Genomic DNA, 57671 nt, shown 5'->3' with positions numbered 1-57671 from the left:
CACCTCGGTACTGCGAGTGCTGCGACTGCGCGGCCTGGTGGTGGACGTCGTCGTCTGTGACGAGATCGCGCCCGGTCGTGCGGGTGACCGCCGGGAACTGGCGCAGCTGGCGGAGACGTCGGTGCGCTCCGCCCTCGGGCACGACACCGTGGCCACGGCACGTCGTGCGCTGCCGTTGCGGGTGCGGACCCGCGTGCGCTGAACGACGCGTTGGCGACCCAACATTTGCGGTCGTACCGTGGGTGTCATGAACCGCAAACGCGATGTTACCGCAGGTCAGAGCGCCGACCGGCCGCCCGTGCTGGACTCCTACGGCCGGTTGTCACGGGTGCCGGAGACGGGCGAGCTTGAGAAGATCGACGTCCAGTGGGCCGACAACCGCAAGGTTGTCGATCGGGTTGGGGCGGCCCTGGGTGAGGAGCTGCAAGACGGGCTGTCGGCGTGGAAGCGTGGCGTCCGCCGTCCGGGGTGGGAACGGCTGTTGGAGCGGGTGGAGTCGGGCGAGTCGGACGGGATCGTGGTCTGGCACACCGACCGCCTTTTCCGGCAGCCGCGCGACTTGGAAAAGCTGATCGAGCTGGGTGAACGCGGGTTCAAGGTCTACTCCGCTCACGGTGAGCGGGACTTGGCGGACCCGGATGACCGGTTCATTCTGCGGATCGAGGTAGCGCACGCGGCCCGGTCGTCGGATGACACGTCCCGGCGGATCAAGCGCCGGTTCGCTACGTTCCGGGACCAGGGACGCCAGACGGGCGGGCCGCGCCGGTTCGGCTTCCCCGGCAAGGACGCGACGTGGAAGCCCGGCCCGGATGAGACCAAGGCCGATCAACCGATGGTGCCTATGGAGTTGGTAGAGCGCGAGCGGCAGGCCATCCGGGATGCGGCCGAAGCGATCTTGACCGGAACGTCGGTGCGGGAGATCGCGCGGCAATGGAACAAGGCGGGGTTGCGTACGGCGGCCGGGCGGGAATGGGTTCAGGTCACGGTGCGGGAGACGCTGAAACGCAAGTCGTTGGGCGGGATCATCGAGCACGACGGCAAGCCGGTGGGCCGCTTGCCGGGTGACCCGATCCTGAAACAGCGCACGTTTGAGCGGCTGCAAGCGTTGTTTGCCGGACGCAAGCGCGGCCGGGTGGTCGGTGAGCGCTACGTGGGGACTGGGATTCTGCGGTGTGGGGTGTGCAACACGAAGCTGTCCGCCCACGCGCAGAGCGACAAGAACACCTACCCGGACGGCACTCCACGGGCGACGTACTTCTGTAACAAGGACCGGCGCGGGTGCGGCCGGGTGTATGCCGACGTGCGCGCCGTGGATCACGAGTTGCGCGTGTTCACGCTCCGGCGGCTGTCGGACTCGCGGCACGCGGCGGCCATTTCCGCCGCGCGGTCGAAGGTCGCGGAACGCCTGGCGGAGGTCAATGACGAGATCGCACGGTGTGAGGCGCTGCAACGCGCGTTGTCGGAGCGGTTGGGCGCGCGACAGATGACCCTGGATAGCTTCGACGCGGCGAACGAACCGCTTGCCGCTGATCTTGCCCGGCTGACGGCTGAGCGGCTGTCGTTGTCCGGGGGCAACCCGGAGGGGCCGACCGAGGCTCAGAGCGTGGAAGAGCTGGACGAACAGTGGAAGGCGGGCGGCTACGCCGAGAAGCGCGCCATGCTGTTGTCCGCGTTGGGTCGGGACCGGCTGGTGATCGACCGCTACCAGCGCAACGGCAAGCGCGCGTTCGACAAGTCCCGGTTGCGGCTGATCGAGGCAGCGGCCCCGGCCCCGCTGGCGGACGCGGGGTGACCCGCCCGAGCCCGCCCAGACAGCCCACAACCGCCGTGAGGGGTGTTCCCCGGCCCAGTGCCGGAGAACACCCCTCACGTGTGTTGTCAGCCCGTGCTACGCGGCCCGTGGCCGCTCGGACGCCGGAGGGTCGTCCGGGCGTTCGCGGTGCTTGTCGATACGGCGGAGCACAGTCGCCACCGTGGCTATCTGGTCAGCGGTCATCGGTGGCATGGCCGCACAGATCAGCCCCCAGTACTCCCACGAGTTGTCCGCGCCGGACGGCCCCGTGAAGTCGCGAGGCTGGACGTTCAACGCGGCGGCAAGCGTAACCAGGTGCGCGGCTGGTGGTGTTGCGGTCCCTTCTTCATAGGCGGTGATCGTGTCGGCGGGTAGTCCAGTCCGGTCGCCCAGTGCTACGCGGGTGTACCCGTACAGGTCCCGGTAGGCACGAAGACGGCCGGGCGAGAACACCCCCGGCCCGTCCCCTGTGGACTCCTCATCGGCAGCAGGATCGGACACCGGGGTGAGGTGACGGCGGGCACTCGGCGCACGACGTGAGCGAATCTGAGCGGATGCGTGGTGTGGTGGCCGGGGTGGCATCGCGGCGGCTCCTCTCGGCAAGGTCGGCAGGATCGGCAGGCGTGGGTTCGTCTGGCGGCCCTCCTCTCCGCGTGCGGTTGGCGGCACGGGTGCTCAGGCCGCGCGGGGGCGCGCGGCCGGTTGGGGTAGGTCGATCAGGCGTCGGCGTTCACGGGCAGCGACGGGCAGCCAGACCGGCCCGGCGGGGCTGGCGTCGGCGTAGTCGGTGGCGGCGGTGCTGGCGACCGACAGCCCGGACAGTTCCCGATACCGCCCGGACGCCACACGGTGGAAATTGTTTTGTCGTTTCACCTCCGAGAACACGAACAGAATCGGATGGTTGATATCGGCCATCGCAAGATTTCGGTATCCCTCAAATTTTCCGATCAACCTTTCCAGCGTCTCCGTTCCGTTGTCGTACTCAACAAAGAAACTCACACTACGCGTGTCTCCCTGCCACTTCCCGTAGCCGTCCGGGCGGACTATTTCACCCACTGATTCTGCAATTTTCCGTTCAGGCCACCAATCGACTAGGACGTTTTCACGGTGATTGTTCGCATCATGGTAAAGGCGGGTGAAAAAGTCGTTGATTCCCAACAGGTGGTCAAGTCGCGGGGATTCCGCGAGTGACAGAATTGTTTCGGTGATACGTGACGGGCGCGGTATGGGGTGGCCCGTTCGCGCGGCGTGCATCATCACGCCGAGCATTCCCAGCGTGTAGCGCCACGACTGGGAGCCCTGCGGCAGGCACCGACGGAACCGGGCCAGCACGCCCCGCGCGGTCAACCGCGCGAGACGGTGTTGCGCGGTGATCGGGCTGGTGAACGCCACGCGGGTGAGCTGCTCGGTGGTGAGTACGCGGTGCTCGGCGAGCAGGCGCACCAGCAGCCGGTCCCGGTCGGTGAGGTGACGCTGTGCGTCGATGGCCTCAGCCACGCTGCCAGGGGTGATTGTGATGGTGGAGCGAGTGGCTACAGAAGCCAGTCGGGTTCGCGCCACGATTCCTCCTCAGAGTGCTGACCAGCGGAAAGACCCCAGTCGGGGGCGGCATCTCCCCCGGCAGCCCTTACGGTGCCGCCGGAGATGCCAGGGGAGTTGCTGGGCGAGGTGCCGGGGGAGATGCCTCGCTCCTGCGGCGTGGACCGGTCAGACTGGCGAAGCTCGGTCACACCGGGTTTGGAGTCCACCTTGCGCGCCATGCCGGTGACGTCCCGCTCACCGCGCGGCAACCCGGTCCGGCTCCTGGCGGCGGCCCGCAACGCCTCCGCGCGACCGGGGACGGCCGGAGGTAGCGGTTCGGTGGCGAGAGTGAACGGCGGGGAGTCGTGTCCGTGGTGGACGATCCGGGCCACGACCTCGAACGCGCCCCGCCGGGACAAATCCATCTCGGTGAAATACGGTGCCACATGCCGCACGAGTTTGGAAGCGTCATCCGGGGACACCGTGAACACAATCTTGTTGCGGGCGTTCGCGTTCACCGCGTCCCGCACCTCGACCGGCAGTTGCGCCAAATGCTGATGCGCCAGCACCAGCGAAATACGATAACCGCGCGCTTCCGCCAAGGTGTCGTCCACGCCGATCGGCAAATGCAGGAAATTGTGACACTCGTCCACCACGATTGTCGCGTCCCGTCGCTGTTCCGGCGGCAATGCGGAACGGCGAATGGCGTGGGACCACAACCCGGACAGCAACAGCGACCCAACGAGCCGGGCGGTGTTCTCCCCGATTTCTCCTTTCGCCAATCGGGCGATGAGGATTCCGCCGTCCAACACGTCGGTGGGGTTGATCGTGGACCGGGCCGCGCCGAGCAGGTCACGGGCGAACCGCCGCGACAGCACCCCGCGCAACCGGGACAGGATCGGCCCACACAGTTGGGCGCGCTGCCCGACCGACAGTTGATCGAAGCCGTCCCAGAACCCGTCCAACCCGTCCGGCTCGCCGTACTCGGCCAGCAGGTCCCGCCGCCATCCCGGTTGGGTCAGCACGGTGATCACCTCGGCCAGCGTGGAGCCCGGCCGCCGCGCCAGCGTAAGAGAGGCCGCGCGCATCACGTCGTCCATGCGCGGCCCCCACCAGGCGGCATACAGCCGCCGGAACACGCCGACCACGTTTTCGGCCGCCCACTCCCGCCCCGCGCTTGCAGTGCGTGCGCCCGGCACGGGAGCGAGCACGTTCCACGCCGGGGGTGCCTCGGTTTCCGCCGGGTCCAGAATGATCAGGCGGTCGCCGCAGCGGGCCGGAAGCCGGTCCAGCACGTTGCGGGCAAGGTCACCCTGGCAGTCCAGCAGCGCGACACCGCGCCCGGCTTCCGCTTCGGCCAGCACATGATTCGCCAGCCACGTGGACTTGCCGGAGCCGGTCACGCCCTGCACGTGGACGTGATGCCGAGCGTCGGCTACCTCCATGCCGATCACGTCGCCCGAGTCGTCCCAGTTGGACACCCCGAGCGGCTTCGGGTGTTGGCGGGCAGGGTGTTCGGCCGGGGTCAGCCGCAACCGGCGCGGCCCCCGGCGCGGTTCCCCGTGTTCGTGCCCGTGTGTTCGGTCGGGACGCGGGTTCGGCCCGCTGGTGGACCGACGAATGATGGGGTCAGGCTGCCTCATCGCGAGTTCCTTCCTGATCGGTGGGCGGGTGAGGATTGGAGCGGCGCAGTGTCCGGCGAACGTGCGGCAGGTCCCGCCCCGCCGGGCGAATGCGGGTCACGGTGTCGGCCATGCCGTACTGGGTGGGTTCTTCCGGTAGGTGCCACAGCGCGGCCAGCTCGCCCACGGTGGCGGCGAAGGTGTACCGGGCACGGGCGGGGCGTCGCCCGTCCAGCCGAGAACCGGCGTGGCGGGTGGTGTGCGTGCGCAGCGAGGCCAGCGGGGCGGCCAGGTCGAACGCGCCCGCCAGCACCGACAGCGCCCGGCGGTGCGTCCGCCGCGTGCCCGGCCCGGCGTAGGCGACGCGCAGCGTGGCTCGCAGGTGCGGCCCGTGGCCTTGCTTGACCGTGATCGCCTTGCGCCGCGCTTCGGCCACCGGGTCCTCGTCGGGCCGGTCGGCACCGTGCGGACGCACCGTCGGCCCGCCCGCACGCGCCCCGGAGGGGCCGGGCAGGAACAGGTCCACCACGGCCAGCGCCGCCCGTACCGGCAGGGCCAGCACGCCCAGCAGCCCGCGCGCCCACCACGACGACGGCCCCCTCCGCCCGCCCGAGGTGGTCCGGCGTTCCGGGGTGACGACGAGTTGCACGCACGCCCGCTCACCCGAACCCAACCGGGACAGCGCAGCCAGCGCGCCGCGCAACGGGTCCGCCTCCCCGACGTCCACCGGCCGCACGGCGCGGGGGCTGGGGTCGATCAGCGGCACCCACGGCCCACCCTGTGGGTAGACCTCCGCCGCCGACACCCGCACACGCGGACTGTCCGGATCAACCGTCCACAAAGGAGGCTGAGCGTTGGCGCGGACCCGTGCGCCGGGCCATACGTGGGTAATGGCGTCCGCGACTGGTCCCACAGCCAGCGCGGGCGGCACCCACACCCCGGCCCGCACCCTGCCCGCGTCAGAGACGAACTCCACGGCGAGCTGACGTGGTGCCAGCCCGCGCCGCCGAGTGCGGTGCAGCATCCCCGCCAACGCGTGCCACAGCGCCGCCGCCGCATCGCGGGGCATCGACGCGGGCGGAACGATCTCCACCCACCGCGACGACGCCACCGCGTCTCGGCGTGCCCGCCGCACCGCCAGCGCCAGCAGCGCGCCAGTGGTCAGCGCCAACGCGGCGGCCACCGCCAGCAGCGGCCACCACACTTGCAGCCACCGCCACAGCGTGAACGCCAGCGCTGACAGCCAGCCGTTCGCCGTGGACGGATCGCAGATGAACGACCCGACCGGCGACCCCGCGTCCACACAGGACGAACCCGGACCTGGCGTCGGGGTCAGTGGTGGTGCCGCCACCAGGTATGTGCTAAAGTCGTTGTCTAGCATAGGAAAACTCCTCATCATCGGGGTTTTGCGCGCAGCACGGCTCACGCCGTGACCGAACAACCGCTTCACTGGTCGTTCGCGCACGCGCACTCGGTCAATCTTCAGTTCTCACCCTGTCTCGACTGTCCTGCATGGACAGTCACGCCGTCACCGGGACGGCGGGCCGCGTTCCCGGTTCTCCCGTGACCGCCGGGGCCGTCTCGGCGGGCGGCCCGGCGCGGCAGCGTTGGTTACGGGTGTCATGCGGCGGCCCTGCCCGACTCGACCGGCCTGGCCGCGCGTCCGGTATCACGGTTGGCTTCCTGTGTGTCGCGGTAACTCTCGACCGCCGTCACGCCACCGCCGGAACCACTTGCCGGAGTCTCGTTCGACTCGGTTGTCTCGGTGGCCACCGTCGAGACCGGCCCCGCGGTGATCGGTTCCGCGGCCCGACTCTCGTCCACAGTGGAACGATTCTCGGAGGTGTCGGAAGTTGCGGGAATCCGGCCGGTTCGTCGCCAGCGGGCCAGCACCGCGCGCCCGTAGTCGCGGGTACCCGCGATCCGGTCCAGCTCCGCGCCCGTGAGCGTCCGCCCCTGCGCGAGAGCGCACCGGTAGTGCTCCCACATCACCCGTTGCGCCTCACCCCGCCGCACCCGCCGACCCGACAACGCGGTCTCGTCCGGGCCGGACACGGAGTCGAGCCGTCCAGCACCCACGGCGGCCGGGGTGTCGGTGCCGGGCGAGACGGTCTCGCCGGTCCCGGCCCCGAGATCGAGAACGCGGGAGTCTCCCGGTTCTCCCGTGACAAGAGGTTGGGTCTCGGTGCGAGTGTCGCGGGTGGCCGAGTGGATCAGGATTTCCACCGACAGCAGCAACGCCAGCGGCGGCCACCCGGCCACCAGCACCGGAGCCCAGTCCCAGCGGCCGGCCGCCGCGACGTTCGCCGCGAGCGAGACCACCACGCCGGCCACGAACGCCACCCGCACCACGACGCGCACCCACGGCCGCGCCACCGTCAGCGCCGGGTCCAGCAGCGCCAGGCTCGCCAGCACCAACAACCCGTCCACACTCAGCGGCCACACCGCCGCCGCGATCCCACGCGCACCATGCGCCAGGGCGAACGCCCACTGATGGTCATACGACACGTACGCGGCCACCGCCGCGACCACCCCGGCCGCGCCGCGTTGCAGCCACACCCGCCATCGTGTCCCACGGCCACGAGCGCGCACCGCGTCCGGCAGGCTGGTCACCGACCCGCCCCGGCACCATCGAGCACCGCCAAGCGGGCCATGACGCGAATCGTGACGCCCTCCGGCGCGTCCGCCCACACCGCGCGCTCGGACGCCAAGTGTCCGGCGCAGACGCGGCGCTGATGCCCGGACGGATAGTCGATCACCGCCACCGCGCGGTGGTCGCAGTGCCGCCGCTGGTGCTTGGCGGGCCGGTAGCCCCGGCACTTCGGCACCCGGCACCGCCACTGACCGGCCCGCCACACCAGGGTGTCCCCGTGCTCCCGGCACCCGCGTACCGGCATCGAGCACAACCGCGTGTCCCCGGCCAGCTCTGCCTCTTGCACCCGGACCGTCCACTGCCGTTGCTCCGAGCGCTCCTCATGCGGAACGGCCATCAGCAGCGCCGCTGTCTCCACCGGCACGCCGTGCGCGATCAGCGATTCCGCCAACCGGTACCCGGTCTCCCGGCCCCGCAACCGCTCCGCCCGCCGAATCTCCGGCGGCATCTGCTCCTCCGGCGCGAACCCACGCGGCCACGCCGCATCGTTGCGCACATCCACATCCGTGTAACCACGCTTGATCATGACCTAATCTCCTGTCCGAGTTCTGATCTCGTCACCGCCCGCGTCCACTCGGGACACCCGGCGGTCTGGTTCCCCTTGCACCCCCTAACTCCGAAAAACGGCCCACTTTTCCAGGCCCGAAACCAAAACGTGATAAAGAAAGTGGTGGCATGACGTGACGGCGCGTGCACCCTCGGACACTTGCGCAAGGCCAAGCGCAACAAATCTCAGGACGGCACACGCGCGCCCGAGGGGCAACGACGGATCGACAGGGGCGGCGCTGCATAAGAGGGCACGCGCAACACGCCCGGTCTGCCCGGCACCACGCACGTTGCCGGGACCTCGACTCCAGGCGTCCCTACGACGGGGACCCGCCCGGCCGGTCAACCGTGCAACGCCTGCCAGCGGTAAGCCGAACGAGTTGCTAACCTCGCAACCTGTCCGGTTGCCACTGGCAGGACTTTCAAGCTGGCACACCCACATCACAGTACGCAAGTCAATGTGATCTTAATCACACTATGTCCAACCGGCGTCCCCTTGACAGGACTGGGCGACAGCGCTACGCGGTAGCTCGGGTGACGTGAGCGATCTTTCAAGTGCCACGCAGGGGCGCAACAAACCCAAACGGGGGCCGTTCCTGGAACGGCCCCCGTTAAATAACCTCGGTCAACAAGGAAAGCGATCAGCTTGGAAGATCGAATTCGCCCGCCTTGGCTCCCTTGACGAACGCCGACCATTCATCCGGCGTGAACCGGAACGGCGGCTCGTCCGGATTCTTGGAGTCGCGAACGAGAACGCCAATGCCGTCAATAATGCGGCACTCTACGCATTGGTCATTTCCTCCACCGCTGAACGACGACTTGAACCAGCCGGTGTCACGCGCAGGTTTCGGCATCTCAGTTTCTCCTCTTAGCTTGATTCAAAGTATCTCCTCGTTTCCTCCGGCGAGAGTGCCAACTCTCGCAGTTTGTTGAACGCTCGCAACAGTCGCTCGGTGTCCGTCGCCTTGTCGAAATAGGTAGAAGGACCGTAAACGACAGGAAGGAAACCAACTGGTCGGAGAACTTCGCCAAACCTGAGCATGGACAGCCCGCCGTGTTGCGCTGGATTGTCTTTGGCCGTCGCGGGCACGATGCGGACGGTCATATTGGCGTATTTGTCTATTACTTGCAGAACATGTTCACACTGCTTGCGCATTACTTCGGCGTTGCCGACCTCGGCGGTTAGCGCGTCGTCAGTGAACATGATCTCTACTTGCTTTTTCTTCTCAGCCTCAAAGACCAGCCGCTGACGTTCAATGCGAAACGCCACGCGCTTGGAACGCTCGTCGCCCGACTCGTCCCACCAGATCCCTTCGGAAGCACTCATTAATGCGTCGATGTATTCGGGCGACTGAATCAGGTATGGGTAGATACCTTTCTCATATATCCAGATATCTTTCGCCATCGCTTCAAGCCATGCGACCCGGCGATATGACCCCTCCACGAGATCGGTGTAGGGACTATCGGTAGGGCGCTTACGCGCCTCGACACCCAGCGCCAGGATCTCTTTGCGGCGAGTCGGCGACGCTTCGAGGTAGTCCACAAGCGCTTCCAGTTCTTCCGCAAGAAGCGTCGCCTTGCCATCCAGGACCTTGATGAGACGCGCACGATCCTTGCCCGCTGCTTCCGCCGCGCCGTCCAAGGTCTTCTTGGAGTCCGCGCGCAACTGCTTCAGCGCCTCACCAAGGAACACGCGCGGAATCGTCTGGACTGCCTCGGCCACCTGATCACCCTCTCTGTCACGCCCACTCACATGCGCACGTAGCAGCGTGTCAACGCTGCCCCATGAAGTTCACCTGATCAGGGGTATGTCATCGGACACATGTTTCCCATAAGGTCAGGGACACATGTTTCCCACGGACACATGTTTCCCGTGAACCTAGCAGGCGGAGGTTGTGGCTCATGGCTCCCCAGGGTAGAGCGCAGGGCGGTGTACCTGGCTCGGATGGGTCGCGAAGGCGCCCCCTGGCAGGCTCGACCTGCGGCGCAGAAGCACCGTCAGGGGGCGCACCCGGCCCCCTGCTCCCGCTGTATGTCTGGGCTCAGGTGGCCGCGTTCATGGTCGGTGAGGCACTGGACCCGGACGGCGTCTCGGTGCCACAGTCAGAGGCTTTGGCCTGGTTGGACGCCGTGGAAAGTCTGGCGGACCCGACGTTGGACGGGGTTCCGGCTATCCAGACAGCCCGTCTGCTGATCCCGGATCCAGCGGCGGCCCGTCAGGCCCTCTCGGTCCCGGTCGTACCCGCTCAGGCGCTCTCGGACCGCTCGGCGTCATCCGGTCTGGTCGGGGGTGGGTCGTGACCGCGTTCGACGTTCTACTCACGGTGGGTGGTGTCCTGCTGGTGCTCGGCCAACTGGTGTACGCGGTGACGCGCGGCAAGCCGTCCCGTGATCATGGGGAGCGGTGATCAGGCATGGTTTCGTCTTTGGTGCTCATCGGCGCGATTCTCGTTGCCGTTCTCGCCGGATTCTACGGCGGCTTGCTGTGGACAGCGCGCCCCTTTCGCAGCGCTCGAAGTAACTACGATTCGCATTTCTCCGCGTCCGCCGTCATCGAACGAGTCAACGCCGAGTACGAGAGCGAGGACCAAGGGGACTACCCCGTGGCCGATGCCCCGGAATGGCTGGATGAGGATTCCGGCGAGTCGGAACCTGATCCGGTTGAGCGAACTGAACGCATCGTTCCGGTAGATGTTCAGCTCTACGGCGGTGCCCACGACTCGAACCCTGGCCTGTTTCGCTACAACCTGTCCGTCCCGTCCCCGGCGCGTGTGCCGGACGCGGAGCGCACTACCGAACTCCCCGTGGTCGGGCCGCTGGTCCCCGACGCCCGGCCCGGCCACGGGGTACCACCCATGCGCGAACGGTCCACCGGCAGGCACGCACTCATAGAGGGTGGGCGCAGATGACCGGCGGACCGAGAGACTTGCTACGGCTGAACTGCGGGCACCTGTTCGAGCTGCACCAGTGGAAGGCTCGACGATTCGCGCTCCGGTACGTAGACCCGCACGAGGCGGACGACATTGTGAGCGAGTCATTCGCACGGATATTCGGCGTGATGCAGCGCGGCAAAGGGCCGACCGATGACGGGTTCTGGTCCTACCTATGTACGACGATTCGCAACGAGTGCGCGAGCCGGGCTCGGCGTCGGGCGCTGGAGGACCGAACCGTGAACGACTACATGGCTACCGTCGCGCGGAATCAAGGGGCGTATGCCGCTGACGTGGTGGCGTCCTATACGACGGAATCGGCGTTGACAAACGCGTTCGACCGGTTGCCCGGCCGGTACCGCCTGGTGCTGATTCTCACCGTGGCGGAAGGCCAGTCCTGCGCGGAAGCGGGCGTGACACTGAACCTCGGTGCCAACGCGGTTGCGGCGTTGGCCTACCGCGCACGAAAGCACCTTCGGGCGCTCATTGACGAAGAAATGGGCTCGCTTGAGACGAGCCCTGAATGGGCGATTCGGCAAGAACGGTTTGCACATCAAGTAGCTAGTTCGATTGCAGCATGAAAGGGAAACGGGAAATGTTCACTCATCAAGGAATCGCGGTCAGCGCGTGGGTCAATCTGGACTCGTCATGTTCCATTAAGCCAGACGTGTACGGGGAAGAACTTCAAATCGAGTTCGGGTCACGTGGCGGCTCGTTGGGCATGGTCATCACGGAAGACATGGTGGACAGGCTGGCCGTGGTGTTCGCGGAGGCGAAAGCGCGGTTCCGTGAACTGGACATCGAAGCCGAACAGCAAGAACTGATGACAGCGTGAGGTTACGCGAGACCGGAGCCGCGCCGAACAGCCAGGCAATCCCTTGTGGCGGCGCGGCCACGGTCCCTACGATGTACTAACAGTGCCCGATCGAACACGCAACGTGTTCGACAATAAGGAAAGGAAACAAGGGTAATGACGACAACGGAAGCGATGCGTTTCTATGATGACCCGCTCGCCCCGGTGAGCGCGCAATTCCCGTTGACTCGGCCGGGTCTGGCGACGGTGGACAACACCGAAACCCCGTCCGCGCCGGACACGCGCCCGTTCGGCCTGCGGCACGTCCGCGCGATGCCGGAGCCGGTTGTTCCGGCGTACGAGTACAGCCACGATCAGCAGGTGTCGGTTTCCGACGATGGCAGCGAAACCCCGATGGTGAAGCTGTCTCCGAACATGGAATGGTCGTCCATCACCGACAACGACGGCGACGAGGGGCCGTCCGAGGACTGGGGAAATGACTTCGCCCCGGATTACCCGGTGCAGGTATGACAGTCCTTATCTTCGCTCAGGATTTCGACCGGAGCGCGGATCAGGTTGTGCTCAAACTCAATGAGCGCAGCGTGCCGGTGTTGCGGATCGACACGAGTTGGTTCCCGCAACAGCTCACCGTGGACGCCGAGTTGGACGGCGGACGGTGGGTCGGGGAACTGCGGACCCCGCACCGGTCGGTGGCGCTGGAATCGCTCCGCTCGGCCTGGTATCGGAGCCCTACGGCGTTCGAGTTCCCCGAGGGCATGAGCCGGGCCGAGCGCGAGCACGCCAACCGGGAAGCTAAGTTGGGTTTCGGTGGGGTGCTCTCGTCTTTGCCGTTGTGTTGGGTCAACCATCCGAACCGGGCGGCCGATGCGGTGTACAAGCCGTTGCAACTCGCCGTTGCTGCCCGGTGCGGACTCACCGTGTCACGCACGCTGATTTCCAACGATCCCGACGCCGTTCAACGGTTCGCCAAGGACAGCAAGACTGGTGTCATCAACAAGGCGTTGGGTACCAGTCGGGTTTTGGAGGAAGGCGTTCGGAAGATCGGTTTCACTCGGCGGCTCACCGACGAGGATTTGTCCGACCTTCGCGGAATCAACGTGACCCTTCACCAGATTCAGGATTGGGTGGAGAAGGACCACGAAGCACGCGTGGTGGTCATCGGTGACAAGATGTTCGCCGTTGGCATCTACGCGGGCAGCGAGGCCAGTCACATCGATTGGCGGTCGGACCACGACGCCTTGTCCTATGGTGTTCTGGCCGTGCCGTCAGACGTGGAAAAGGGACTACGGGCGTTCATGGCCGAGTTCCGTATCACGTATTCGGCGTTCGATTTCGTTATTACCCCGTCCGGGGAATGGGTTCTTTTGGAGTCCAACCCTGGCGGGCAATACGGGTGGCTGGAATCCCGGACCGGTGTTCCGCTCACGGACACGCTGGTGGACCTTCTCGCGCAAGGCGAACCGACGTGACCGACCAGTGGCAGGCCCGCGCGGAAGCCCTGGCCGACAAGCTGACCGCAGACGGTGACCTGCACACGGCGGAATGGCGGGCCGCCGTGTGCGGCGTGCCGCGTCACGAGTTGGTTCCCCGGTACTACGAACAGGAGGGCACAACGTATCGACTGGTCACGCCCGACGATGATGCATCGCGCCGGGCATGGCTTGACCGGGTGTACTCGGACACCACGTTGATTACCGCCGTCGTGGCCGACTCATCCGGCCGTCAGGTTCCGGTGTCGTCCAGCACGAAACCGGACCTCATGGTTCGGATGCTGGAAGCGCTGGACGTGCGCGACGGACACCGGGTGTTGGAGGTCGGCACCGGCACCGGGTACAACGCGGCGTTGCTGTCACACCGGCTCGGGGCGGATCGGGTGTTCTCGATCGACCTTCGGCCCGAACTGGTGGACGCGGCGGCCGAGCGGCTCGCCACGATGGGATACCGGCCCGTTCTCCGTGCCGTGGACGGAAGCGGGGGGCTGCCCGAGCACGCGCCGTATGACCGGATCATCGCAACCTGTTCGGTGGCAGCCATTCCCCCGGAATGGATCGAACAGACCGCGCCTGGTGGTCTCATCCTGGTGGACGTGGAAGGCCAGTTGAGCGCGGGCAACCTCGTTCTACTGCGACGGGGTGACGAACCGGTGGCGGAAGGGAAGTTCCTCGACTGGTACGGGCGGTTCATGGCGCTACGGCACGACGCGGCCAGCGTCGGGCACGCCTGGCCCACCGTGGACCGGTCGCAAGGTGAGGAACGGACCTCGACCGTGAACCCGGTGGAGCTAGACGGCGGGTTTCGGTTCCTGGCTCAGTTCCGGCTACCACCGGGAACGCTGCACACCCTCACGGTTGACGACGGCACGCCTACCGCAACGTGTCTGACCAACCGGGACGGGTCGTGGTCCTCGGTGGACCGGGCGGCCGACGAGTCGGGGCGGTACCGGGTGCGCTCGGCAGGGCCGCGTGACCTGTGGGCCGACGTGGAACACGCGTACGACGAGTGGCGGGCGATGGGTGCCCCCGTCTGGCACCGGTTCGGCCTGACAGCCACGCCTACCACACAACGTGTGTGGCTGGACAGTCCTGACAGCCCACACGCGTGGAACCTCGACACCTGACGGGACGGGATCTGACACGGCGCGGCCGGGGCACAGCGACAGCCCCGGCCGCGCCGTCGTTGTTCGGGGCGTGGCACCCTACGCGTCCGGCCCGTTAGAACGGACCCGCAGGTCACGAGTGTGTAACCAAATGCCGGTTCCCCTTCGCCGCGTTCGGTGCAGTGAAAGCGTCGTTCGCCGCGCCCAGCGCAGGGAAGGCGTCATTCAGCGCACCACGCACCGGCGTCTGGTCGTCCCGGTTACCCTTGAATGGCGATGACCTACCTTGACCACGCGGCGACGACACCGATGTCGCCACGCGCCATTGCGGCGATGACCGAGGCGCTGTCGGACACCGGCAACGCCTCGTCGCTGCATTCCTCGGGCAGGCGCTCGCGGCGCAGGGTGGAGGAGGCCCGCGAGGCCATCGCCGAGGCACTGGGCGCGCGGCCGTCCGAGGTGCTGTTCACCGGTGGGGGCACCGAAAGCGACAACATCGCCGTCAAGGGCATCTACTGGGCACGCCGTAAGGCCGACCCCGCCCGCACCAGGGTGCTGGTGTCGTCCGTGGAGCATCACGCCGTGCTGGACAGCGTCGAGTGGCTCGCCGAGCACGCGGGCGCCGAGATCACCTGGCTGCCGGTGGACACAACCGGCCAGGTGCTGCCGGAGGCCGTCCGCGCCGCGATCGAGACCAACCCGGACGACGTGGCGCTTGCCACCGTCATGTGGGCGAACAACGAGGTCGGCACCGTCAATCGCATCGCGGACATCGCGGAGGTCTGCGCGGAGTTCGACGTCCCGCTGCACACCGACGCGGTGCAGGCCGTTGGCGCGGTCGACATCGATTTCGCCGCCAGCGGGGCGAGCGCGCTCACACTGACCGGCCACAAGCTCGGTGGCCCGTACGGTGTCGGCGCGCTGCTGTTGGCCCGCGACGTCGAGTGCACCCCGTTGTTGCACGGCGGTGGGCAGGAGCGCGACGTGCGGTCAGGCACCCTCGACGTCCCCGGTGTGCACGCCTTCGCGACCGCGGTTCAGGAGGCCACCACCGACATCGCAGGGCGTGTCGCCGATCTGAGCGCCCTGCGGAACGCGCTGGTGAACGGGGTGCTGGAGCAGGTGGACGACGCCGTCCTCAACGGTGCGCCGCTCGACAGCGACCAGCGGCTCGCGGGCAACGCCCACTTCAGCTTCCCCGGCTGCGAGGGCGACAGCCTGCTGATGCTGCTCGACGCCAAGGGAATCGAGTGTTCCACCGGCTCGGCCTGCACCGCGGGGGTGGCGCAGCCCAGCCACGTGCTGCTCGCGATGGGTGTCGATGAGTCCTCCGCGCGCGGGTCGCTGCGGTTCTCGCTCGGCCACACCTCGACCAAGGAAGACGTCGACGCGTTGCTCGCGGAGATCGGCGGGGTCGTCGCACGCGCCCGCAAGGCGGGCCTGACCGGGAAGCAGAGCGACGCCGTGGGGGTACGCGCATGACGAAGCTGAAGGTGCTCGCCGCGATGAGCGGCGGTGTGGACTCCGCCGTCGCGGCGGCGCGGGCGGTTGATGCTGGCCACGACGTCGTCGGGGTGCACCTGGCGTTGTCGGCCAAGCCGGGCACGCTGCGCACTGGTGCGCGGGGGTGCTGCACGATCGAGGACTCCCGTGACGCACGCCGGGTCGCTGACCTGCTCGGCATTCCGTTCTACGTGTGGGACTTCGCGGAGCGGTTCCGCGAGGACGTCATCGAGACGTTCGTCGGCGAGTACGCGGCGGGCAGGACACCGAACCCGTGCGTGACGTGCAACGAGAAGATCAAGTTCGAGGCGTTGCTCGAGAAGGCGATGGCGCTCGGCTTCGACGCGGTCGCCACGGGCCACTACGCGCGGCTGACGATGGTCGACGGCGTGCCTGAGCTGCGACGTAGCGCTGACGGGGGCAAGGACCAGTCCTACGTGCTCGCGTCGCTGACGCCGGAACAGTTGCGGCATTCGATGTTCCCGCTGGGCGACTCGGAGAAGTCCGAGGTGCGTGCCGAGGCGGAACGTCGTGGGCTGATGGTGGCAGGCAAGCCGGACAGTCACGACATCTGCTTCATTCCCGACGGCGACACCAAGGGTTTCCTTGAGTCACGGCTCGGCTCGCGGCCGGGTCAGCTCGTGGACGACGAGACCGGCGCGGTGCTGGGTGAGCACACCGGCGTGCACGGCTTCACCGTCGGCCAGCGCAAGGGACTCGGCATCGAGGCGCCCGCGCCGGATGGCCGTCCTCGGTACGTGCTCAGCCTTGAGCCGGTGTCCGGCACCGTCACGGTCGGCTCGGGGGACAAGCTGGGCGTGACGTCGATCGACGCCGACCGTCCGGTGTGGCCGAGCGAGCGATCGCTCGACGGCCCCACCGAGTGCGTGGTGCAGGTCCGTGCCCACGGTGGCACCGCTCCCGCGGTCGCGGAGTGCGTGGACGACGGCGTCCGAGTGCGGCTTCGGGAGCCGCTGAAGGGCGTCGCGCCGGGGCAGACGATCGTGCTCTACAGGGAGGACTCCGGCGGCGACCTGGTGCTTGGCGCGGCGAAGATCGCGTCGACCGCGGCGTGAGGGCGTGCCCACCGCGCTACCTCCGGCCACACGCGAGACACTAGAGGCATGCCTGAGTTTCCCTGGCCGGTGACAGCGGCGACCGGTATCGGTTCGATGCCGGGCACGGACAGCGCGGACGCCGCCGCGACCGTGTTCGGTGAGCTGCCCGAGTTTCCTCATGTGCCTGAGCTGCCCGACCGCGGCTTCGGTGCCGACCTGATCGGCAGGAGCGCGGCGCTGCTCGTGGACCTTGCGGTCGAGTCGGTGCCGACCGGGTATCGGGTGACGTCGCGCCCGGGCCGCGAGCACCGTCGCGCCCAGGACCTGCATCGCTGGGACCTCGACGCCATCGAGCGCGCCGCACACACGGCGGGTAGTCCTAAGGTGATCAAGACGCAGGTGGCGGGGCCGTGGTCGCTCGCGGCAGGCATCGAGCTGCCGCGTGGCCACCGGGTGCTCACCGACCACGGCGCGGTGCGCGAGTTCAGCCAGTCGCTCATCGAGGGCGTCACGACGCACGTCAAGGAGCTGGCCGCGCGCACCGGCTCGGCGATCGTGGTGCAGCTCGACGAGCCGACGCTGCCAGACGTGCTAGCGGGCACGCTGCCGACGGCGTCGGGATACGGCACGGTGCCGTCGGTACCGGAACCGGAGGCGCAGTCGCTACTTACGTCAGTGATCGACGGCTGCGCGAACGCGACCGGCACGCCTGTGATCGTGCATTGCTGCGCGCGCCGTCCGCCGATCGGTCTGATGGCGGGTGCGGGTGCCGGTGCCATCGCGATCGACGCGACGCTGCTCGACGGCGCGCCGGCGACCACATTGGACGCGATCGGTGAGGCATGGGACAGCGGCCTGGCGTTCCTGCTCGGGCTGGTTCCCGCGATCAACCCGGCGGAGCGGGTCGAGCTGCATGGTCTCGCCGAGCCCGCGTTGCGGCTGGTGGACCGCATAGGTTTCAGCCGGACGATCCTGCGTGATCAGGCCGTCCCGACGCCAACCTGCGGCCTCGCGGGTGCCAGCGACACGTGGTTGCGCCGCGCGCTCGCACTCACCCGCGATCTCGGTCACGCCTTCGCGGAGCCCCCGGAGTCCTGGTAACCACCCCGTCGTGTCCCCCGTTCTCGACGTCGTGTCCCCCGCTCCGGACGCCATGTTCCTCGCTACTGACATGACTTCGTCCGTTCCGCCCACGGCTGACGTCGCCAGCGCGTACGGTGGGCGGTCATGGGATGGTTCCGACGGTTCCGGCGACCCGAGATCATCGACGAGCGCCCGGGGGATCCTGAGCAGGCCGCGAGGGAGTTCTGGCGGCGCTGGCAAGAGCTGCTGACCGACATCAGCGCCGCGCTGGGTGACCGTGAGCCGCAGCGATTCGAGCACGACTTGACCGAAGCCGTCGCCGCGATGCACCCGGACCTGCAGTTCTCTGTCGATCGCGGGCAACGTGCGATCTATGCGCTCGTGGTCACGGGCCAGGAGGACCCCGCCCTGCGGCCTTTCACCGATGCCTGGCTCGCCGCGGCCCCGCCGGAGGACGCCATTTGGGAGTACCACGATTCGGTGCCACCAGTGCCCGACCCGAGTGAGGTCACGGTCAACCTAGGCGCGCACCGGATCGCGCTCGCCGACGTCCGGATCGTCGCGCAGGTCGATGAGCCGAGCGGCACCGTCGACGTCGCCGTCCACCACCCCGACCTGGTCGAGCTGGAGCCTCGCGACCGGGAGGCACTGACGTTTCTACCACTGGACGCGACGCTGGGAGAGCGGCTGGCCGCGCGGTGGCTGGGCAGGGTCGAGACGGCGGACAACACCCCTGAGAACGCCATCACGCTGCTGGACCTGCGTGACCTGGTGCACCGTCTTGATGAGGGCGGTACGGGGGAAGAGGATGTCGGTGGTGCTGGCTAACCTGGTGTCGTGAGCGAGGAAGTTGAGGCTGTAACGGCCGAGGGGGTCGAGAACGTTCCCGCCGACGTGCGGGAGCGCCATGCCGAGCTGGCCGAGGAGATCCAGGTCCACCAGTTCCGGTACTACGTGGAGACGCCGACCATCTCCGATGCCGAGTTCGACGCCATGATGGCTGAACTCGAGCGCATCGAGAAGGAGTATCCGGCGCTGGTCACCCCGGATTCGCCGACGCAGCGGGTCGGCGGCACGTACTCCACCGAGTTCGAGACGTACGACCATCTCGAACGCATGCTCAGCCTGGACAACACCTTCGACTCGGACGAGCTCAGCGCGTGGCTCGATCGGGTGGAGCGCGAGGTTGGCTCCGGCGTGCACTACCTGTGCGAGCTCAAGATCGACGGCCTCGCGATCAACTTGCTCTACGAGAAGGGGCGCCTCACTAGGGCGCTGACCAGGGGCGATGGTCGAACCGGCGAGGACGTCACGTTCAACGTCCGCACTATGGACGACGTGCCGCTACGGCTCACCGAGAGCGACAAGTTCCTCGTTCCGGATGTCCTTGAGGTTCGTGGTGAGGTGTTCTTCCGCGTCGACGACTTCGTGGAGCTGAACGCGAAACTAGTCGAAGCGGGCAAACCGCCGTTCGCGAACCCGCGTAACACGGCCGCTGGATCGCTGCGGCAGAAGGACCCGAGGATCACCGCGAGCAGGCCGCTGCGGCTGATCTGTCACGGCATCGGGCGGCGGGACGGCTTCGAGCCGCAGCGCCAGTCGGAGGCGTACGAGGCGTTGGCGGCCTGGGGGTTGCCGGTCTCGCCGCACACCAAGGTCCTCGCCACGCGCGACGAGTTGTTCGAGCACATCGCCTACTGGGATGACCGTCGGCACGACGCGCAACACGAGATCGACGGCATCGTTATCAAGATCGACGAGGTGCCGTTGCAGCGCAGGCTCGGTTCGACGTCGCGAGCGCCGCGCTGGGCCATCGCGTACAAGTACGCACCTGAAGAGGCGATGACGACGCTGCTGGACATTCGCGTCAACGTCGGCCGGACTGGTCGGGTCACGCCATTCGCGGTGATGGAGCCGGTCAAGGTCGCCGGGTCCACGGTTGCCATGGCGACGCTGCACAACGCGAACGAGGTCAAGCGCAAAGGCGTGTTGATCGGCGATCGCGTGGTGATTCGCAAGGCGGGCGATGTCATTCCCGAGGTGTTGGGGCCGGTGGTGGACATCCGCACCGGCGAGGAGCGCGAGTTCGTCATGCCCACCGAGTGTCCGGAGTGCGGCACTACGCTGCGCTACGAGAAGGAGGGCGACGCCGACATCCGGTGCCCGAACACCCAGTACTGTCCGGCGCAGCGGCGCGAGCGGCTGTTCCACATCGGCAGCAGGGGTGCGTTCGACATCGAGGGGCTCGGTTACGAGGCCGCGTCGGCGCTGGTGAATTCCGAGGCGATTGGTGACGAGGGTGACCTGTTCGATCTTGATGCCGAGACGCTGAAGACGGTCGAACTGTTCCGCACCAAGGCAGGCGAGTTGTCGGCCAACGGCGAGCGGTTGCTTGCCAACCTGCACGACGCCAAGAACCGTCCACTCTGGAAGGTCCTTGTCGGCTTGTCGATACGCCATGTCGGGCCGACCGCGGCGCAGGCATTGGCGCGCGAGTTCGGCTCCATACCGGAGATCGAGAAGGCCGACGAGGAAGAACTGGCCAATGTGGATGGTGTCGGTCCCGCGATCGCGCGTGCGGTCAAGGAATGGTTCGCCGTCGACTGGCATCGCGAGGTCGTGCGCAAGTGGGCGGAGTCCGGGGTGCGGATGGCCGACGAACGGGACGAGTCCATCCCGCGCCACCTGGAGGGTTTGTCGATTGTGGTGACCGGTTCGCTGCCCACCTTCTCCCGCGATGAGGCTAAGGAAGCCATCATGGCTCGTGGCGGCAAAGCCGCGGGGTCGGTGTCGAAGAAGACCGCATTCGTCGTGGTGGGCGACGCGCCAGGGTCGAAGTATGACAAGGCCGTCTCGCTCAAGGTGCCGGTACTTGACGAGGATGGCTTCCGCGTGCTGCTCGACCAGGGACCGGAAGCCGCGCGGAAGGTCGCGGAGGTGGCGGAGGATGCGTGAGGACTGCTCGCAGGTCCGAACCGTAGACGCTGAGGACTGCTCGCAGGTCCGAACCGTAGACGCTGAGGACTGCTCGCAGGTCCGAACTGTTGGCGCTGACATCTCGGTCCGGTCCGCGCGCCGCGATGAGGTGGAAGCCACCGCTGAGATCGCCGTCGCGGCCTATCGAGCTGAGGGGCTGCTTGACGACGACAGCCACTACGAGCCGGTCTTGCGCGACGCGGCGAGCCGGTATGAGCAGGCAGAACTGCTGGTCGCGGTCGACGGTGACGACACCATTCTCGGTACGGTGACGGTCGCGCCGAGCGGGACGCCGATGTCGCAGATCGCTCGGGACGGCGAGCTGGAGTTCCGGATGCTGTCGACGTCGGTCGCCGCGCGCGGCAGGGGTGTTGGTGAGCTGCTGACTCGGGCCGTCATCGACCGGGCGCGTGAGCTTGGCTGCCACAGGGTGGTGCTCTGCGTCATCGATGAGAACGCCAAGGCCATTCGGCTCTACCACAGACTTGGCTTCGTTCGCCTGCCCGAACGAGACTGGCAACCGGCCCCTGGTGTGCAGCTGGTCGCGTTCGGTCTCGACGTTGGCGGTTGATGCGACGACGCCCCCGCCGCAGGGTGCGCGGCAGGGGCGTCGTTTTGTGCGCGGGGAGCGCGTCCAGCCGGGGTGGGCTGGATCGGTGCCCGGTCAGCTCGCCCGGGTTCGGGGTTCCCGGATGAGCCAGCCGAGACAGCCGAGCCGGGTCAGCTCGGCTCGGGTAGGGTCACACCGCCGATCTCGCGGTGTAGCCGCAGGAACTCCAGGTGCCGTTCGTACTGGTCCAGGATGTCGCCGATGAGCTGGTCCTTGCCGTAGCCCAGGACGTCGTAGCCCTGGCCGCCTTCGGCGAGGTACACCTCGAACCGGAAGTACGTGTCATCGGTGACCGACCGCATCGCGAACGACGGCGTCGGCACCTCGCGCGGCCACACCCGGTATACGAAGGTCTCCTCCGGCTCCATCGGCACCGTCAGGCTTATGTGTTCGACACCGCTGTCGTCGCGGCCTTCGGACACCGTGGCGTCGGCGCCCTGGGCGCGCAGCTCCTCGGCGACTTCCTCGAACGCGGGGCGAGCGACGTTGTTGACGAACGTCTGCGCCGCGCGCTTGCCCGGATAGTTCATCACCCTGGCCAGCCGCTGCCGCCAGCTGCGGTGCACGCCGCGTGGCTCGATGGTGCGCTCCGATAGCGTGACGGGCAGGCTGGACAGCATCGCGTCGTCCCGGATGCCTTCCTTGCGCAGTGCCTTGTAGAGGCCCCACATCACCAGGAACATCACGAACGAGAACGGCAGCCCCATGATGATGGTGGCGTTCGTCAGCGCGCTGACGCCGTCGACCAGCAGCATCGCCAGCGTGAGCAGGCCGGTCGCCGCCGCCCAGAACACGCGCAGCCACGGCGCGGCGTCGGTGGTTGGCGTGCGCAGGTGTGAGCTGAGGTTCGCCATCACCAGCGCGCCGGAGTCGGCCGACGTCACATAAAGCAGCAGCCCGACGAGGACCACGAGTCCCGCGCTGAAGGTCACGCCGGGGTACTGACTGAGCAGCGCGAAGAACCCTTCTTCCGGCGCGGACACCGCGGTCTCGCCGAACTCCGCGTCGCCGCCGCGGACCAGTCGTAGTGCCGCGTTGCCGAACACCGACAGGAACGCCAGCGTGAACAGGAACGGCACGATCAGTGTGGCAGCGACGAACTGCCGGATGGTGCGGCCGCGCGAGATGCGCGCCAGGAACATGCCGACGAACGGCGCCCAGGCGATCCACCAGGCCCAGAAGAACAGCGTCCACGAGTTGAGCCACGCCGTCGGCTGGTCGTAGGCGAAGGTGTCCAGCGTCATGCCGGGAAAGCGGCTGATGTAGTCGCCGATGTTCATGACGAGGGCGTTGAGCACCCGGACCGGGCTCTCGAAGATCGCTACGTAGACCATCAGCACGATCGCGAGCACAACGTTCAGCTCGGACACCCGCCGGATACCTTTGTCGACACCCGCGACGGCGGAGACGGTCGCCATCAGCACGGCGATCGCGATCAGCCCAATCTGGGTCGGCAAGCCCTGCGGCAGGTCGAACATGAAGTTCAACCCGTAGCTGAGCTGCACGACTCCGATGCCGAGCGAGACCGCGATGCCGAAGATGGTGCCGAGCATCGCGGCCAGATCGACGCCGTCACCGACGGGACCGTGGATGCGCTTGCCGATCAGCGGGTACAGCGCCGAGCGGATCGCGAGTGGCAGCCGGTGGCGGAAGGCGAAGTAGCCGAGGCCCATGCCCATCAGCGCGTACATCGCCCATCCGGTGATGCCGTAGTGGAACAACGTCCACACCACGCTCTGCCGCGCGGCTTCGACGGTTTCAGCGCTGCCGGTCGGTGGGTCGAGGTAGTGCGTCACCGGCTCAGCCACCGAGAAGAACACCAGGTCGATGCCGATTCCGGCGGCGAAGAACATCGCGCCCCAGGCGAACAAGCTGTAGTCCGGCGTCGAGTGCTGCGGCCCGAGCTTGATCTTGCCGTAGCGAGACGCGGCGATGAAGATGACGAACACCAGGAAAAGCGTCGCCGCGAGGAAGTAGTACCAGCCGAACCAGGACGAGATCCACCCGACGCCGGTTCCGATGACGTCCGCCGCGCCCGTCGGCGTGATGATCGCCCAGAGCGAGATCGCGAGGATCACGGCGGCCGAGCCGAAGAACACGACCGGCTTCAACGCGCGGTCCTTGGCGGCACCGGCCGCCTCTGGATGCTTGGCCGTAGTCGCCGCATCCGTTGGTGGGGTAGTGCTACTACTCATGGGTTCGTCACTTCTCCTGTTCTCGGTGGCGGTAATAGTCCACTGTGGAGGGAGGGAGTGGGGTGTTGCCCTGGATGAGGTCGGCGGCTTTTTCGGCGAGCATCATCACGGGGGCGTAGATGTTGCCGTTGGTCAGATACGGCATGGCGGAGGCGTCCACGACGCGTAGTCCTTCGGTGCCGTGCACTCGCATGGATTCGGGGTCGACGACCGACATGTCATCGATACCCATCTTCGCCGTGCAGGATGGGTGGTAGGCGGTCTCGGCGTCTTTGGCGACCCAGTCCAGGATCTCGGCGTCGCTTCGCACGCTGGGGCCGGGTGAGATCTCGCCGCCATTGAACTCCGCGAACGCGGGCTGCGCCATGATTTCGCGGGCGACGTGGATCGCCTCGATCCATTCCCTGCGGTCGTTGGGTGTGGAGAGGTAGTTGAACCGCAGCGCGGGTTTCTGCTTCGGGTTCGTGGACTTGATCTTGACGGTGCCGCGGACGTCGGAGTACATGGGTCCGATGTGGACTTGATAGCCGTGTTCGGCGTCCACCGGTGTGCCGTCGTAACGCACCGCGATCGGCAGGAAGTGGAACATCAGATTGGGGTAGTCGACATCGTCGTTGCCGCGCACGAAGCCGCCTGCCTCGAAGTGGTTGGTCGCGGCGGGTCCGGTGCGGCCGAACAGCCACTGCGCGCCGATCTTCGGCCGGTTGTGCAGCTTGAGCGCCGGGTTGAACGAGATCGGCTGGGTGCAGGCGTGTTGCACGTACGCCTCGAGGTGGTCCTGCAGGTTCTCGCCGACGCCGCGCAGTCCGCTGACGACGTCGATGCCGAACCGGCGCAGCTCGTCCGGGTTGCCGACGCCGGAGAGCTGCAACAACTGCGGGGTGTTGATCGCGCCACCGGAGAGGATCACCTCACCAGCGCGCACCGTACGGGTCACGCCGCCGCGGCGGTACTCGACGCCGACCGCGCGGTTGCCCTCGAACAGCACCCGGTTGACGTGCGCGAGGGTGCGCAGCGTGAGGTTCTTGCGCCGCTTGACCGGGTGGTAGTACGCCCGCGCCGACGACCAGCGGCGACCGTTGTTGATGTTGCGGTCGAAGCGAGCGAAGCCCTCCTGCTGGTAGCCGTTGACGTCCGACGTCAACGGGTAACCAGCCTGCTTCGCCGCCGACAGGAATGCGCCGAACAGCGGGTTCTTCGCCTCGCCGCGCTCTAGGATCAGCGGGCCACTGTCGCCGCGCCAGTCGTCCCCACCGGCTCGGGTGGTCTCCATCTTCTTGAAGTACGGCAGGCAGTGCGCGTAGTCCCAGTTCTTCATGCCCGGATCGGACGCCCAGCGTTCCAGGTCCATCGGGTTGCCGCGTTGGAAGATCATGCCGTTGATCGAGCTGGACCCGCCGAGCACCTTCCCCCGGCCGTGGTAGACGCGGCGGCCGCCCATGTAGGGCTCCGGCTCGGACTCGTAGCGCCAGTCGTAGAGCGGGTTGCCGATGATCATGGTCAGCGCGGCGGGCATATGAATGAACGGGTCCCAGATCCAGTCCGGCCTGCCCGCTTCCAGCACCAGCACGCTGGTGTTTGGGTCGGCGGAGAGCCGGTTGGCGAGCACGCAGCCCGCCGAGCCGCCGCCGACGATGACGTAGTCGAAGTGTTCAGTCATGCCACGTCTCCTTCGGTGTTCGCCTCGGGGCCCTTGAACCAGCGCATCGGCGCCGGACGGATGTTCTGGTAGATGTGCTTGGCTTCGCGGTACTCGTCCAGCCCGGACGGGCCGAGCTCGCGCCCAATGCCGGACTTGCCGAAGCCGCCCCACTCCGCCTGTGGCAGGTAGGGGTGGAAGTCGTTGATCCAGACGGTGCCGTGCCGCAGTGCGCCGGCGACCCGCTGCGCGCGCGAGGCATCGGACGTCCACACCGCCCCGGCAAGGCCGTAGTCGGTGTCGTTGGCCAGCCGAATCGCCTCGTCCTCGGTCTCGAACCGCTCGACGGTGACGACAGGCCCGAACACTTCGTCCTGCACGATACGCATCTCGCGGTCGCAGTCGGCGAACACGGTGGGCCGCAGGAAGTAGCCATCGGCCAGCTCCGGCTCGGTCGGACGGTGACCGCCGACGACGAGCCGCGCGCCCTCGGCCTTGGCCTGCTCGATGTGGCGCTCCACCTTGTCGCGGTGCTCGGCGGAGGACAGCGGGCCGCACTCGGTGGCGGGGTCGAGGCCGTCGCCGAGCCGGATCGCGTCGGCGCGCCGCGCCAACTCAGCCACGAACTCGTCGTGCAGGCTCGACTCGACGATCAGCCGCGAGCCCGCCGAGCACACCTGGCCGGAGTGCGCGAACGCCGCCGCGAGTGCGTAGTCGACGGCGGTGTCGAAGTCGGCGTCGGCGAAAACGACATTGGGGTTCTTCCCGCCGAGCTCCAGCGCGACGCGCTTCACGCCCTCGGCGGCCATGGCCATGATCTTCTTGCCGGTTTCCAGTCCGCCGGTGAACGAGACGAGGTCGACGTCCGGGTGGGACACCATCGGCGCGCCGACGTTGGCGCCGCCGCCGAGCACTAGATTGACTACGCCCGCTGGCACCCCCGCCTCCTCGACGAGGCGCATCAGCTCGATCGTGGTGAGCGGGGTGACCTCGCTGGGCTTCATGACGACCGTGTTGCCCGCCGCGAGGGCTGGCGCGAGCTTCCACGACATCTGGAGCAGCGGGTAGTTCCACGGCGCGATCAGCGAGCAGACGCCGACGGGTTCGTGCACGACGCGGCTGATGACGCTCGCGTCGCCGGTGTCGACGACCCGGCCCGCCTCATTGTCGGCGAGGTTGGCGTAGTAGCGGAACACGGCGGTGACGTCGTCGACGTCGACCTTGCCTTCGGTCAGCGTCTTGCCGGTGTCCAGGCTTTCGGTGCGGGCGAGGTGTTCTTTGTCACGCTGGAGCAGCCGCGCGATCTCGCGCAACAGCTCACCGCGTTCCCGGGCGGTCGTCGCGCGCCAGGGTCCGTCGTCAAACGCACGCCGGGCGGCGGCCACGGCCGCGTCGACGTCTTTCTCGTCCGCCTCGCAGACGGTGGCCAGTTCGGCGGCGGTCGCCGGGTTGAGGACGACGCGCGCCGGTGACGTTCCCGTCGTGTCGACCCAGCGGCCGTCGATGAACAGCTCGCGCATGGGCTGGTTCCTCCAGTGGTTGCTGGCATCAGATGCGTACAACCGTACACAAGATGTGTACTGGCGTCCACATCTGGGGCGCGATACGGTGGTGAGCGGAAGGTTTTGACTGGTGTTCGCAGGGATGACTCAGGGACACGGAGGGGAAAGCACACAGCGATGACGACGAGCGAGGTGCCCGTAAAGCGCAGGCAGCGCGGCCCGACCGATCCCGACCGACGGGGCCGCATCGCGCGAGCGGCCATCAAGGTGATCGGTGAGCAGGGGGTCAACGCGCTCACCCATAGGAGGGTGGCTGCCGCGGCCGAGGTGCCGCTCGGCTCGACGACGTATCACTTCGCGACCCTGGACGACCTCATCGCGGCCGCGCTGCATCACGCGGCTGACCGCAGCGTCGAGCAGCTTCGCGAGTGGGCGAACCAACTGCCACCGGACGCCGATCTGGCCGAGGCGCTGGCCGACTTCGTCATGGACTCCGTCAGCGTCAAGCGCGAGGACACCATGGCCGAGTACAACCTCTACGCGCTCGCGCTGCACCGGCCTGGGCTGCGCAAAGCCGCCGTCGACTGGGACCTCGCGTTGGCCGACGTGCTCAGCGAGCGCACCGATCCGGTGACGGGGCGCATGCTCGGCGTGCTGCTGTGCGGCTTGCTGATGCAGGCAGTGCTCAGCGACGAGCCGGAGGACAGGGCGCAGTTGGTGACGCTGCTACGCCGGGCGTTGGATGGAGCCGCAGGGGGCTGACGTCGCGCGGGGTCAGCCGTCGAGGACGACGGACACGATCCCGGCCAGATGCGCCAGCCGCGCTACCTCGGCGGCGCGGAACTGCGGGCCGCCCGGCCTGCCGACGAGCAACGCGCGGTCGGGCTTGCCCAGCGGTGTCGCGGCGAGCTCGGTGCCCAGCTCACGCCAAGTGGACGGAATCCAGTCGTCCTCGGCGTCCAGAATTGTCGCTCGTTCGAGTGGTAGCCAGGGGAGTTCGGTGATCGGCGCCTCAGGGGCGGCGCTCGACGCCGCTAGCCGTACCACCTCGTTGTTCCGGTGCCCGACGACGAGAGCCCACCCCGATCGGATGATCCTGGGCACACCGTCGGCGAGCAGCGCGAGCCCGTCCTTCGGGTTGCCCGCGATCTCCTCGACCAGCTCCAGTTCGCGGTGGGTGTCGAGCACACCCGCGTATGGGCGGACGGCGTCGACGACGACGCCCTCCACGCTCTCCGCCGCGGTGATGAGGGCGTCCGGCAGGCTGCCAGCGGGCAGGTCGACGACAAGGTCGTCGACGGCGACCCCGCTTGAGCGCTCAACGACGTCCACGCTGAGGATGTCCGCGTCGACCATGCCGAGCGCGGAAGCGACCGCGCCAAGCGATCCTGGGCTGTCCGGGAGCTGCACCCGGATCAGAAAAGACAACGCGAACCACTTCCCTGGAGTGAGGACTGCTTGCAGGTCCGAACCGTTAGACGGTGAGGACTGCTTGCAGGTCCGAACCGTTAGATGGCGAGGACTGCTTGCGGGTCCGAACCATCGGATACTGTTTACCGCAGCGAATTGTTCCAGACCGTTACGCTGGCATGGATCCGCCGTCGGACTTCCGTGCGGCGCGCCATAGACTCGGGCATCTCAAGCCCAACACGATCCGCACCATTCGGGGGTTACCCGCGTGCCCAACATTTCACGTGACGAGGTCGCGCATCTCGCCAAGCTGGCGAGACTCGGCGTCACCGACGAAGAGCTCGACACCTTCGCCCCGCAGCTCGACGTGATCCTGGAATCCGTCGCCAAGGTCAGCGAGGTTGTTGGCACGGACCAAGACGTGCCGCCGACGTCGCACGCCGTCGAGCTGACCAACGTCTTTCGCGAGGATGAGGTGCGGCAGGGCCTGACCCAGGAGCAGGCGCTCTCCGGTGCGCCCGCCGCCGAGGACGGCCGCTTCCGCGTGCCGCGCATCCTGGGGGAGGAGCAGTGAGCGTGATCAAGCAGACCGCCGCCGAGCTCGCGGCCCGCATCCACGCCGGTGAGGTCAGCTCGGTCGACGTGACCCAGGCGCACCTGGACCGCATCACCAAGGTGGACGACCAGCTCAACGCCTTCCTGCACGTCGACGCCGAGGGCGCGCTGGCGGCCGCCGCCAAGGTGGATGCCGACGTCGCGGCGGGCAAGCCGCTCGCGTCGCCGCTGGCAGGCGTGCCGCTCGCACTCAAGGACGTCATGACGACGGAGGGCGTGCCCACCACCTGCGGCTCGAAGACGCTTGAGGGCTGGCTGCCGCCGTACGACGCCACCGTCACCCGCAAGCTGCGGGAGGCTGGCGTGCCGATCCTCGGCAAGACGAACATGGACGAGTTCGCCATGGGCTCGTCCACCGAGAACTCCGCGTACGGCCCCACCCGCAACCCGTGGGACACCAGCCGCATCCCGGGCGGCTCGGGTGGCGGGTCCTCGGCCGCGATCGCGTCGTTCGAAGCGCCGTTGGCGATCGGCACCGACACCGGTGGTTCCATCCGGCAGCCGGGTGCGGTCACCGGCACCGTCGGCGTGAAGCCCACCTACGGCGGGGTGTCCCGTTATGGCCTGGTGGCGTTCTCATCGTCGCTGGACCAGGCCGGTCCGTGCGCTCGCACCGTACTGGACGCGGCGCTGCTGCACGAGGTCATCGCCGGACACGACCCAATGGACTCGACGTCGATCAACGCGCCAGTGCCGAGCGTGGTCGAGGCCGCCAAACAGGGGGCGAACGGCGACCTGACTGGCGTGAAGGTCGGCGTGGTCACCGAGTTCAGCGGTGAGGGCTACCAGCAGGGAGTGCTCGACTCGTTCCAGGCGGCCGTGGAGCAGCTACGGAACCTCGGCGCCGAGGTCGTGGAGATTTCCTGCCCGAGCTTCCGCTACGCGCTGCCGGCGTACTACCTGATCGCGCCGAGTGAGTGCTCGTCGAACCTCGCGCGGTTCGATGCGATGCGTTATGGCCTGCGCGTCGGCGATGACGGCGACCACAGTGCCGAGGAAGTCATGTCGATGTCCCGGGAGGCGGGCTTCGGTGCCGAGGTGAAGCGGCGCATCATGATCGGCACCTACGCGTTGTCGTCGGGCTATTACGACGCCTACTACGGTTCGGCGCAGCAGGTGCGCACGCTCATCACCCGCGACTTCGCGGCCGCGTACGAGCAGGTCGACGTCCTGGTGTCGCCGACGACGCCGACCACGGCGTTCAAGATCGGTGAGCGCGTGGACGACCCCATGGCGATGTATCTCGCCGACCTGTGCACCATCCCGGCCAATCTCGCGGGCAACGCCGCGATGAGTGTGCCGAGCGGGCTCGCCGCCGATGACGGGCTGCCGGTCGGCCTGCAAATTATGGCGCCCGCGCTGGCCGACGACCGGATGTATCGGGTCGCCGCCGCCTACGAGACCGCTCGCGACGCCGCGGCCGGTGGCGCGCTGATCAACCAGATCCCGGAGCTGTAACCATGACCGCTACCGCTGAAGTGCTGGACTACGACGAGGTGCTCGACCACTTCGACCCGGTGCTCGGGCTTGAGGTGCACGTCGAGCTGAACACCAAGACCAAGATGTTCTGTGGCTGCGCGAACGTCTTCGGCGGCGAGCCCAACACCCACGTGTGCCCGACGTGCCTCGGTCTTCCCGGCGCACTACCGGTGATGAACGCCCGAGGCGTGGAGTCGGCGATCCGGATCGGCCTCGCGCTGAACTGCGAGATCGCGCCGTGGTGCCGGTTCGCCCGGAAGAACTACTTCTACCCGGACATGCCGAAGAACTTCCAGACGTCGCAGTACGACGAGCCGATCGCCTTCGACGGGCACCTCGACGTCATGCTGGACGACGGTGAGGTGGTGCGCGTCGGCATCGAGCGCGCGCACATGGAAGAGGACACCGGTAAGTCGCTGCACGTCGGCGGTGCGACCGGTCGGATCCACGGCGCCGAGCACTCGCTGCTGGACTACAACCGCGCGGGCGTGCCGCTGATCGAGATCGTCACCAAGCCGATCGAGGGCATGGGTCAGCGGGCCCCTGAGGTCGCGCGGGCATACGTGACGGCGCTGCGGGAGCTGATGCTCGCGCTCGGCGTGTCCGACGTCCGCATGGACCAGGGCTCGATGCGCTGCGATGCCAACGTCTCGCTGATGCCGAAGGGAACGACGGAGTTCGGTACCCGCACCGAGACCAAGAACGTCAACTCGTTGCGCAGTGTCGAGCGTGCCGTGCGCTATGAAATGACCCGCCAGGCCGCCGTGCTGCGCGACGGCGGTTCGATCACGCAGGAGACCAGGCACTTTCAGGAGGCCGACGGCACGACGTCGCCGGGCCGGCCGAAGGAGACGTCCGAGGACTACCGTTACTTCCCCGAACCGGACCTGGTGCCGATCGCGCCGAGCAAGGAATGGGTCGATGAGCTGCGCGGTACGCTGCCCGAGCTGCCATGGCAACGGCGTAAGCGCATCCAGACCGAGTGGGGCCTGACCGACGAGGAAACCCGCGACCTGTTCAACACCGGCGCCGCCGACCTCGTGGCGATGACGGTGGACGCTGGCGCTCCCGTCGCCGAGGCACGTAGCTGGTGGGTGCAGTACCTGACGCAGCAGGCCAACACCCGCGAGGTCGAGCTTGCCGAGCTGCCGATCACACCCGCCCAGGTGGCGCGGGTGATCGCACTGATCGGTGAGGGCACGCTGACCCACAAGCTCGCGCGCGAGGTCGTGCAGGGCGTGCTCGCGGGCGAGGGCGACCCGGATGCGGTTATCGCCGCGCGCGGACTGCAAGTCGTTTCGGACGACTCCGCCTTGCTCGCCGCCGTCGATGAAGCGCTCGCCGCGCAGCCAGACGTCGTGGAAAAGATCAAGGGCGGCAAGGTGCAGGCTGCCGGCGCCATCGTCGGCGCCGTCATGAAGGCGACCAAGGGCCAGGCGGACGCCAAGCGCGTCCGCGAGCTGATCCTGGAGCGCTGCCAGTAGGCACCCCAGGCGTGGCGATCTTGAGCGTTTCTGTCGCGATCGCAGCCAGAAACGCTCAAGATCCACGGCGGCGGGTCAGTCCTTCCCGCCGCCTCCGCCTTCCGGCTGGATCGGTAGCAGTACCACGCGGTCATCGCTGGACACCGGCGTGCCGCCGTCCTTGTTCACCGTTCCCGCGACGGCGATGCTTTCGGTGAGCACGCTCAGCCCGGACAACCTGCCGTAGCCATCCTCGCCATCGAGGGCCACGGTCGGCTTGCCGGTTACCGCCCCGCGTTCGTCGATCGGCAGGAACTGGAGGCTTCCCGCGATCGACGTCGTGATCGTGACGCCCTGGCCCGTGTCTACGCACCCCGCGACGCCCGGCTTGGTGCGCCAACTCCACGCGGCGGTGTCTAGTTTTTCGCCAGGCACCACCTCGTACAGCGCGTCCGCGTTGTCGGCTCGGTCGGTGACCCAGGTGCGGGAGCCATCCGCCGAGGTGCATACCCCACCGGGGGCGTGCAGGCCGGTGGCGACGACGCGGGAGCCCGGGCTCGGGTTGCCGGGTGCTGGGTTTCCCGAGGTATCGATGCGCAGTACCTTTCCCGCTAGCGAGGCCGAATCGCTCGCGGAGGCCCGACCGCCCGCGTCACCCGTGGCGACCAGCAGCGCGCCGGTGTTGTCCGGTGCGAGCACGCCCCGGTTTCCGGTGTCGCCCTTCGGAATTCCGGTCAGCACGGGGCTCGGTCGTTGGCCGGGCGCGAACCGCACCACGCGATTGTCCTTCGCCGTGGTGATGTAGGCGTAGACGAGTTGGTCCTCGTTGTACGTCGGGGACAGCGCGAGCCCGGTCAGCCCGCCATCGCCTGCCGCCGACACGTTCAATTCCGTGATCACCCGCGGCTCCTTGCCGCGCTCTACCCGCAGCACGCGACCGGTGCGGCGCTCGCCCGCGATCGCCGTCGGCACCTTGGTGCCCGCGATGGCGGCTACGGCGGTGACGGTGTCGAGACACGTGGCGATCACGGCCGGGTCGTGGTCCGTGCAGCCGTCCGGCGGCGGGATGTCGCGCTGCCGCCGTTCCGACCCGGTAGGCGGCGGAGTCTCACCTTCCGGTTGGGGGCCCTGTTCCGCGGTCAGCTCGGGCGGCGTGTGCCACGCCGTCTCGGACGCCGCGGTGTCGTCGAACTCCGCGCAGCCACTGAGTACCAGCGCGACCGAAGTAGCCAGCACCAGGTGACCGCGACGCAGGGGCCGGTGTCGGATCCGCACGGATACCGAGCCTACGGCGGCGGCCGTGAATGTCTCGTGAGTGGCGCCGCGCCTCACAGCCGAGTCGGCCACCCTATTGGGGTAAGAAGGCACGCCGAATTGCCACCGTGAGTGTCCAATCACACCCGTTATTGGCTAATGTGGCCGCCCATGAGCACACACGACGAGCTCTACGGTCAGGAAAGCGCCCACGAACCCAGTCCGGGTGGCCGCCGCCATCGCGACGAGCCAGCGCATCTGCTCAACGATTACGACTCGGTCGAACCGGAACCGGAACCCGTCACCAGATGGCACGCCGGGCTCGACTTCGGTCTGCTGATCCTGCGGATCGCGGTCGGCGGCACGGCGTTGCTGCACGGGCTGTACCGCTTCGGCATGTTCGGCGGGCCCGGCATGGACGGCGTCGCGAACGGGCTTGCCGCGAACGGCTTCACCAGCCAGTCGACGATCCTCGCGTACCTGCTCGGGATCACCGAGGTTGGCGCGGGTGGCCTGCTCGTGCTCGGCATGTTCACACCACTGGTGGCCGCCGCGGTGCTCTCGATCAACGCCACGGCGGTGTATCTGCATCGCGAAATCGGCTACTTCCCACTGGTACAGGTCGACGGCGCGCAGCTACCTGGCTACGCCTTCCCGCTGATGACAGGGGCAGCCGCGCTGGCATTGCTGTTCACGGGGCCGGGCAGGATCGCGATCGACGTCGCCACGACGTGGCGGCGCAAGCCCGTCCCGTTCGGGATCGTCGGCGTGCTGCTCGCCGCGGGCGCGGTTGTCGCGGTGCTCATGCTCTTCCGCTGAGGTCGCGGCCCGCTCCTACAGGCTCGGGTCGCGCACCGCGCCGGTGTCGGCGGACGTCGCCAGCCGTGCGTAGGCCCGCAGCGCCTTGGTTACCGGGCGGTTCCGGTCCACCGGCTGCCACGGGTTCTCGGACGCCTCCATCTTGGCGCGGCGTTCGGCGAGGACGTCGTCGTCCACGAGCAACGACAGCCTGCGCTCGCGGACGTCGATGAGGATCTGGTCGCCGTCCTCGACCAGCCCGATGGCACCACCGGCGGCGGCCTCCGGCGAGATGTGGCCGACCGAGATGCCCGATGAGCCACCGGAGAATCGGCCGTCGGTGATCAGCGCGCACTTCTTGCCGAGGCCGGATCCCTTGAGGAACGCCGTCGGGTGCAGCATCTCCTGCATCCCCGGACCGCCTGACGGACCCTCGTAGCGCACCACGAGTACCTCACCCGGCTGGAGCTGCTTGCCGAGGATGACCGACACGGCCTGCTCCTGGCTCTCCACGACTCGGGCCGGGCCCTGGAAGCGCCACAGCTCCTCCTCGATGCCCGCCGACTTGATCACGGCTCCGTTCTCCGCGAGGTTGCCGCGTAGCACCGCGAGTCCGCCGTCGGCGGTGTAGGCGTGCGCGACGTCGCGGATGCAGCCGCCCTCGGCGTCGGTGTCCAGGCTGGACCAGCGGTTCTCGGTGGAGAACGCCCGCGTGGTGCGCACCCCGCCTGGTGCGGCGTGGAAGAGCTCCACCGCCCGGTCGCTGGGGTTCGCCGCGCGAATGTCCCACTCGCCGAGCCACTGCTCCAACGACGGCGAGTGCACCGCGCGCACCCCGGTGTTGAGCAGCCCGCCCCGGTGCAGTTCGCCCAGGATCGCCGGGATGCCACCGGCTCGGTGGACGTCTTCCATGTGGTAGCTGATCTCTTTCCCGTCCGGCCCAAGCGCGATGTTCGGCGCGACCTTCGACAGGCACGGGACGCGCTTGCCGATCGCGTCGATGTCGTCGATGGTGAACTCGATCTCGCCCTCCTGGGCGGCGGCGAGGATGTGCAGCACGGTGTTCGTGGAGCCACCCATCGCCATGTCGAGGGCCATCGCGTTCTCGAACGCTTCTCGGTTGGCGATGGCGCGGGGCAGCACCGACTCGTCATCGTCGCGGTAGTAGCGCGTCGCCAACTCCACCACGGTGCGTCCGGCGTCCGAGAACAAGTCGCGGCGCAGCGCGTGGGTGGCCAGCGTCGAACCGTTGCCCGGCAGCGCGAGGCCGAGGGCCTCGGTCAGGCAGTTCATCGAGTTCGCGGTGAACATCCCGGAGCAGGAGCCGCACGTCGGGCACGCCGAACGCTCCACTTCGGACAGCCCGTCGTCGTCGACGGCGCTGTTCGCGGACGCCGCGATGGCGGTGATCAGGTCGGTCGGGGCGTGCGCGACACCCTCGACAACGACCGCCTTGCCCGCCTCCATCGGCCCGCCGGAGACGAACACCGTGGGCACGTTCAGCCGCATCGCGGCGTTGAGCATCCCCGGCGTGATCTTGTCGCAGTTCGAGATGCACACCAGCGCGTCGGCCTGGTGCGCGTTGACCATGTACTCCACCGCGTCGGAGATGACCTCGCGCGACGGCAGCGAGTACAGCATCCCGGAGTGGCCCATGGCGATGCCGTCGTCGACGGCGATGGTGTGGAACTCGCGCGGCACCCCGCCCGACTCGCGGACGCCTTCGGCCACGATGTCGCCGAGGTCGCGCAGGTGCACGTGGCCGGGCACGAACTGGGTGTAGGAGTTGGCGATGGCCACGATCGGCTTGCCGAAGTCGCTGTCTGTCATGCCGGTGGCGCGCCATAGCGAGCGGGCGCCTGCCGCGTTGCGGCCGTGGGTGGTGGTGCGGGAGCGCAGTTCGGGCATCGTTACTCCTGGGAAGGTGCCTGCTGATCCTGCTCTGACGACGTAGAAGGCTCAGCCGACTCATCCGGCGCGGTTTCGCGTGACGTCGGGTCGGTGACGTACCCGCCGCTGACGTAGGCGAGCACGGGCAGGTGCCTGGTGCGCACGGTCGGCAGGCGCACTTCGGAGTCGTCGGTGAGTACGGCACGGACCTGGGCGCGCGAGGTGATCGACAGTCCCTTCAGCTCCGACCAGGCCAGTCGCCTGCTGCTGAAGAAGGTCCGTGTGGTGAGCCCGTCGGCGTCGGCCACGGTTCGCGTGCGCACAACCCAGACGATGTAGGAGATCGGAAGCAAGTACACCGGGGTGAGCCAGAAAGCTGACCACGCCACCGGCGTAGCACAGATCATCACGAAGAACGCGGCGAAGATCGTGACGCCTGGCATTCGGAAGACGGCGCGCTTCGGGGTCGCCGGGGCGGACTCTGACTCACTGTGCGGGGTACTGCTCACTCGTAGATGGTGCCGTGACAGGCGAAATCGGGTACGGGCGGGGTGCCGTTGCGTGGCGGTGCTCTCAGTATACGGGAGCACGATCCCGCAGAGTTGACACTCGGCCGCGCGGGCCAGTAGCGTTCGGGACGTGGAACAGCTGACGAGCCTCGTAGTACTTCTTTCGCGCGTCGACGCGTGAAAGAAGCCTGTTGGCTGCGTCGACGCGCGACCCTCGTGCGACCTTTCGGTCGGCGGGGGTTTTTTCGTTGGACGCTGTTTCGCGACTCGGATGACCACAACCGGCTATCGACAGACCGCTGGCGATAGTCACGCGGGATGAAGGGAGACCGGGAACGGTGAATGGCCCTGAAAGGCCCGCGCTTCCGAACCCGGCACCATAAGCGATAATCAAACTCGGTAACCACGACCAACGAGGCAGATCCGATGACAAGCGCCACCTCGCGGCCGAGTTCGCGCGCAGGGCAGGAGCCCGCCGCGCGCGAGGCGAAGCCAGGTACTCGACCCAAGCCAGCACCACCGGCAGGTGCTCCCGTACGGCTCACCGGCGCGCAGTCGCTGGTGCGCTCGCTGGAAGCGGTCGGTGTGGAGGTCGTTTTCGGGATTCCGGGTGGGACGATCCTGCCCGCCTACGACCCGCTGCTTGACTCGACCAAGGTGCGTCACGTGTTGGTCCGGCATGAGCAGGGCGCGGGTCACGCGGCGACGGGGTATGCGCAGGCGACCGGCAAGGTCGGTGTCTGCATGGCGACCTCTGGGCCGGGCGCGACGAATCTTGTCACTCCATTAGCTGACGCTCATATGGATTCCGTTCCGGTCGTGGCGATCACTGGGCAGCAGACGCGCGCGCTGATCGGTACGGACGCATTCCAGGAAGCGGACATTTGCGGCATCACCATGCCGATCACGAAGCACAATTTCTTGGTCACCGATCCGGCTGATATTCCGGCCGCGATCGCCGAGGCATTCCATCTGGCGAGTACCGGTAGGCCGGGTCCGGTGCTCGTCGACATCCCGAAGGACGTCTTGCAGGAGCAGACCGCCTACGTCTGGCCACCGGAGATGCAGTTGCCCGGTTACCGGCCGACGCTGCGTCCGCACGGTAAGCAGGTGCGCGAGGCGGCGCGGTTGATGATGTCGGCGCGGCGCCCGGTGCTGTATGTCGGTGGTGGTGTGATCAAGGCGAAGGCGTCCGAGCAGTTGCGGACGCTGGCCGAGCTGACCGGAATCCCGGTGGTGACGACGCTGATGGCGCGGGGGGCGTTCCCGGACTCGCACGCGCAGCATCTCGGCATGCCCGGCATGCACGGCACGGTGGCAGCGGTCGCCGCGATGCAGCGCTCGGATCTGCTTGTGGCGCTCGGCGCCCGGTTCGATGACCGAGTGACCGGCCAGCTGTCGTCGTTCGCTCCGGACGCGCAGGTCGTCCACGCCGACATCGACCCGGCGGAGATCTCGAAGAACCGCAAGGCGGACGTGCCGATCGTCGGGGACTGCGCGGAGATCATCAACGAGCTGATCGCCGCCGTGAAAGCCGAGATCGATCGTGAGGGCGAGCGCAAGTACGACGCGTGGTGGACCCAGATCGAGGCGTGGCGGGACACTTACCCAGCTGGCTACGACTGGCCGACCGACGGCTCGCTCGCGCCGCAGTACGTGATCGAGCGGATCGGTGAGCTTGTCGGTCCGGATGCGCTTTACGCCGCGGGTGTTGGTCAGCATCAGATGTGGGCGGCGCAGTTCATCGGGTATGAGAAACCGGGCACCTGGATCAACTCCGGTGGCCTTGGCACGATGGGTTTCGCGGTGCCCGCGGCCATGGGCGCGAAGTTCGCGTATCCGGACAAGCAGGTGTGGGCCATCGACGGAGACGGGTGTTTCCAGATGACCAACCAGGAGTTGGCCACCTGCGCGATCGAGGGCGCGCCGATCAAGGTCGCGGTCATCAACAACGGCAACTTGGGGATGGTGCGGCAGTGGCAGAACCTGTTTTACGCCGAGCGCTACTCCAGCACCGATCTCGGCACGCACGCCCACCGCATCCCGGACTTCGTGCTGCTGGCGGAGTCGATGGGCTGTGTCGGGTTGCGGTGTGAGTCCAAGGACGAGGTCGACGATGTGATCAAGAAGGCGATGGACATCAACGACCGGCCGGTCGTCATCGACTTCATCGTCGGCAAGGACGCTCAGGTGTGGCCGATGGTCGCCGCCGGGACCGGCAACGACGAGATCATGGCCGCCCGAGGCATCCGCCCCCTCTTTGAAGACGACGAGGTGTAAGACGTGAGCAGCCATACCCTAAGCGTGCTGGTGGAGAACAAGCCAGGCGTGCTCGCGCGTGTGGCGGGCCTGTTCTCGCGGCGCGGGTTCAACATCGAATCGCTGGCTGTCGGCCCGACCGAGAACCCGGAAGTCTCGCGGATGACGATCGTCGTCGCCGTTGAGGAGCTGCCACTGGAGCAGGTGACCAAGCAGCTCAACAAGCTCGTCAACGTCATCAAGATCGTCGAGCTTGACCCGCAGACCTCGGTGCAGCGAGAGCTGCTACTGGTCAAGGTGCGCGCCGACGCGACGGTGCGCAGCCAGGTGCTGGAGACGGTGCAGCTGTTCCGCGCGAAGGTGGTCGACGTCTCGCCCGAGGCGCTGACCGTCGAGGCGACCGGTACCGCCGACAAGATCAACGCGCTGCTGCGCATGCTTGAGCCCTACGGGGTCCGCGAGCTGGTGCAGTCGGGCATGGTCGCCGTCGGCCGGGGGGCGAAGTCCATCACGGCCACGTCGACCCGCTAGTCAGACTGGCCGCCACGCGGTGCGCGTCTGGCGGCCGAATGCTTAAGCAGGAAAGGAAGTAAGCAGCCCTCATGGCAGTGGAAATGTTCTACGACGACGACGCCGACCTCGGCATCATCCAGTCCCGTAAGGTGGCCGTCATCGGCTACGGCAGCCAGGGGCACGCGCACGCGCTTAGCCTGCGCGACTCCGGGGTCGACGTGCGCGTCGGTCTGCCGGAGACCTCCAAGTCCCGCGCCAAGGCGGAGGAAGAGGGCCTGCGGGTGGTCACGCCGTCCGAGGCGGCGGCGGAGGCCGACGTGATCATGATCCTCGCGCCCGACACCGCGCAGCGGAAGATCTACGCCGAGGACATCGCGCCGAACCTGAAGTCGGGTGACGCGCTGTTCTTCGGCCACGGCTTCAACATCCGCTACGGCCTGATCCAGCCGCCGTCGGACGTCGCCGTGGCGATGGTCGCCCCGAAGGGCCCTGGCCACCTCGTGCGTCGCCAGTTCGTCGACGGCAAGGGCGTGCCGTGCCTGATCGCCGTCGAGCAGGACCCGGACGGCAAGACGGAGGCGCTGGCGCTGTCCTACGCCGCCGGCATCGGCGGCGCGAGGGCGGGCGTCATCAAGACGACGTTCAAGGAAGAGACCGAGACCGACCTGTTCGGTGAGCAGGCGGTGCTCTGCGGTGGCATCAGCGCGCTGATCCAGAACGGCTTCGAGGTGCTCACCGAGGCGGGCTACGCCCCGGAGATCGCCTACTTCGAGGTGCTGCACGAGGTGAAGCTGATCGTGGACCTGATCTACGAGGGCGGCATCGCCGGGCAGCGCTACTCGGTGTCCGACACCGCGGAGTACGGCGACCTCACCCGTGGCCCCCGGGTCATCGGCCCTGAGGTCAAGGAGAACATGCGCAAGATCCTGGGCGAGATCCAGGACGGCACCTTCGCCAAGGAGTGGGTGGCGGAGGACGAGGCAGGCCGCCCGAACTTCACCAAGCTCGCCGAGCAGGGCGCGCGGCACCCGATCGAGGAAGTCGGCAAGAAGCTGCGTGGCCTGATGGCCTGGATGAAGTAACCCAATGAGATAGCACCGCGGTAGCGCGGAACACAGCCGAAGGGCGGCATCACCACGGTGGGTGCCGCCCTTCGGTTATTGTTTGACGCTTCGGCCGCGTATCGGCGTACCGTGGGAAGTGGCTGGGGTTCCAATACGAAATCTAGGTGACTCCCATTACTTCCTCCACTACCACGGCTATACCCGCTCGGAAACCGAGCGACTTCGCCGAGCTGTCCCGCAGCATCCGATCCGCTGGCCTGCTCAAACGTAGGTACGGTTACTACGCGGTCAGGATCGGCGTGAACCTGCTGATGCTGGGCGGGGCATGGGTCGCCTTCGCCTTCATCGGCAACTCCTGGTGGCAGCTGTTCATCGCGGCATTCCTCGCGATCGTGTTCGCACAGCTCGCCTTCATCGGCCATGACGCGGGTCACAAGCAGATCTTTCGCAGCAAGAAGCTCAATGATGTCCTCGGCTACATGCACGGCGGGCTGGTCGCGCTCAGTTATGGCTCCTGGGTCAAGCAGCACAACCAGCACCACGCCAATCCGAACCACGAGGGTTCCGACCCCGATATCGAGATTCCCGCGCTGGCGTTCACCAATGGCCAGGCGGGTGCCAAGCGTGGTGTGCTGCGGTGGATCGCGAAGCACCAAGCGGTGCTGTTCTTCCCACTGTTGCTGCTCGAAGGGCTGAATCTGCGCGTCGGCGGCGCAGTCGCGATTCTGCGCGGCCAGGTGCGTCTCCGTGCCCTCGAGGCAGCGCTCATGGTCGTCCACATCGCCGTCTACACGACGGTGCTGTTCCTTGTCCTGTCACCGGGGGTCGCGGTGCTGTTCATCGTCGTGCACCAGGGGTTGTGGGGCGTGTATATGGGCTGCTCGTTCGCACCCAACCACAAGGGCATGCCGACGATCGCCGATGGGCAGAAGCTGGACTTCCTGCACAAGCAGGTACTGACCTCGCGCAACGTGCGCGGTGGTCGCGTTGTCGACTTCGTTCTTGGCGGGCTGAACTACCAGATCGAGCACCACCTGTTCCCGACCATGCCGCGACCCAACCTGCGGCACGCGCAGCGGATCGTGCGACGGTTCTGCGCTGAGCACGGCATTTCCTACAGTCAGTGTGGGTTGTTCCGCTCCTACGGCCACGTATTGCGGTACTTGCACCAGATCGGGGCACCCCTGCGGGTACGGACGGTGTAGCGCCGTACGACCGAACACCGCGATCGCGTTGCGGTTCGTCGCGCATGCTGTGAGCTGGGCCGATGCGGGCTACGGTGACCGGCATGACGGACGAGCCTTGGGGCGAGACCGACGCCGAGGGGCGTGCCGACGGCGCTGACGACAAGGCCGCGCTGCGAGACGAGATCGACCTCAGCGGGGCGGACTGGCATCGTCCTGTCGCGGCGGGGGACACCCCGGCCGCCGTCGGTGAGCCGTTCGAGATCGCTTTCGTGCCGCACACCGACGGGCTCACCTACGTGGCGCTCCGGCAGGCCGACACCACTCTGATCTTTACTCCAAGTGAGTGGCGTGCGTTCGTCGCTGGCGCCAAGGACGGCGAGTTCGACACGCCGTGGTGACAGCGGCTCGGCACGACGTCGGTGAACGGCGTCCCCGCTGGTCGGAGCCGCATCCCAGCGTGTGGAACGCCGTGTGGTCGATTACCACTGGTCACGCCCCCTGATGCGGTGGTTTCGCACACACCGGCGCTCAAGGGTCGAATGGGATTGGTCTGCTGGCTAGACTCACCCCCGTGCGCGTTACACCGTGGTAACGCGCCGCGAGAGGTTCCCAGCGCCCGCTGAGCGCGCTCTCGCCATTCCTGTGCACGCCACAACCGACCGGAGTCGTTTCGTGACCAGCGCTACTCGCCCTGTTGTCCTGCTCGCTGAGAAACTCGCGCCGTCCGCCGTTGAGGTGTTCGGTGATGAGGTGGAGATCCGACGTGTCGATGGCACCGACCGGCCCGCGCTGCTGGAGGCGGTCGCGGACGCGGACGCGTTGTTGGTGCGGTCGGCGACGAAGGTGGATGCCGAGGTGCTTGCCGCGGCGACCAAGTTGAAGGTGGTCGCGCGCGCCGGTGTCGGCCTCGACAATGTTGAGGTTTCTGCCGCGACCGAGCGCGGTGTGATGGTGGTCAACGCGCCGACGTCGAACATCGTGTCGGCGGCTGAGCACGCTGTCGCGCTGTTGCTGTCGGTGTTGCGCCGGGTGCCCGCCGCGAATGAAAGTTTGCAGGGTGGGGAGTGGAAGCGTTCCTCCTACACCGGTGTCGAGCTCAACGGTAAGACCGTAGGTGTTGTGGGGCTTGGCAAGATTGGTCAGCTGTTCGCGCACCGTGTCGCGAGCTTCGACACCGAGCTGATCGCCTACGACCCGTACGTTTCGGCCGCGCGTGCCAAGCAGTTGGGCATCGAGCTGGTCTCGCTGGACGAGCTGCTCTCGCGTGCCGATGTCATTTCGATCCACCTGCCGAAGACACCGGAGACCAAGGGGTTGATCGACGCTGACGCGTTGGCCAAGACCAAGCAGGGTGTGGTGGTGATTAACGCCGCCCGTGGTGGCCTTGTTGATGAGGAGGCGCTGGCCAAGGCGGTGGCCGACGGTCACGTCGGTGGTGCCGGTGTGGATGTGTTCGCGACCGAGCCGACCACGTCGAGTCCGCTGTTCGGGTTGCCGAACGTGGTCGTCACCCCGCATCTGGGTGCGTCCACGGTGGAGGCGCAGGATCGGGCGGGTACCGATGTGGCGAAGTCGGTCAAGCTCGCGCTGCGGGGTGACTTCGTGCCGGACGCGGTGAACGTGGCCAGCGGTGTCGTCTCCGACGAGCTGCGGCCATACCTGCCGTTGACGCAGAAGCTTGGCACCGTGCTGTCGGCGTTCTCGACGAAGCCGCCGACGTCGATCACCGTGCAGGTGTCGGGTGAGCTGGCCAGCGAGGACGTTAGCGTGTTGCCGCTGGCCGCGCTGCGGGGTGCGTTTGACACCGTGGTCGAGGACCAGGTCACGTTCGTCAACGCGCAGCGGCTCGCCGACGACCTTGGTGTCAGCGTCGAGGTGACCACCCAGCCGGAGAGTGTCATCTACCGCAGCGAGGTCACGTTGCGCGCGGTGCACGCCGACGGCACCGCGCACTCGGTGTCGGGTGCTATCACCGGTTTGGACGAGGTGGAGAAGCTGGTCGAGGTCAACGGCCGCCACTTCGACATCCGCGCCGAGGGCCACATGCTGCTGCTGGAGTACCCGGACCGCCCAGGTGTGATGGGCCGTGTGGGGACGCTGCTCGGCGAGGCGGGTGTGAACATCGAGGCCGCGCAGATCAGCCAGACCACCGAAGGCTCGGACGCCGTCATGCTGCTGCGCGTCGACCGCGCCGTCGACGCCGACGTCCTCAGCCCTATCGGCTCCACCGTCGGCGCGTCGACCGTGCGGGCCGTCACCTTCCCCTGACACCCACGTTGGCTACGCCGCCGTGCCGTTGATCACGGTGGCGGGACTACCGGATCGCAGTGCGCTGCCCCTTTTGAGTGATGCGCACTGCGATCTCGGTCTCTGCCAGGGGTGGCGAGGTTACGGATGGTGTGTCGGACCGGTAACCTGCCGTGGCTGGGGAAGCCGGACGACGTACAGGCCTTAGTACATGGAGGTGTTGGATGCGGCTCGCGGTGATCCCGGGTGACGGGATCGGGCCCGAGGTTGTGACCGAGGCGTTGAAGGTGCTCGCCGAAGTCGCGCCATCGGCGTTCGACTTGGAGACCACCAGTTACGACCTCGGTGCGGCACGCTGGCATTCCACCGGCGAGCTGCTTCCCGAGTCGGTGCTCGGTGAGCTCCGGCAGCACGACGCCATCCTGCTCGGCGCGGTCGGCGACCCCACGGTGCCGAGCGGCATTCTGGAGCGCGGCCTGCTGCTGCGGTTGCGGTTCGAGCTCGACCACCATGTCAATTTGCGCCCGGCCCGGCTGTACCCCGGTGTGCGCGGCACGATCATGGATCCTGGCGAGATCGACATGATCGTCGTCCGCGAGGGCACCGAGGGCCCGTACGTCGGTAATGGCGGCATCCTCCGCAAAGACACCGAGCACGAGATCGCCACCGAGGTCAGCCTCAACACGGCGTTCGGCATCAAGCGAGTTGTCTCTGACGCCTTCGCGCGGGCGGCCCAGCGTCCCCGGCGGCACCTCACGCTGGTGCACAAGACAAACGTGCTCACCCACGCCGGGTCGTTGTGGTCGCGGATCGTCGAGGAGGTGTCGCTGCAGCATCCCGAGGTCACGGTCGAGTACCAGCACGTTGACGCGGCGACGATCCACATGGTCACCGACCCGTCGCGGTTCGACGTTGTCGTCACCGATAACCTGTTCGGCGACATCATCACCGACCTCGCGGCAGCGATCACCGGTGGAATCGGCCTCGCCGCGTCCGGGAACCTCGACGTCACCAGGGCCAACCCGAGCATGTTCGAGCCGGTCCACGGCAGCGCCCCTGACATCGCGGGCCAGGGCATCGCGGACCCGACGGCCGCCGTGCTTTCGGTCTCGCTGCTGCTCGACCACCTCGGCTACAAGGAGGCCGCGCGCAGGATCGAGGCATCGGTGGCGTTCGACCTGGCAACCCGAGACCACACCTCGCCGGGAACAACCAAGGCCATCGGCGACCGGTTGGCCGCCCTGGTCTCCTCCAACGTCCGCGAAGGCGCCTAGCGCCGGGCGGGGGCACCTGCCGTGTGCGCCGTGTCCCCCGTTCCCGACGCCGTGTCTGGCATTCGCGACCATCGACGTCGGCCGTGATGTCGCACACAGCCATCCGAGTGTCGGGCACGACGTCGGGAACGCGGAACACGGCGTCATGCAGGGGGGACACGGCGTACTGAGCGGGGGACACGACAGCCCCGAGAGTGAAACACCCGGGTCTGGCTATGGGACACGACGTGGGTGTGGCATGATGTCGCCATGACGTCCATTGGCCACGTCGCCGCGATCATTATTCGCAAGCGCGCCGAGTAGGTACTCGACAACGAGCCCTCGGCGCGCTGACCTCTCGCATTCCGCGGGAGGTTTTTTTGTTGCCACCGACAAGCGGCCAGATGACCCAGGAGTGACCTGTGAACCGAACGGAACCCGCCGATACGCCCCTTGGTGACGCCTTCCACGTGTACGACACCACCCTGCGCGACGGTGCGCAGCGTGAGGGGATCTCGTACTCGGTCACCGACAAACTGGCCGTCGCGCGGCTGCTCGACGAACTCGGCGTTGGTTTTATCGAAGGCGGCTGGCCAGGCGCGCTACCCAAGGACACCGAGTTCTTCGCGCGGGCAAGCCAGGGTGAACTGGCATTGAAACACGCTGCCCTCGTCGCGTTTGGCTCCACCCGTAAAGCGAGCACCAACGCGTCCGATGACGCTCAGGTCAGAGCGTTGCTGGATTCCCAGGCGCCGGTGATCACGCTGGTCGCGAAGTCCGATCGCCGCCACATCGAGCGTGCGCTGCGGGTCGACGTCGCTGAGGCATGTGAGATGGTGCGGGACACGGTGTCGTTCCTGGTCAGCGAAGGCCGCAGGGTCTTTCTGGACGCCGAGCACTTCTTCGACGGCTATGCCTTCGACCCGGACACCGCGCTCCGAGTGCTCATGGCGGCCGGCGAGGGGGGCGCTGACGTCGCCGTCCTGTGCGACACCAACGGCGGGCAACTTCCCCTCGGCATCGCCGAGACGGTGCGTGAGGTGGCCGACAAGACCGGGCTGCGGCTCGGCATTCACTGCCAGGACGACACCTCGTGCGCGGTGGCCAACAGCGTCGCCGCGGTACAGGCCGGTGCCACGCACGTGCAGTGCACCGCCAATGGCTACGGCGAGCGGGCCGGTAACGCCGACCTGTTCGCCGTGATCGGGAACTTGGTGACCAAGCTCGACATGGATGTGCTGCCCACCGGCGGCGCCGCCGAGCTCACCCGCGTCTCCCATGCCCTTGCCGAAATCGCGAACATCGCACCCGACACCCACCAGGCATACGTCGGAGCATCGGCCTTCGCTCACAAGGCGGGGCTGCACGCGAGCGCGATCAAGGTGGATCCGTTGTTGTACAACCACATCGATCCATCCGTCGTCGGCAACGACATGCGGGTACTCGTCACCGAGATGGCTGGCAGGGCCAGCCTTGAGCTCAAGGGACGTGAGCTCGGGGTTGACCTCGCCAGCCAACCCACCGCCCTGACCAACGTCGTCGAGAAGGTGAAGACGCTTGAGGCGAAAGGGTGGTCCTTCGAGGCCGCAGACGCCTCACTGGAGTTGCTGCTCCGCCGCGCGATGGATGACGACGGCGACGGCTTGGGTGACGCCCTCGCTCCCGAGGCGCCGTTCGAGCTGGAGTCCTACCGGGTTGTGCTCGACCACCGCTCCGACGGCGAGGTGATCTCCGAGGCGACGGTGAAGGTGCACGTCGCGGGGGAGCGGGTGATCGCAACGGCCGAGGGCAACGGTCCGGTGAACGCGCTGGACGCCGCGCTGCGCAAGGCGCTGTCACCCAGTCTCGCCTGGTTGGACAGCGTCGAGCTCGCCGATTACAAGGTGCGCATCCTGCCCGGCATGCATGGCACCGACGCCGTCACTCGCGTGCTGATCGAGAGCTCCGATCGCGAGCGCGAGTGGACCACGGTCGGCGTGCACGAGAACATCGTCGAGGCCAGTTGGTTGGCGCTGTGCGACGCACTGGTCCACAAAGCCATGCGGGTGGCTTTCTGAACAGGGCATTCTCGCTGAGTGTGTTGGAGCTCAGCGGCAGTAGAGAAGACCCCGCCCCTCAGGTGAGGCGGGGTCTTCTGTGTCCCGTGGAGGTCGTATTGGGGCTCAGTTCATCGCGGCACAGGTGACGTATGGCTGTACGGTTGCACCGTCGGGGCCTGCGGTCACGTGCACGGCCCAGCCGCCCGCCTTCCAACGGCCAGCCGGGTCATCACTGTCGGCCTCGGAGACCTGCTCGATGTCGGACGGGTAGCTACCGCCCATGGTGATTGACCCTGACTTGGCTTTGGCGCCGCCACCCAGGGCGACCTCGGCTTGCTGCTCAGGGGAGCTGTTATCACTCGCACACAACGTGACGATCTCCGCAGACTCCTCAGGGGCGAGTGTCACACTGTCGGTGCCCCTGCCGATGACTTCGTATCGATTGACCCCTCTTAGCTCAGATTTGGCGTCGTCCGAGATGTCCTCGGACTGGATCGTGCCGTTGACGATCTCGCTGGAGAAGACGTTGTTGATGTCGGGACGGATACGACCTGCCAGCTCACCCCACCAGACTTGGTTGATGTCGGCCATCACGTGATCAGGGTGCAGATCCTTGCGGAGGATGCTGCCATCCCTGATGTCTTCGCTACCGATGTGATCCGCAGCGACGGCAGTGCCTCCGCCGATCATCAGCACCAGTGCGCCGCCGAGCAGAGCAGCGGTGAGGCGGTTGCGGCCGGCCCTGCGGGCCACGCTGCCGATCTTGGCCAGTGCGTTCCTCATGGGTCTTCCTCTCGACTTCTCTACTTCGCCCGCTTGGCTTACGGGCGCATATTGAGATGGTCGTTTTATTTCGTTCTGCTGTTACTGGGTGGGTTTCATCCCGTACGGGATGTCACGCTTTGAGTGGTATTTGGAGGCCCGAGTCAGCGGCCCGTATTGATCACGCGCAGGTCACCAAGCGCCGTACAGCATCGGCAGTCAAGGGCGCCGCGACGTCCGATACTGTTCGAGTATGCGTCTAGCTCGAATCGCTCATCCTGCCGGTGTCGCGTTCGCCTCGATCGAGGGCGACGAGGTGCTGGAGATCGCCGATCACCCGTTCGGGGACCCCAATTTCACTGGGAAGCGTTGGCCACTCGCCGACGTCAGGCTGCTCGCGCCGATCCTGCCAACCAAGATCATCGCGGTTGGCAAGAACTACGCCGCGCACGCGGCCGAGTTCGGTAGCGAGGTGCCCGAGACGCCGTTGATCTTCATGAAGCCGAATACCAGCGTGATCGGGCCCGACGTGCCGATTAAGCTTCCGGCCAGTTCGGAGCGGGTGGACTTCGAGGGTGAGCTCGCCGTCGTGATTGGCCAGCCGGTCAAGAACGTCACGGCGGCGCGCGCCAAGGCAGCGGTGCTTGGCTACACTATCGCCAACGATGTCACCGCGCGTGACCAGCAGAAAGCCGATGTGCAGTTCACCCGCGCGAAGGGGTACGACACGTTCTGCCCGCTCGGGCCGTGGATCGAGACCGCCGTCGACCCGTCCGATCTTGAGCTCCGCACCGAGGTAGACGGCGAGGTGAAGCAGCGGGCTCGGACGAGCGACATCGTGCACAAGGTGAACCACCTGATCGAGTTCGTATCCGGGATCATGACCCTGCTGCCAGGCGATGTCATCCTCACCGGTACGCCCGAAGGCGTCGGGCCCCTGGCCGAGGGGCAGAAGGTGTCGGTGACCGTCGAGGGCATCGGCACGTTGACGAATCCGGTCCAGGCGGGCTGAGCCGGTCTCACCGGCGCGCGAACTCCGGTGCGTGCTCTGGCCTGATCCCTACGCCGATCAGGTACGCCGGGACGATGGACAGCCATGGCAGCCGCCGAAGCAGCGCGACCATCGGTGCGGGTGGTCCCTCACGGCGGCCCTCGACTACCGGTTCGGCTACCAGGCGGTGCAGGATCCGCTGCAGTCGCTGCACTACGGCCGTCGGCGGCAACCGACGGACACGCACGCGCCCGAGTGCCCGCGCGTCGACAGCGCCGCGCCGCAGCGGCTCCGCCAGCAGCGTCGCCGCGGCCACGGCGTCCTGCACGGCGAGGTTGATCCCGACTCCGCCGATCGGTGACATCGCGTGCGCGGCATCGCCGAGGCACAGCAGACCCTCGGCGTGCCAGCGGCGCAGCCGATTCAGCCGGATGTCGAGGTGCTTGACGTCGTCCATCGACGTCAACGCGTCCACCCGGTCCGCGAGCGACGGCAGCACCGCCGCCACCTCATCGCGGAACCGCTCGATCCCGGCCGCCCGCAACGCCGTGTCCTCGCCCTTCTTGGCGATGTAGGCGATCTGGTAATACCCCTCGCGCGGGATGACGATGGCGAAGCGGCGATTGTGCATGCGGGGTGTGAGCGTGGACGTCTCATCGTTGGGGTCACGCGGCAGTCGAAACCACCAGGCATCGATCGGCACCGGAAACTCGCGCGGCCGCAATCCTGCCTCCCGTCGCACGGTCGAGTGGCGCCCATCGCAGGCGACCGTCAGGTCGGCGAGGATCTCGCCGGTGGTGCCGTCCTCGGTGCGGTACCGCACGCCACGGACCCGGCCCGCCTCGCGCGATAGCCCGGTCACCTCGGTGCGCATCCGCAGTGTGAACGTTGGCTCCTCCTCGGCTGCCTGGGCCAGCAGCGTCAACAGGTCCCACTGCGGAGTGATCGCGATATAGGGATGCCGCACGCGCAGTCGTCGGAGGTCGCCGACCACGACCTGATCGTTTGGGCCGGTCGGGAACGCGATTTCGGTCAGCTCGCTCCGCGGTAGGGCGGCGAACCTCTCGCCGAGGCCGAGTTCGTCGAGCAAGTCCATGGTCGATGGGTGCACGGTGTCGCCCCGGAAGTCCCGCAGGAAGTCGGCGTGTTTCTCCAGCACCTGGACATCGATCCCCGCCCGCGCCAGCAGCAGTCCGAGCACCATCCCGGCTGGCCCGCCGCCGGCGATCACGCAGGTCGTCCGCTCCGCCATGCCGTACCTCCCCCTCCCCGTATTCAGCATGTGTTGAATATTTCGAGACTGCCTTCCAGGACTCCCCGCGTCAAGCGAGCCAGCGCCGCTATACGCTGAACGAGCTATGACTGACAACGCCGCAGCCACTTCGAGTACGACGACCACCGACCGGCCCGTTCGAGTCCGCTTCTGCCCGTCGCCCACCGGAATCCCACACGTCGGGTTGATCAGGACCGCGCTGTTCAACTGGGCTTTCGCCCGTCATCACAACGGCACGATGGTGTTCCGGGTCGAGGACACCGATGCCGCACGCGACTCCGAGGAGTCCTACAGCGCGCTTCTGGACGCGCTGCGCTGGCTCGGTATCGACTGGGACGAGGGGCCGGAGATCGGCGGGGACTACGGACCGTACCGGCAGAGCGAGCGCCGCGCGATCTATGACGACGTCGTCAAGCGACTACTCGACGCGGGTGAGCTGTACGAGGCGTTCTCCACCGGCGACGAGGTCAAGGCGCGCCGGGAGGCCGCGGGCCAGGACCCGCAGCTCGGCTACGACAACTACGATCGCGACCTCACCGAGGAGCAGAAGGCGGCGTTTCGCGCCGAGGGTCGCACGCCGGTGCTGCGGCTGCGGATGCCCGAGGGGCAGTTGTCCTGGCACGACCTGGTGCGCGGCGAGATCAGCTTCGACGCGGCCACCATCCCTGACCCGGTGCTTGTTCGTGGCAACGGCGACCCGCTGTATCCGCTGACCAACCCGGTTGATGACGCGCTGATGGGCATCACGCATGTGCTGCGCGGCGAGGACCTGTTGCCGTCGACCCCGCGCCAGCTCGCGCTCTACGCGGCGCTGCGGCGCGTCGGCGTCACCGACTTCACGCCGGAGTTCGGCCACCTGCCCTACGTGATGGGGGAGGGCAACAAGAAGCTGTCCAAACGCGATCCGCAGTCGAACCTGTTCCTGCACCGCGAGCGCGGGTTCATTCGCGAGGGCCTGCTGAACTACCTCGCGCTGCTCGGCTGGTCCATCGCGCCGGATCGCGACGTCTTCAGTGTCGACGAGCTCGTCGCCGCCTTCGACGTCAGCGATGTCAGCGCCAACCCCGCGCGGTTCGACGTCAAGAAGGCCGAGGCGATCAACGCCACGCACGTGCGTGCGCTAGACGTCGCCGACTTCACCGAGCGGGTGCTGCCGTACCTGGTCGACGCTGGTGTGCTGCCGGAGCGGCCGAGTGAGGTGCAGGTCGCGACGCTGCACGCGATCGCGCCGATGGTGCAGGAGCGGGTAACGGTGCTCTCCGAAGCCGTGCCGCTCGTCCGGTTCCTGTTCGTCGATGAGGACTCGTTCGAGATCGAGGAGTCGGCCGCGGCGAAGGGCTTCAAGGATGACGCCGCTACCGTGCTGCGCGCGTCGGTGGATGCGCTGAATGCTCTCGAAGTGTGGAACGCGGAAGCTATCGAACAGGCACTCAAATCGGCGCTCGTCGATGATCTCGGTCTGAAACCTCGTAAGGCATTCGCACCGGTACGTGTTGCGATAACTGGACGAACGGTGTCACCCCCGTTGTACGAGTCAATGGAATTGCTCGGCCGTGAGAAATCGGTTTCCCGGCTCACCAGCGTTTTGGACAAATTCGAAGGGTGAATAACTTGACCGTGTCAGTGCGTGTCTAGTTCACCTCTATGGACGAGGCGAAAAAGGTCCCCGAACATCTAGCCTCTTTAGGTGGAGTTCGCGCTTGCCCCGACCGAGCCGCGTAATGCGCAGTCGTATCCCACTGTCTGGGATCGCTCTCAGCTGCGCGCCGTGTGCTTCGACATCGACGACACCCTGATCGATTTCACGTCGGCGTCAAGGGATGCCTTGGCGATCATGATCGGCAGGGATGACATGTGGCCGCTCTGGGAGTGCGTCACCGAGGCGCACGTCGCCATGGTGGTAGCGGGGAAACTCGACTATCCGACGATGCACCGTAAGCGCACCAAGGCTTTCTTGGCCGAGCTCGGCATGCACGTGAGCGATCACGACGCCGCGCGGTTCGAACGTAACCGCGCGGCCGAGATGCATTCCGGGTTCCGCCTCTTCGATGACGTCTTGCCGTGTCTCGAGTGGCTTCGCGCGTCTGGCCTCAGCATCGCTGCGGTGACCAACGCCTCAGGGTCGCATCAACGCGCCAAGCTCGACGCGCTCGGGCTGGGCCGATTCATCGACCACGTAGCCATCGCGGGTGAGGTCGGTGCGGCCAAGCCCGATCCGATGATCTTTCACTCGGCGTGTGCCGCGCTGGACTGTGAACCGTCCGAGGCGTTGCACATTGGTGATCGACTGCATACTGACGCGATCGGCGCACAGTCCGCCGGAATGTGCGGTGTGTGGCTGAACCGCGACGGTCAGCAGGACACGGAAGGTGTCGCGGAGGAGTCCGGTGTGGTGCGGCTCGCTAGTCTTAGCGATGTTCCCGAGCTCGTCGTGTGCGAGTTTGCGCAGCTCGGGGCGCCGCCGCCTCGGTGACCGGACCCGGTGTCAGCGGCGTGAATGCCGTGGTCTACTATTTATTTCCGGCAGGCAGGGACCTGCCCTTGGGGTATGGTGTAATCGGCAGCACGACTGATTCTGGTTCAGTTAGTCTAGGTTCGAGTCCTGGTACCCCAGCTGCGAGAGGTTCGCAGGGATCTGGTAAGTTATTCCAGGTCGACAAAGCAAGCCCCCGTCGTCTAGCGGCCTAGGACGCCGGCCTCTCACGCCGGTAGCGTGGGTTCGAATCCCATCGGGGGTACAAACCGCAACCACGCGGATCGCCGTCACTCGGAGAGGGTGACGGCGTTTTTGTTTCGCTGCGCTTTGGTAATGTTGTAGTGAGCTGAGCAACTTGCGATAGCTGGTCCGCAGGCAGTGTGATCTCGAGCGTGATTTCCGTAAAGTCGTCAGGATTCATCCGGATGTTCAGCCGGGTCAGCTCGAATAGCCGGCGTTGCGTCCGTTCCGGCGCATGCGCGAGGTTTGCTTCCAGGAACGGAAGCGCGTCGAGCACTGCGAGGTCATCATCGGTGATCTGGTGCCGGTTGTTGTTCTCGCTGAGCTTGGTGATCGCGGCCGAGCTCGCGGCTTTCTGGGACTCCAGGTCGTTGTAGGTGCTGCGTAACGCCTTCGTAAACGGATCGTCGGGGTCGCCGGTCTGCGCCTGCCGGAGGATGGCGTCCTGGCGACGCGTGATGTCGGCCAGCGTGCGTTGGAGGCGCTTGCATTGCGCCTCGCGTTCGCGCGTGGCTTGGTCGTCAGCAGCGGGGATGTCGGCGAGTAGTAGCGCGCGCCGGTCGGGGCCGAAGACTCGCTCTGCGTAGAAGGCACAAACTTCGTCGAGAAGTTCGTCCTCTCGTATCCGTAGCGCGTTGGTGTGACCGAGGCTATGCCAGGGGCGGCCTCGGTTGTTCTTCGGTGGCCAGCAGAGGTAGTAGATCACGTCCCGTCTGCGGTCGCCGATCATACGACGCCCGCAGCCGCAGAACACCATGCTGCGCAGGCGGTAGCTGCGTTTGGTCGCCGGGTGGCGATTGGGTCGGCCGCCGGGCCGGGACCCTTCGTTGGCGGTGCTGTTTGTGTTGATCTCGTCGAACATCCACTTCGGAATCAGCGGCTCATGAGCAGGCTCGGCCGACCAAAGCCATTTGACCGGATCGTTGACCTTGCCCTGCTTGGAACTGGTGGCGCGGCGGTTGAAGACCTGGTGGCCGGTGTACTTCGGGTTGCGAAGGATCTCGTAGACCGCGCTCTTGGCCCAAGCCCCTCGTGCACGTTCCGCGCGTGTCGGCTCTGGAGGAGGGTACTGCTCGGGATCGCAATTGAGTCTGTCAGCGATGACGCTATAACCGACGCCTTCGTAGTAGCGCCACTGGGCGATCTGGGTGACAGTCTCGCCACGGACACCATCCGGCTCCAGCCGCGACTTCGTGAGGCCCTTGTTCGCCTTCGTCGGGTTGGGGTGGCGGAAGGTCTTCGCGCGGTACCCGTACGGCGGCTTTCCGATGTTCCAGCCTTCGCGCACGTGCGTGCACAGGCCTCCCCACGACTGTTCGAGGGTGTTGAGGACTTCGTACTCGGCGATGGACTGGTTGATCCGGCGCTGCAGGATCCGCTGCGCGGTGCTGCCGGTCAGGGTGATCGGCTCGTTGGCGGCGAACAGGGGGACCTCGGCGCGCTCCAGTTCACGCTCGATGGAGATCCCCTCGAAGGCGCGGCGAGCGACGCGCGCGATCCCTTCACAGATCACGACGTCGAACCGCCGGCCTGGCTCAGCGGCTTCGGTGAGCAGCTCGGCGATGCCGCCTTCGCGGGAGATGGGGATGCCGAACCGTTCGTAGTTGACGCCCCGGCCGCGCAGATCCAGCTCCATCCGTCCGGATTCGACGTCATAGAAGTGCGCGGCGATCACCCACGACTCGGGCAGCGCGGCCTTGCAGTTGCCAAGCTGACGCATTAGCGACTGGCGTGGATCCTGCTGATCCTCAGTGGATGTGCGGCCGAGGAACGCCACCCGAACCTCATCGCGCAGCAGACTGGCGGGCATCGCGAACGGCGAGATGGCGTAGTCAGACAGGCCCGCATCGCTCACGCTGCCTCACCGTCCTCGGATTCCTGCTTGCTGGCGTGCGCTGCCCACTCGAGAAGCTCTCGTGTGATCGCAGCGAGTTCGCTCCGCAGGCGTTCGCCCGCCGCTCCGTCGACGTACCTGACGTGGGTTTCGTGCCGGCGTCCGCCGCGTTCGCGTAGCGGTGAGCCGCCGACCCACTCCCGGGTAGCCGTCGAGTCTGGCGATCGAGACCAGTCCGTCACGCCGGAGAAGTCCACGAACGGCACCGGCAACAGACATGGACGCCTCAACAACATGCAGCGTAATGCCGCTACAGGTAGTCACGACCGGCCTCCAAGTGCTATACAAACGTCACGTGTGACGATTTTATAGCAACGAAGGCGTCGGTGGGGCTACTCGTCAGCTGTGCGGAGGCGAACGAGTCCTACGAGTACGTCGGGCTCGACCTTGAGTAGGGAGGCGAGTTGGGGGAGCAGAGCGGGATCCAGGCGCGCCTTCCGCGCTTCGAGATGTTGATACCAAGGTTGACTGATTCCGAGAGCGTCGGCGACGTCGGCTTGCGACAAGTTTTGCTGCGCACGCAGGACTGCCAGGTCCATTGGGCCTGGCTCGAGGAGTTCGGTGACGTCTACGTTGAGGACGTCGGCGATCACATGGAGTGTCGGCACACGTGGGATCTGTTTGCCGTTCTCGTACTTGGCGATCGTTTCCCTCGCCTGACCGACTAGCTTTGCAAGTCGCGCCTGGCTGAGCCCACGACTCTCTCGCACCGCGCGCAGGCGCACGTGACTGAACCGCTCGTTCCAGCGCTTGCCGCCCACGACGTTCACTCTCGCAGTCATAGGATCAGGACACATGTGATCTTGCCAGGTCGGAATCTGGAAGGATCCGTCGACGTGGGCTTGAATGTGCAATGTTTGCCCACCTGATGCTTGTTCCATCGAGTCGCTGGCTGCTCACTGTGCGAGTCACGCCCGTAGCGAGAGGCACGGTGCTCGACCCTGACAAACGATATAGATCATGACATCGATATGGGTCGCCGCGGAACCGGGTCGGAGTCGGATGGGGGAGGTGAGGGCGACGCAGCGGTCGTGTGGAGCGAGGCCTACGGCGCGGGCGATGTCGTCGACCTCGCCGGGTAGGTCGAGCAGTCCTCGGCTGGTGTGCCACGCTCGGCAGGTGATGATGACGTAGCCACCGGGCCACACCCAGTCGATAACGCCGCGAAGGTCGTCGTAGAGGTCGAGCAGCGCGCGGTTGTAGTGCCCGCCGTCACGATCGAGGAGGACGCCGGTGAGGACGAGATCGACGGCGGCGGGGAGGTTGGCGACCTGGGGGTCGGCGATGCCGGTGAGTGTCCGTGCGGGTGCGGGAGCACCTGCGAGCCAGGCAAGGTCGAGGTTGGCGTCGCACACCGATTGCCACTGTGGCTGGCGGGGTTGGATGCCCACAGCGTGGCGGCCGGTGCGGGCGGCTTCGGTCAGCGCGATGCCGGCCGTGGGGTTGGGGTCGAGCACGGTGGCGCCCGGTGCGGTGTAGGTGAGGATGCAGCGACGCGCGATGGCGGGTGTCATCGCGACCATAGCGGTCCGGGTGGCGGCGACGTAGCGATCGGCAAGCTGTTCGGTTTGACCGATTTCACCGGTGGCCCACGCGCTTGTTGGGCGGGAAATAGGTCGGCTGTCAGGCACGATGTTCGCCACCGTTCTCTCCGTCCTCGTGTCGAGGGGCGTTCGCGCGTGCGCGTTCGGTGTCATTGGGCTGGAAGACGTGGGCTTCGCTGTGGCTGGGTCGGTGTCCGCCGAGGGTGACGGCCAGGCGCTGACGCTTCCGGCAGGGCGGTCGAGCGCTAGGCGGGTGGTGCAGTAATACCACCCGGTCGACCAGCGCCAGTCCGGCGAGTGCCGCTTCCCGGCGTAGCGCCGAGTCGGGTGCCACGCCATCGTTCCGCCCGCCCGAGGGCAGTAAGGCGCGAGGGATGGTGAGCACGATGAGACTGCGCGCCGGACTGAGCAGCCGTGCCCACTCCGCGATCGGGGTGCTTCCTGTCCTCGGGCAGACGATGAGGTCGTAGACCGCATGCTCATCGTCGGCGGAAGCCTTGGCGCTGACGGCAGTTGTGGCGCCGCGGCCGAGACGGAGGATGGTTTCGATCGCCTCATCCCGGCGAGTGTCCCAACGGTCTGCATGATCGGCTTGGCCCCGTTCGACAAGAAGGACGCGGTGGCCGGGTTCGGTATAGACGGGGACCAGGATTGGTGCCGCGGCGGCAAGCACGTCGGGATAGAGCCAGGGCGGTTCGAGTGGGCAGTAGCGAACGGTCCTGCTGTGACGGTGGCGGTGGGTGTTCACGGCGGGCTCCGGTTGATCGTGTGAGGGACATTCAAGAAGTCCGTATTGCCCGCCGCGGCCAGACACGCGACGGGCGATATCCGGCCGCGCTCGCGAGGCGGCCAGCCCGTGACCGACGTCGCCAAGATTCTTTTCCTTGGCGCCGTCGCACAGGCGGGACGGTGCCAACGAGCGACTAACAAGTGACTAAAACCGCAGGTCAGCCTGCGACACGTCCATGGCAGCGACCGCAAGGCGGGAACGCCCGCATACCGGTGTGGCGCCGCACAAGGAGCTCAATTTAGTCGTTCGGTAGGCCGCCGCTGGGCGGTCTGTTGTCTCTGATGTGGCCACCTCGAAGGCGTCACTGTCCGCCTGCGATGAAGGAGCGGTCGCGAATGTCCGAGACACCCGAGAGCAGCTTCTCCCACGAGGACGATCCCGCCGCTTGGTCGCCGAGCCCGCTGGCGGCCGCTGGCAATGCGTTCGCCTGGCTGACGGCAGGACCAGATCCAGTTGCCGTCGACGGCTGCCTGTTCGACTACCTGCCCGACCGCGAGATCGCGGTGGATGAACTGCGCGAGCTGCTGCTGGTGCGCGACTGCCCACGTCGGGTCTGGGACCAGGTCTGGGCGCACGTGATCATCAAATCCCGGTGGCACGGCGCCACCTGGACACTGGTCGCGGTCGGGTTGGCCTTGCCGATGCTGTCGCGGATCTGCGAACAGTTGACCGTACGGTTCG

The 57671-nt window shown here is 67.0% G+C and carries 52 protein-coding genes, 2 tRNA genes and 1 pseudogene (2 of these 55 only partly in view); 33 read left to right on the top strand and 22 right to left on the bottom strand.

The features are described 5' to 3' along the window. Together ACFQGD_RS22990 and ACFQGD_RS22985 are read left to right on the top strand one after the other, a co-directional pair. On the top strand, nt 1–202 hold the 3' portion of the coding sequence (locus tag ACFQGD_RS22990) for a lysophospholipid acyltransferase family protein (RefSeq protein WP_345394399.1). Its footprint begins 668 nt before the window's first position; 202 of the gene's 870 nt are visible here — the last part of the coding sequence; its start codon lies off the left edge, out of view; its stop codon occupies nt 200–202. Nucleotides 203–247: 45 nt separating this feature from the next. Continuing rightward, nucleotides 248–1792 carry a recombinase family protein gene (locus ACFQGD_RS22985; RefSeq protein WP_345394034.1) on the top strand — a complete coding sequence of 515 codons (1545 nt, stop codon included), beginning with the start codon at nt 248–250 and terminating at the stop codon, nt 1790–1792. A gap of 96 nt (nt 1793–1888) precedes the next feature. On the opposite strand, the gene ACFQGD_RS22980 is transcribed toward ACFQGD_RS22985, so the two are convergent. The 8 genes from ACFQGD_RS22980 to ACFQGD_RS22945 form a co-directional block, all read right to left on the bottom strand. Further along, on the bottom strand, nt 1889–2293 hold the full coding sequence (locus ACFQGD_RS22980; RefSeq protein ID WP_345394031.1) for a helix-turn-helix domain-containing protein: 405 nt from the start codon (nt 2291–2293) through the stop codon (nt 1889–1891). A 174-nt stretch (nt 2294–2467) separates the two neighbouring features. Then, nucleotides 2468–3289: a replication-relaxation family protein gene (locus tag ACFQGD_RS22975; RefSeq protein WP_345394028.1), complete on the bottom strand. Its 822-nt coding sequence runs from the start codon at nt 3287–3289 to the stop codon at nt 2468–2470. 35 nt (nt 3290–3324) lie between these two features. Continuing rightward, the gene (locus tag ACFQGD_RS22970) at nt 3325–4956 is read right to left on the bottom strand and encodes a type IV secretory system conjugative DNA transfer family protein (RefSeq protein WP_345394025.1); all 1632 of its coding nucleotides are present in this window, start codon (nt 4954–4956) and stop codon (nt 3325–3327) included. Next, nucleotides 4943–6316 (bottom strand): hypothetical protein, encoded by a 1374-nt coding sequence (locus ACFQGD_RS22965; RefSeq protein ID WP_345394022.1) that lies wholly within the window; start codon nt 6314–6316, stop codon nt 4943–4945. The genes ACFQGD_RS22970 and ACFQGD_RS22965 overlap by 14 nt, the downstream gene beginning before the upstream one ends. Before the next feature lie 239 nt (nt 6317–6555). Next, a complete protein-coding gene (locus ACFQGD_RS22960) occupies nt 6556–7548 on the bottom strand; it encodes a DUF2637 domain-containing protein (RefSeq protein WP_345394019.1) in 993 nt (330 codons plus the stop codon). After that, nucleotides 7545–8114, bottom strand: coding sequence for a hypothetical protein (locus ACFQGD_RS22955; protein WP_345394016.1), 570 nt, complete (start codon nt 8112–8114; stop codon nt 7545–7547). The genes ACFQGD_RS22960 and ACFQGD_RS22955 overlap by 4 nt, the downstream gene beginning before the upstream one ends. Before the next feature lie 661 nt (nt 8115–8775). Continuing rightward, nucleotides 8776–8988, bottom strand: a complete 213-nt coding sequence (locus tag ACFQGD_RS22950; RefSeq protein ID WP_345394014.1) for a DUF397 domain-containing protein — start codon at nt 8986–8988, stop codon at nt 8776–8778. A gap of 14 nt (nt 8989–9002) precedes the next feature. Further along, nucleotides 9003–9857 carry a helix-turn-helix domain-containing protein gene (locus tag ACFQGD_RS22945; protein WP_345394011.1) on the bottom strand — a complete coding sequence of 285 codons (855 nt, stop codon included), beginning with the start codon at nt 9855–9857 and terminating at the stop codon, nt 9003–9005. A 691-nt stretch (nt 9858–10548) separates the two neighbouring features. Here ACFQGD_RS22945 and ACFQGD_RS22940 point away from each other — a divergent pair. The 12 genes from ACFQGD_RS22940 to ACFQGD_RS22885 all read left to right on the top strand — a co-directional run bounded on the left by ACFQGD_RS22940 (nt 10549) and on the right by ACFQGD_RS22885 (nt 21665). Further along, nucleotides 10549–11043, top strand: a complete 495-nt coding sequence (locus ACFQGD_RS22940; RefSeq protein ID WP_345394008.1) for a hypothetical protein — start codon at nt 10549–10551, stop codon at nt 11041–11043. After that, a complete protein-coding gene (locus ACFQGD_RS22935) occupies nt 11040–11645 on the top strand; it encodes an RNA polymerase sigma factor (protein ID WP_345394005.1) in 606 nt (201 codons plus the stop codon). Before ACFQGD_RS22940 ends, ACFQGD_RS22935 begins: the two co-directional genes overlap by 4 nt. 14 nt (nt 11646–11659) lie before the next feature. Beyond that, entirely contained in the window at nt 11660–11899 is a 240-nt protein-coding gene (locus ACFQGD_RS22930) for a hypothetical protein (RefSeq protein WP_345394002.1), read from the top strand. 135 nt (nt 11900–12034) lie between these two features. Beyond that, nucleotides 12035–12388: a putative ATP-grasp-modified RiPP gene (gene tgmA / locus ACFQGD_RS22925; RefSeq protein WP_345393999.1), complete on the top strand. Its 354-nt coding sequence runs from the start codon at nt 12035–12037 to the stop codon at nt 12386–12388. Beyond that, complete coding sequence (tgmB, locus tag ACFQGD_RS22920) at nt 12385–13347, top strand: ATP-grasp ribosomal peptide maturase (protein ID WP_345393996.1); 963 nt, start codon at nt 12385–12387, stop codon at nt 13345–13347. Before tgmA ends, tgmB begins: the two co-directional genes overlap by 4 nt. After that, nucleotides 13344–14495, top strand: coding sequence for an ATP-grasp peptide maturase system methyltransferase (gene tgmC / locus ACFQGD_RS22915; protein ID WP_345393993.1), 1152 nt, complete (start codon nt 13344–13346; stop codon nt 14493–14495). Before tgmB ends, tgmC begins: the two co-directional genes overlap by 4 nt. A 255-nt stretch (nt 14496–14750) precedes the next feature. Beyond that, a complete protein-coding gene (locus ACFQGD_RS22910) occupies nt 14751–15956 on the top strand; it encodes a cysteine desulfurase family protein (protein WP_345393990.1) in 1206 nt (401 codons plus the stop codon). A 5-nt stretch (nt 15957–15961) separates the two neighbouring features. Further along, nucleotides 15962–17053, top strand: coding sequence for a tRNA 2-thiouridine(34) synthase MnmA (gene mnmA, locus ACFQGD_RS22905; RefSeq protein ID WP_345394396.1), 1092 nt, complete (start codon nt 15962–15964; stop codon nt 17051–17053). Nucleotides 17054–17101: 48 nt separating this feature from the next. Further along, nucleotides 17102–18136 carry a uroporphyrinogen decarboxylase/cobalamine-independent methonine synthase family protein gene (locus ACFQGD_RS22900; protein WP_345393987.1) on the top strand — a complete coding sequence of 345 codons (1035 nt, stop codon included), beginning with the start codon at nt 17102–17104 and terminating at the stop codon, nt 18134–18136. A 126-nt stretch (nt 18137–18262) separates the two neighbouring features. Further along, the gene (locus ACFQGD_RS22895; protein WP_345393984.1) at nt 18263–18946 is read left to right on the top strand and encodes a hypothetical protein; all 684 of its coding nucleotides are present in this window, start codon (nt 18263–18265) and stop codon (nt 18944–18946) included. Between the two features lie 9 nt (nt 18947–18955). Beyond that, a complete protein-coding gene (gene ligA / locus ACFQGD_RS22890; RefSeq protein ID WP_345393981.1) occupies nt 18956–21073 on the top strand; it encodes an NAD-dependent DNA ligase LigA in 2118 nt (705 codons plus the stop codon). Further along, nucleotides 21066–21665 carry a GNAT family N-acetyltransferase gene (locus tag ACFQGD_RS22885; RefSeq protein ID WP_345393978.1) on the top strand — a complete coding sequence of 200 codons (600 nt, stop codon included), beginning with the start codon at nt 21066–21068 and terminating at the stop codon, nt 21663–21665. The genes ligA and ACFQGD_RS22885 overlap by 8 nt, the downstream gene beginning before the upstream one ends. 149 nt (nt 21666–21814) lie before the next feature. On the opposite strand, the gene betT is transcribed toward ACFQGD_RS22885, so the two are convergent. From betT to ACFQGD_RS22870, 3 genes are read right to left on the bottom strand one after another with little or no spacing between them, the layout of a single operon-like run. Then, nucleotides 21815–23899, bottom strand: a complete 2085-nt coding sequence (betT, locus tag ACFQGD_RS22880; protein ID WP_345393975.1) for a choline BCCT transporter BetT — start codon at nt 23897–23899, stop codon at nt 21815–21817. Nucleotides 23900–23906: 7 nt separating this feature from the next. After that, a complete protein-coding gene (betA, locus tag ACFQGD_RS22875) occupies nt 23907–25559 on the bottom strand; it encodes a choline dehydrogenase (protein ID WP_345393972.1) in 1653 nt (550 codons plus the stop codon). Next, the gene (locus ACFQGD_RS22870) at nt 25556–27058 is read right to left on the bottom strand and encodes an aldehyde dehydrogenase family protein (protein ID WP_345393969.1); all 1503 of its coding nucleotides are present in this window, start codon (nt 27056–27058) and stop codon (nt 25556–25558) included. Before ACFQGD_RS22870 ends, betA begins: the two co-directional genes overlap by 4 nt. Nucleotides 27059–27217: 159 nt before the next feature. Between ACFQGD_RS22870 and ACFQGD_RS22865 the strand changes: the two genes are divergently transcribed. After that, on the top strand, nt 27218–27802 hold the full coding sequence (locus ACFQGD_RS22865) for a TetR/AcrR family transcriptional regulator (RefSeq protein ID WP_345393966.1): 585 nt from the start codon (nt 27218–27220) through the stop codon (nt 27800–27802). 12 nt (nt 27803–27814) lie between these two features. On the opposite strand, the gene ACFQGD_RS22860 is transcribed toward ACFQGD_RS22865, so the two are convergent. After that, the gene (locus tag ACFQGD_RS22860; RefSeq protein WP_345393963.1) at nt 27815–28468 is read right to left on the bottom strand and encodes an ACT domain-containing protein; all 654 of its coding nucleotides are present in this window, start codon (nt 28466–28468) and stop codon (nt 27815–27817) included. 250 nt (nt 28469–28718) lie between these two features. On the opposite strand from ACFQGD_RS22860, the gene gatC reads away from it, so the two are divergent. Genes gatC through gatB form a run of 3 tightly spaced genes read left to right on the top strand, consistent with a single transcriptional unit; the run spans nt 28719 to nt 32028 of the window. After that, nucleotides 28719–29024: an Asp-tRNA(Asn)/Glu-tRNA(Gln) amidotransferase subunit GatC gene (gene gatC / locus ACFQGD_RS22855; protein ID WP_345393961.1), complete on the top strand. Its 306-nt coding sequence runs from the start codon at nt 28719–28721 to the stop codon at nt 29022–29024. Next, the gene (gatA, locus tag ACFQGD_RS22850; protein ID WP_345393958.1) at nt 29021–30523 is read left to right on the top strand and encodes an Asp-tRNA(Asn)/Glu-tRNA(Gln) amidotransferase subunit GatA; all 1503 of its coding nucleotides are present in this window, start codon (nt 29021–29023) and stop codon (nt 30521–30523) included. Before gatC ends, gatA begins: the two co-directional genes overlap by 4 nt. A gap of 2 nt (nt 30524–30525) precedes the next feature. Further along, a complete protein-coding gene (gene gatB / locus ACFQGD_RS22845; RefSeq protein WP_345393955.1) occupies nt 30526–32028 on the top strand; it encodes an Asp-tRNA(Asn)/Glu-tRNA(Gln) amidotransferase subunit GatB in 1503 nt (500 codons plus the stop codon). A gap of 75 nt (nt 32029–32103) precedes the next feature. Here the strand turns inward: gatB and ACFQGD_RS22840 are convergent, their stop codons facing one another. Next, nucleotides 32104–33282 carry a PQQ-dependent sugar dehydrogenase gene (locus ACFQGD_RS22840; RefSeq protein WP_345393952.1) on the bottom strand — a complete coding sequence of 393 codons (1179 nt, stop codon included), beginning with the start codon at nt 33280–33282 and terminating at the stop codon, nt 32104–32106. Between the two features lie 150 nt (nt 33283–33432). On the opposite strand from ACFQGD_RS22840, the gene ACFQGD_RS22835 reads away from it, so the two are divergent. Continuing rightward, nucleotides 33433–34080 (top strand): DoxX family protein, encoded by a 648-nt coding sequence (locus ACFQGD_RS22835; protein ID WP_345393949.1) that lies wholly within the window; start codon nt 33433–33435, stop codon nt 34078–34080. A 15-nt stretch (nt 34081–34095) separates the two neighbouring features. Here the strand turns inward: ACFQGD_RS22835 and ilvD are convergent, their stop codons facing one another. Together ilvD and ACFQGD_RS22825 are read right to left on the bottom strand one after the other, a co-directional pair. Beyond that, nucleotides 34096–35967 (bottom strand): dihydroxy-acid dehydratase, encoded by a 1872-nt coding sequence (gene ilvD, locus ACFQGD_RS22830; RefSeq protein ID WP_345393946.1) that lies wholly within the window; start codon nt 35965–35967, stop codon nt 34096–34098. 2 nt (nt 35968–35969) lie between these two features. Further along, the gene (locus ACFQGD_RS22825; RefSeq protein ID WP_345393943.1) at nt 35970–36458 is read right to left on the bottom strand and encodes a PH domain-containing protein; all 489 of its coding nucleotides are present in this window, start codon (nt 36456–36458) and stop codon (nt 35970–35972) included. A gap of 426 nt (nt 36459–36884) precedes the next feature. On the opposite strand from ACFQGD_RS22825, the gene ACFQGD_RS22820 reads away from it, so the two are divergent. From ACFQGD_RS22820 to cimA, 8 genes are all read left to right on the top strand, one after another. Beyond that, complete coding sequence (locus ACFQGD_RS22820) at nt 36885–38738, top strand: acetolactate synthase large subunit (RefSeq protein WP_390183559.1); 1854 nt, start codon at nt 36885–36887, stop codon at nt 38736–38738. 3 nt (nt 38739–38741) lie between these two features. Further along, a complete protein-coding gene (gene ilvN, locus ACFQGD_RS22815) occupies nt 38742–39248 on the top strand; it encodes an acetolactate synthase small subunit (RefSeq protein ID WP_345393937.1) in 507 nt (168 codons plus the stop codon). A gap of 71 nt (nt 39249–39319) precedes the next feature. Then, entirely contained in the window at nt 39320–40312 is a 993-nt protein-coding gene (ilvC, locus tag ACFQGD_RS22810; protein WP_345393934.1) for a ketol-acid reductoisomerase, read from the top strand. Between the two features lie 146 nt (nt 40313–40458). After that, on the top strand, nt 40459–41499 hold the full coding sequence (locus ACFQGD_RS22805; RefSeq protein WP_345393931.1) for a fatty acid desaturase family protein: 1041 nt from the start codon (nt 40459–40461) through the stop codon (nt 41497–41499). Between the two features lie 83 nt (nt 41500–41582). Further along, nucleotides 41583–41879, top strand: a complete 297-nt coding sequence (locus ACFQGD_RS22800; protein ID WP_345393928.1) for a DUF397 domain-containing protein — start codon at nt 41583–41585, stop codon at nt 41877–41879. Nucleotides 41880–42153: 274 nt separating this feature from the next. Next, nucleotides 42154–43749: a phosphoglycerate dehydrogenase gene (serA, locus tag ACFQGD_RS22795; RefSeq protein WP_345393925.1), complete on the top strand. Its 1596-nt coding sequence runs from the start codon at nt 42154–42156 to the stop codon at nt 43747–43749. Nucleotides 43750–43952: 203 nt separating this feature from the next. Continuing rightward, nucleotides 43953–45002, top strand: a complete 1050-nt coding sequence (locus ACFQGD_RS22790) for a 3-isopropylmalate dehydrogenase (RefSeq protein ID WP_345393922.1) — start codon at nt 43953–43955, stop codon at nt 45000–45002. Between the two features lie 401 nt (nt 45003–45403). Then, entirely contained in the window at nt 45404–47038 is a 1635-nt protein-coding gene (gene cimA, locus ACFQGD_RS22785; RefSeq protein ID WP_345393919.1) for a citramalate synthase, read from the top strand. A 105-nt stretch (nt 47039–47143) separates the two neighbouring features. Here the strand turns inward: cimA and ACFQGD_RS22780 are convergent, their stop codons facing one another. Then, on the bottom strand, nt 47144–47803 hold the full coding sequence (locus ACFQGD_RS22780; protein WP_345393916.1) for a hypothetical protein: 660 nt from the start codon (nt 47801–47803) through the stop codon (nt 47144–47146). A gap of 232 nt (nt 47804–48035) precedes the next feature. Between ACFQGD_RS22780 and ACFQGD_RS22775 the strand changes: the two genes are divergently transcribed. Then, nucleotides 48036–48794 (top strand): fumarylacetoacetate hydrolase family protein, encoded by a 759-nt coding sequence (locus ACFQGD_RS22775; protein WP_345393913.1) that lies wholly within the window; start codon nt 48036–48038, stop codon nt 48792–48794. 7 nt (nt 48795–48801) lie between these two features. Here ACFQGD_RS22775 and ACFQGD_RS22770 read toward each other — a convergent pair whose 3' ends face one another. After that, nucleotides 48802–50025, bottom strand: coding sequence for an FAD-dependent oxidoreductase (locus ACFQGD_RS22770; RefSeq protein WP_345393910.1), 1224 nt, complete (start codon nt 50023–50025; stop codon nt 48802–48804). A 106-nt stretch (nt 50026–50131) separates the two neighbouring features. Here ACFQGD_RS22770 and gltX point away from each other — a divergent pair, with 106 nt between their 5' ends. The 4 genes from gltX (at nt 50132) to ACFQGD_RS22750 (ending at nt 52784) form a co-directional block, all read left to right on the top strand. Continuing rightward, nucleotides 50132–51652 carry a glutamate--tRNA ligase gene (gene gltX / locus ACFQGD_RS22765; protein ID WP_345393907.1) on the top strand — a complete coding sequence of 507 codons (1521 nt, stop codon included), beginning with the start codon at nt 50132–50134 and terminating at the stop codon, nt 51650–51652. Between the two features lie 162 nt (nt 51653–51814). Beyond that, nucleotides 51815–52519 carry an HAD family hydrolase gene (locus tag ACFQGD_RS22760; protein WP_390183565.1) on the top strand — a complete coding sequence of 235 codons (705 nt, stop codon included), beginning with the start codon at nt 51815–51817 and terminating at the stop codon, nt 52517–52519. 69 nt (nt 52520–52588) lie between these two features. Then, nucleotides 52589–52660: transfer RNA gene (locus ACFQGD_RS22755), tRNA-Gln, on the top strand. A 51-nt stretch (nt 52661–52711) separates the two neighbouring features. Continuing rightward, nucleotides 52712–52784 (top strand) — tRNA-Glu (locus ACFQGD_RS22750). Nucleotides 52785–53417: 633 nt separating this feature from the next. Here the strand turns inward: ACFQGD_RS22750 and ACFQGD_RS22745 are convergent. The 5 genes and pseudogenes from ACFQGD_RS22745 to ACFQGD_RS22725 all read right to left on the bottom strand — a co-directional run. Continuing rightward, nucleotides 53418–54398, bottom strand: a pseudogene (locus ACFQGD_RS22745) (recombinase family protein); the annotation flags it as partial. A gap of 215 nt (nt 54399–54613) precedes the next feature. After that, nucleotides 54614–54886, bottom strand: a complete 273-nt coding sequence (locus ACFQGD_RS22740; RefSeq protein WP_345393901.1) for a hypothetical protein — start codon at nt 54884–54886, stop codon at nt 54614–54616. A gap of 102 nt (nt 54887–54988) precedes the next feature. Then, the gene (locus ACFQGD_RS22735) at nt 54989–55438 is read right to left on the bottom strand and encodes a helix-turn-helix transcriptional regulator (protein ID WP_345393898.1); all 450 of its coding nucleotides are present in this window, start codon (nt 55436–55438) and stop codon (nt 54989–54991) included. Between the two features lie 126 nt (nt 55439–55564). Continuing rightward, nucleotides 55565–56299, bottom strand: coding sequence for a DNA modification methylase (locus ACFQGD_RS22730; protein ID WP_345393895.1), 735 nt, complete (start codon nt 56297–56299; stop codon nt 55565–55567). Beyond that, nucleotides 56280–56948 (bottom strand): hypothetical protein, encoded by a 669-nt coding sequence (locus ACFQGD_RS22725; RefSeq protein ID WP_345393891.1) that lies wholly within the window; start codon nt 56946–56948, stop codon nt 56280–56282. The genes ACFQGD_RS22730 and ACFQGD_RS22725 overlap by 20 nt, the downstream gene beginning before the upstream one ends. Before the next feature lie 377 nt (nt 56949–57325). Between ACFQGD_RS22725 and ACFQGD_RS22720 the strand changes: the two genes are divergently transcribed. Beyond that, nucleotides 57326–57671: the 5' end (the start) of a helix-turn-helix domain-containing protein gene (locus ACFQGD_RS22720; protein WP_345393888.1), read on the top strand. It continues 458 nt past the right edge of the window; 346 of the gene's 804 nt are visible here — the first part of the coding sequence; the start codon lies at nt 57326–57328; its stop codon lies beyond the right edge, outside the window.

This window comes from Haloechinothrix salitolerans (assembly GCF_042662605.1).
Lineage (GTDB): Bacteria > Actinomycetota > Actinomycetes > Mycobacteriales > Pseudonocardiaceae > Haloechinothrix_A > Haloechinothrix_A salitolerans.
The sequence above is the reverse complement of the archived record's forward strand: the minus strand, read 5'-3'. Positions and strand labels throughout refer to the sequence as shown.

What these genes read in the sequence shown, in the direction of transcription:
- ACFQGD_RS22985 (WP_345394034.1), top strand. Translation starts at nt 248, where the DNA reads ATGAACCGCAAACGCGATGTTACCGCAGGTCAGAGCGCCGACCGGCCG.
- ACFQGD_RS22970 (WP_345394025.1), bottom strand. Translation starts at nt 4,956, where the DNA reads ATGAGGCAGCCTGACCCCATCATTCGTCGGTCCACCAGCGGGCCGAAC.
- ACFQGD_RS22965 (WP_345394022.1), bottom strand. Translation starts at nt 6,316, where the DNA reads ATGCTAGACAACGACTTTAGCACATACCTGGTGGCGGCACCACCACTG.
- ACFQGD_RS22955 (WP_345394016.1), bottom strand. Translation starts at nt 8,114, where the DNA reads ATGATCAAGCGTGGTTACACGGATGTGGATGTGCGCAACGATGCGGCG.
- ACFQGD_RS22950 (WP_345394014.1), bottom strand. Translation starts at nt 8,988, where the DNA reads ATGCCGAAACCTGCGCGTGACACCGGCTGGTTCAAGTCGTCGTTCAGC.
- ACFQGD_RS22940 (WP_345394008.1), top strand. Translation starts at nt 10,549, where the DNA reads ATGGTTTCGTCTTTGGTGCTCATCGGCGCGATTCTCGTTGCCGTTCTC.
- ACFQGD_RS22935 (WP_345394005.1), top strand. Translation starts at nt 11,040, where the DNA reads ATGACCGGCGGACCGAGAGACTTGCTACGGCTGAACTGCGGGCACCTG.
- ACFQGD_RS22930 (WP_345394002.1), top strand. Translation starts at nt 11,660, where the DNA reads ATGTTCACTCATCAAGGAATCGCGGTCAGCGCGTGGGTCAATCTGGAC.
- tgmA (WP_345393999.1), top strand. Translation starts at nt 12,035, where the DNA reads ATGACGACAACGGAAGCGATGCGTTTCTATGATGACCCGCTCGCCCCG.
- tgmB (WP_345393996.1), top strand. Translation starts at nt 12,385, where the DNA reads ATGACAGTCCTTATCTTCGCTCAGGATTTCGACCGGAGCGCGGATCAG.
- ACFQGD_RS22910 (WP_345393990.1), top strand. Translation starts at nt 14,751, where the DNA reads ATGACCTACCTTGACCACGCGGCGACGACACCGATGTCGCCACGCGCC.
- ACFQGD_RS22900 (WP_345393987.1), top strand. Translation starts at nt 17,102, where the DNA reads ATGCCTGAGTTTCCCTGGCCGGTGACAGCGGCGACCGGTATCGGTTCG.
- ACFQGD_RS22895 (WP_345393984.1), top strand. Translation starts at nt 18,263, where the DNA reads ATGGGATGGTTCCGACGGTTCCGGCGACCCGAGATCATCGACGAGCGC.
- ACFQGD_RS22885 (WP_345393978.1), top strand. Translation starts at nt 21,066, where the DNA reads ATGCGTGAGGACTGCTCGCAGGTCCGAACCGTAGACGCTGAGGACTGC.
- betT (WP_345393975.1), bottom strand. Translation starts at nt 23,899, where the DNA reads ATGAGTAGTAGCACTACCCCACCAACGGATGCGGCGACTACGGCCAAG.
- betA (WP_345393972.1), bottom strand. Translation starts at nt 25,559, where the DNA reads ATGACTGAACACTTCGACTACGTCATCGTCGGCGGCGGCTCGGCGGGC.
- ACFQGD_RS22870 (WP_345393969.1), bottom strand. Translation starts at nt 27,058, where the DNA reads ATGCGCGAGCTGTTCATCGACGGCCGCTGGGTCGACACGACGGGAACG.
- ACFQGD_RS22865 (WP_345393966.1), top strand. Translation starts at nt 27,218, where the DNA reads ATGACGACGAGCGAGGTGCCCGTAAAGCGCAGGCAGCGCGGCCCGACC.
- gatB (WP_345393955.1), top strand. Translation starts at nt 30,526, where the DNA reads ATGACCGCTACCGCTGAAGTGCTGGACTACGACGAGGTGCTCGACCAC.
- ACFQGD_RS22835 (WP_345393949.1), top strand. Translation starts at nt 33,433, where the DNA reads ATGAGCACACACGACGAGCTCTACGGTCAGGAAAGCGCCCACGAACCC.
- ilvD (WP_345393946.1), bottom strand. Translation starts at nt 35,967, where the DNA reads ATGCCCGAACTGCGCTCCCGCACCACCACCCACGGCCGCAACGCGGCA.
- ACFQGD_RS22820 (WP_390183559.1), top strand. Translation starts at nt 36,885, where the DNA reads ATGACAAGCGCCACCTCGCGGCCGAGTTCGCGCGCAGGGCAGGAGCCC.
- ilvC (WP_345393934.1), top strand. Translation starts at nt 39,320, where the DNA reads ATGGCAGTGGAAATGTTCTACGACGACGACGCCGACCTCGGCATCATC.
- ACFQGD_RS22800 (WP_345393928.1), top strand. Translation starts at nt 41,583, where the DNA reads ATGACGGACGAGCCTTGGGGCGAGACCGACGCCGAGGGGCGTGCCGAC.
- ACFQGD_RS22790 (WP_345393922.1), top strand. Translation starts at nt 43,953, where the DNA reads ATGCGGCTCGCGGTGATCCCGGGTGACGGGATCGGGCCCGAGGTTGTG.
- ACFQGD_RS22780 (WP_345393916.1), bottom strand. Translation starts at nt 47,803, where the DNA reads ATGAGGAACGCACTGGCCAAGATCGGCAGCGTGGCCCGCAGGGCCGGC.
- ACFQGD_RS22775 (WP_345393913.1), top strand. Translation starts at nt 48,036, where the DNA reads ATGCGTCTAGCTCGAATCGCTCATCCTGCCGGTGTCGCGTTCGCCTCG.
- ACFQGD_RS22770 (WP_345393910.1), bottom strand. Translation starts at nt 50,025, where the DNA reads ATGGCGGAGCGGACGACCTGCGTGATCGCCGGCGGCGGGCCAGCCGGG.
- gltX (WP_345393907.1), top strand. Translation starts at nt 50,132, where the DNA reads ATGACTGACAACGCCGCAGCCACTTCGAGTACGACGACCACCGACCGG.
- ACFQGD_RS22735 (WP_345393898.1), bottom strand. Translation starts at nt 55,438, where the DNA reads ATGACTGCGAGAGTGAACGTCGTGGGCGGCAAGCGCTGGAACGAGCGG.